We start from the raw sequence: 56,324 nt of genomic DNA on the forward strand, positions 1-56,324 counted from the left end.
AGCGGACGGGACTCGAACCCGCGACCCCCGGCGTGACAGGCCGGTATTCTAACCGACTGAACTACCGCTGCGCGTCGGTGGACTTTCGTCCGGTTTCACAAGAGTGGTGGGTGATGACGGGATCGAACCGCCGACCCTCTGCTTGTAAGGCAGATGCTCTCCCAGCTGAGCTAATCACCCGCTGCTTGCGAGGCGCGAAATTTACGCAAGGGCCGCACCTAAGTCAACACCCTGCTTCAAGTTTTTCTAAAAAAATGCAAAAAACGCTGCCCTCGCCAGGTGCTATCACAGGGCACGCCGCACCATTACTGCGCCACCCGCAGGCTTAACCGAGCGGCCACCTTATTGTCTTCGGCACGATCCAGCCCGGCTTCGGCGATTTGCACACCCTGTTCCTGCAGCACAGTGAACCAACGCAGCAACTGGGCAAAAGGCGCCGGCTGCAAATTGAGCTGCACGGCGCCGTCGCCAGCGTTGTCCAAACGCTCGATGGTCAGGCCCTGGGTCGCAGCCGTGGCCGTGACCATGCCTTGCAGTCGCGCCGGATCAATCGCCTGTTGCGGGGTGCTGGCCACATTGCGCGCTGCGGGCGCCTGGCTATGCAGGTAGGCATTCAACTCGCGCTGCGTTTCAAACGCACTGCGCGCTGCGGCCAGACGCTCCTGCGCAGGCTGCCAAAGCGTCAAGTAAAGCAGCACCAACAGCAGAAACGCCCCCAGACTGCCGAGCGAGAACTGCTCACGCGGCGCCAGGGCACGCCAGCGTTGCAGCAACAGCGAATTATCCAGCTGCGCGGTAAAACCTTTGCCTTGCGAGACCATACTCATCCTCCGATCACCACGCGCGCGCTGACGCCTGCACCTTCCCGGCTGGCCGAGCCCAGTTGCACCGCCAAGCCACTTTCCTGCAAGCGCTCACGCAGGCGCTCCAACTCGGCAAAACCTGCAGCCTGTACCTGCATGGCCAGATCGCCACGCACCTCGCTGAAATCCACCTGACTGATCTGCACCTGACCGCCCTCGGCAGCTAGCGCGCCGCTGACCTGGGCGAGCAAGCCGAGCAAACGAGCTTGCCCGCTGCCCGTTCCGGCCTGCAGATGCTGATCAAACTGCGCACGCAGGTTGACCAGCTTGCTGTCCTGCGGAAACAGCTCCTTGTACAACGCGGCGCTGGCAGCGGCGTATTCATCGGCCTGCCGCTGCAGGTGCCAGCCCTGCGCCAGATTGAAGCCCCACTGCAGCACCAGCCACATGCCTACCAGCCCCAGCAAGGGCCGCCAGCGTTGCCATTGGCCATTACTGCTCTGCACAGCGAACTCGCCTTGGGCCAGGTTATTGCGCAGCGGCTGCTGGGCCAGCCAAACAAAGGGCTCGGCCACCGCCATGCTTTCATCCATGGGTTGCGGCGCTGGGTGCTGCGGGTCACACCAGGCAACCTGCGGCTGCACACACAAGGGGCTCAGCTGCGGCCAGTCCTGGGCCTGCAAGGCCATCCGCGTGACATTCTCGCCGCCCAACAACCAGCGGCCGTGCAGCGGCAAGAGCGCAGTGCCCTGCCCTGGCAGCAGATCGGCATCCACGGCAATCGCCTGCGGCGCTGTGGGGCACAACGCCAGCCAGCCGGCCAGCCAGCTGCGGCGCACGGCAAACACCCGGTGACGGCCATCGGCCAATTGCTCGCCCAACGCCAGATGCATCAGCTCGACCTCTTCGGCGAGCAGCTCTTCCACCGCAAACGGCAGCGCCTGACGCAACCAGCGGGCTTTGCGCGTCGGCAGATTGACCGCGCAGGAGGTCACCGCCTCAACGGGCAGGACCAGGGTCCAGCTGCCGCCCACCTGCGCCTGCACTTCGCTGAACGCCAGGGATTCACTGCCCCCATCGACCACCCACTGTACGGGTAGCTCCGCCTGCGCACCGGCACAAGCCGCGGGCGGCAGAAATACATAGGTCTGACTCATGGTTCGACTTCCTCAACGGGCGTGGGCGGCATACCGCCCTGCCCCAAATCACGGGCTAGAACATACAGCTGACCATCGCTGGCGCGCTGCAAGGTGCTGCGTAAAACCTGACGGCGCTCGCCAACAGTCACTTCACTGAGCACCTGAAAATACTGACTGCCGACCGCCAAGCCCTGGCTCTGCACCTGCAAGCCACTGAGCTGCGCGGTAAAGCTCGGGAGATCACGATAGCCCTCACTGCCCCGTGCGGCGACCAGGCCCTGAGCGGTGCTCAGCGGCAACCCTTCGGCCACGCTGGCCAACACCCGCGCGCTGGCGGTATTAACGTTAAGCGTGGCATCCGCCGGCAAAGCACTGACATAGGGCGACAGACGCTGGTAATCCGCTTCGGTCATTTCCAGCAACAGGCGCAGCTCGGAGACGTCCTTTAACTCGCGGTTGCCCGCGCGATAAGGCGGCTGCGCCAGCAGGTATTGATTGTCTTCCGCGCCGTAACCGCCGCTGGGCTGATCATCGGCATCCAACCAATCAAGCAGACGCTCGGCGTAGGGTGCTTCGATTTGCAGCCCCAGCAGCAGACGACGAAATTGCGCCACGGCGGCTTCGTTGGGCTGGCCCTGGCGCAGCAAGCTGTTGAGGTTGAAACGCGCGGTCAGATCGGTGATCTGTACACGCAAGGCGCCGCCTTCATCCAGGGCAAAGGGTGCACGGGCTTTGGCCCAGGCCTCGCCTGGATGATCCACCGGCGCACGCGGGTCACCCTCGCGCAAGTCGCGCTGCAGAATGGCCTTGGCCAGCGTCTCGCCGCCTAGGGCGTAATGCCAGGCCTGGCGCACATGCAGCTGATTGGCGCTGCTGCGGATCGACAGTTGCTGACGGGCGATAATCCCGGCGCTGACCACCGTCACCACCGCCACCACCAGCAACACGGTGATCAGCGCCATGCCGCGCTGCCGACTCATGAGCGCGGCTCCTCAGGAATATCTTCACCGGGATCATCCGGACTCGGCTCAGGTGCTTGCTGCAGGCGCTCTGGCAGACCTTCAGGCAGGCGCAGCACACGGCGCAGCTCACCAAAACGGCGATGTTCCAGCACCAGTTCAACGGCCTGCGGCAACAGTTTGAGCGCATCGTCCGGCTTATTGCCCAGCGGCGGCCAACTGGTCTGCCAGCTGCCCTGCTGATCCAGATAACGCAATTGCAGTCGGGTCACCCCATCAAGCGCCTGTTGCACCTGCGGCTGGCTGTCCTGCGCCTGATCCAGCACCGTCCAGTAGTGGCGCTGCCACTGCTCGCCACTGAGCTGCCAGCGCACCCGCTGCAAGCCGGAGCGTGACTGTCCCAAGGGATTGCGCCAACCGCTGCGGGTCAGTTCCAGGGTTGGGTTATCCAGGTCTTCACCAACCAAGGCGGCACGCGGATCACCAAAGGGATCGCGCGTGGGCCGGGCCTGTACCTGCAACACATCGCGCTCGAATGCGGCCATGGCGCGCACCAGCTCGCGCAGCTGCATTTCATGGGCACGGGTGACCTTATCGGTTTGCAGCACGCTGTCGAGCATGCGGTAGGTGCCCAGCCCCAGCAGCGCAAAGATGGCGATGGCGATCAGCAATTCGAGCAGGGTAAAGCCGCGCGCCGTCCTCATTGCATCACCCCGAGAAAACCATTCAGGCTGACCACCGCGCGCTCACGCACATCACCGCCCGAACGCCCCTGCTCTGCCGGCGCGACCCACAGGGTGACGCGGCGCATATCCGCCTCGCTGGTGGCCAGCACCTCGCTTTGCCACTGCCAACGCCGCCCCGCGAATTCCACCTCGCCCTGCTCACGACCATCGGCGACCGGACTCTTCGACAGTTGCAGTTCAGCCAGGCGATTGTCGGCGACCCACATGGCCAAGGTCTTTTCTTCCAAACGCGAAGCGGTCTGCAGGCTGCGCGCAGTGGCGGTGAGCACACTGGCGGCAACCATGGCAAAAATCGTCAAGGCGATGAGCACCTCAAGCAGGGTAAAACCGCCCGCGCGCCTCATCGTTTGTGTCCTGCCGGCTGCTCGCTCTCGACCTTGGGTAACTGAAAACCATCGCTGACCAACTGCAGGCGCAACCCATCGGCGCGGCGCTCGGCCAGGCGAAGACGAAACGGACTGATTTCCCCGCTCGACAGCAACAACAACTGCGGCGTCAGTGCGCCTTTGCTCGGTTCTTTGCCCTCAGGCGGCGTCAGTTCCAGCGCCGCGCCTTCCAGCTCGACACTTAGCTCGGCCCAGTCGGGCAGTTTATGAGGTTTGGCCGACAAGGCCTGCCAGCTCTGCTTGGCCGAGTCGTAGCGCAGCACCTGATAGGCCTCACGACTGAGCAGCAGGCCGTATTCCTGGTTATCCAACACCGCTTCCTCGGCCAGCACGCCAATCAATCCGGCCAGCCGCTCGGCTTCGTTATGCAGCTCGCGGCCAGGACCGGCGATGCCCACGCTGAGCACCGCGATACCGATCAGGCTGCCGAGAATCACCAGCACCACCAGCAGTTCGATCAGGGTAAAGCCCCCAGCCTGGCTCGGTTGCTGGCGCATGGGAATCAGAGGTCCCAGTTACCGATGTCGGCAGCCTGATCGCTGCCGCCTTCCTTGCCATCGGCGCCCAGCGAATACAGGTCGAAAGCTCCCTTGGTGCCCGGAGCCAGGTATTGGTAGACATTGCCCCACGGATCGACCGGCATACGTTTGAGGTAGCCGTCGCGGTTCCAATTCTTCGGCTGCGGGTTACCGGAAGGCTTCTTCACCAGCGCCTCCAGGCCCTGCTGGGTGCTCGGGTAGGCGTGGTTGTCCAGCTTGTACATATCCAGCGCGGCGGCCACGGCCTTGATATCACCCTTGGCAACGGTGACCTTGGCCTGATCGGGGCGGCTCATTACCTGTGGCACCACCAACGCGGCGAGGATGCCGAGGATCACCACCACCACCATGATTTCGATCAGCGTAAAACCTGATTGACGCTTGTTCACTGCTTACCCCACCAACTGATTGAGAGACAGAATCGGCAGCAGAATGGCCAGTACGATCACCAGTACCACCGCCCCCATAAAGACCAGCATAAAGGGCTCAAACAGCCCCACCAGCAGCGCCACCTGGGCACCCAAATCGTTTTCCTGATTGCGCGCGGTGCGTGCCAGCATCTGGTCCAGCTCGCCCGAGCGCTCACCGCTGGCGATCATGTGCAGCATCATCGGCGGAAACTGGCCGCTGGCTTCCAGCGCACGGGTCAGGCTGCCGCCCTCGCGCACCTTCTGTGCGGCGATTACCACATCGGCGCGAATCACCCGATTGGCAATCACCTGTGCGCCGATGCCTAGAGCCTCCACCAACGGCACACCGCTGCGGGTCAGAATCGCCAGGGTCGAGGCAAACCGCGCGCAGTCGGTGGCGCGAATCAAACGCCCCACCAGCGGGATGCGCAGCAGAAAGCCGTGCCAGCGCGCTTTGACGGCATCATCGCGCAACGCCCAGCGCAGGGCGAACACGCCCAGGATCGCGATAATCACCGCCAGCCAACCCCACCCCTTGACCCAGTCACTCAGGGCAATCAAACCGCGTGTTAGCGCCGGCAGGGTTTGCCCGGAGTCGACAAACACCCGCACCACGTCCGGCACCACATAACCAAGCAGAAAGCCGACGATCAGTAGCGAGGCGCACATCAGAATCAGCGGATAGAGCAGTGCCAGCTGGATTTTCTGCCGTGACTGCTGGCGTTGCTCGGTGTAGTCGGCCAATTGTTCCAGCACCGGACCAAGATGGCCGGCATGCTCGCCCGCTGCGACCGTGGCGCGGTACAGCTCAGGGAAAGCCGAGGGAAATTCTTTCAGGCTACTGGCCAGGTCATGGCCTTCCAGCACCCGCGCGCGCACAGCCAGCAACATGCTTTGAATACGCGGCGAACTGGCTTGCGCGGCCGCCGCGCGCAAAGACTCTTCAATAGGTAAGGCAGCCTGCACCAACGTCGCCAACTGCCGGGTGATCAGTGCCAGATCGCGGGCGGAAATGCCCCGGGCAAAACTGAAATGTGAGCCTGCGCCAGCATTTTCACGGGTGCGAGTGGCTTTCACATCCAGCGGCGCCAGTTGCCGCTCACGCAGAATCTGCCGCACCTGGCGCGCGCTGTCAGCCTCCAGCACGCCTTTCTGCTGGCGGCCTTTGCCATCGAGGGCGAGGTATTCGAAGGCGGCCATTATTCTTCCCTGCTCATTCTTCGCGAGTCACGCGCAGTACTTCCTCGACCGTGGTCGCCCCTTCCAGCACCTTGCGCCGGCCATCCTCGCGGATGCTCGGGCCTAGGGTGCGGGCGTGGCGGGTCATGTCCTGCTCGGAGGCGGCGTTATGAATCAGGGTGCGCAGGTGGTCATCGAACACCACCAGCTCGTAGATACCGGTACGGCCGCGGTAGCCCTGCTGATGGCACTCAGCGCAGCCGCGAGCGTGGTACAGGGTCGGCGGCTGGGCGAACGGTACGCCGAGCAATTTGCACTCAGCCTCGTCGGCCTGGTAGGCCTCTTTGCAATGCGGACAGAGCACCCGCACCAGGCGCTGAGCCAGCACGCCAAGCAAGGACGAGGACAACAGAAACGGCTCGATGCCCATGTCCACCAGACGAGTAATCGCGCCGATGGCACTGTTGGTGTGCAAGGTCGAAAGCACCAAGTGACCGGTCAACGAGGCCTGCACGGCGATTTCGGCGGTTTCCTTGTCGCGAATCTCGCCAACCATCACCACGTCCGGGTCCTGACGCAGGATCGCGCGCAGACCGCGGGCGAAGGTCATATCGACCTTGGAATTGACCTGAGTCTGGCCAATGCCCTCAAGGTGATACTCGATCGGGTCTTCGACGGTCAGGATATTGCGCGTGCGGTCATTCAAGCTGACCAGGCTGGCGTACAGCGTGGTGGTCTTACCCGAACCGGTAGGTCCGGTGACCAGCAGAATGCCGTGGGGCTTGCGCACGGTGGCTTCCATCTGATCGCGATCGCGCGCGCTCATGCCCAGATGCTGCAGGTTGAGGCGCCCGGCTTGTTTATCCAGCAAGCGCAGCACCACCCGTTCGCCATTGGCCGACGGCAGGGTCGAAACCCGTACATCCACTTCGCGACCGCCGACTTTCAGAGATATTCGTCCATCCTGAGGAATACGTTTTTCGGCAATATCCAGACGCGCCATCACCTTGATCCGCGACACCAGCAGAGCCGCCAGTTCGCGTTTGGGCTCCAGCACTTCACGCAGAATACCGTCCACCCGGAAGCGTACAACTAAACGTTTCTCGAAGGTTTCCAGGTGAATATCCGAGGCGTTTTCCTTGATCGCCTCACCGAGGATGGCGTTGATCAGGCGAATGATCGGCGCGTCGTCTTCCTGCTCAAGCAGGTCTTCGGTTTCCGGTACCTGCTCGGCCAGGGCAGCCAGATCGAGGCTGCCGCCGATGTCCTCGGCCAACTGCATAGACGCAGAATCATGCTGATAGGCCTTGGCCAGGGCCTGTTCGAAGGCCTCCACCGACAGCGCCTGCAACGGCAGCTGCGCACCGACAAAGCGCTGCGCCTCGCTCAGCGCCACCAGCTCAACGCCGACACGGTAAACCAGACAAGGCAAGCCGCCCTCCACGACGAGGACCACACCATGACGCCTGGCAAAGCTGAAGGGTAAACGCCGTGATGGCACTTCTGTAAGCAACGCATTCATCCGTAATATGCCTTAAGCACAGAAAGCTGATGATGAACCCGAGAATATCAAGCAAGGGCTCAAAAACTGGGGTTTTGCAACATAGTTGTTGTAAGTTAGCCGCAATAGAGCGAAAAACAGCGCGCTATCTTTAGCACATTGAACTGGTCTATACACTACCCCAACCAGGGGCTGCCAAATGCTTGGCAAATGTCTATGATCAGCGCGCGAACCACACCACATAATAATAAGTTACGGAGTGACGCCCCCCTTGCAGCTTAAGGCTCCCCAACGCTGGCTACAGCACCAGGCCACTTCCCTTGCTGGCATCGTGCTGATTCTTGTTATGAGCGTCAGCCTGGCCTGGCAGAGCGCCGACTGGCTGCGCTTGCTACGCACGCCGGTGGCAGCCAGCAACAACAGTTCAAACGAAGCGCCCATGGCGGCAGTCAACCCCGAGATCGGTCAACTGTTCGGCACCAGCAGCGCCGCCAACGATGGCCCCGCCCCCAGCACCAACCTGCGCCTGACCCTGCTCGGCAGCTTTGTGCATGCTGACCCGCAGCGCTCCACTGCCATCATCCTCAGCGAAGGCAGCACGGCCCAGCGCTACAGCGTCAACAGCGAAATCAGCAGCGGCGTGCGCCTGCATTCGGTGGCTCCCGACCGCGTCGAACTGCTGCGCAATGGCCGCCGTGAAAGCCTCAGTTTCCCGCTCAACAGCTCGACCACCAGTAGCCTACAAAGCAACACCCAGGAGGTTATGGTCGACCCGCTTGAGCAGCTCAGCGAGATGGAGTCCGATGACCTGAGCCAACTGCGTGAACGTATGGATGCTTTACGCCAGCAGATGCAAGCCTCGGACAGCGTGCCTAGCGACGCAGAACCCACCGAACAGCCCACGGAAGAAAACTGACACGATGACCCCCACTCTCTCGCGCCTTACCTTTGCCCTACTGGCCGCTGGCCTGGCCTGCAGTTCGCTGCCACTGAGCGCTGCTGTTACCGCCGTCGCACCGAGCGCCAGCCAGCAGGAAGAAAGCTGGACCATCAACCTCAAGGGAGCCGATATACGTGAGTTTATCGATCAGGTCGCGCAGATTAGTGGGCAGACCTTTGTTGTCGATCCACGGGTCAAGGGCCAGGTCAGCGTGGTGTCCAACAGCCCGTTGACACTAACTGAGGTGTATCAACTGTTTCTCTCGGTGATGGCCACCCACGGTTTCAGTGTGATTACCCAGGGCGACCAGGCGCGCATCGTACCCAATGCCGAGGCCAAGTCCGACGCGGATGCTGGGCGCAGCGCGCCAGACCGCCTGGAAACCCGCTTGATTCAGGTGCAGCACGGCTCGGCCACCGAGCTGATTCCGCTGATTCGTCCACTGGTGCCACAGTACGGCCATCTGGCAGCGATCAGCAGCGCCAATGCGATCATCATCAGCGACCGCACGGCCAATATCGAACGCATCGAAGACCTGCTGCGCCAGCTCGACCAGAAAGGCCAGAATGACTACAGCGTGCTCAACCTGCAGCATGCCTGGGTCATGGACACCGCCGAAGTGCTACGCAGCGCCGTGGATCGCGGCCAGGCCAAGGGCGCGTCCGGCACCCAGGTGATTGCCGACGGCCGTACCAATCGCCTGATTCTGCTCGGCCCACCGGCAGCGCGGGCCAAGCTGGTGGCCCTGGCGCAGTCGCTGGACACCCCCACCAGCCGCTCGGCCAATACCCGAGTCATCCGCCTGCGCCATAGCGACGCCAAGAGCCTGGCGGAAACCCTCGGCGAGATTTCCGAAAAACTCAAACCGGAAGCCGGCGGCGAAACCACCGGTAAACCGCAGACCGTGCTGATTCGTGCTGACGAAAGTCTCAACGCTCTGGTGCTGCTGGCTGAACCGGATGTGGTGGCAACCTTGGAAGACATCGTGCGCCAGCTCGATGTACCACGCGCGCAGGTGATGGTAGAGGCAGCGATTGTCGAAGTGTCCGGCGATATCAGCGATGCACTGGGCGTGCAGTGGGCCGTGGATGCCCGCGGCGGCAGCGGTGGCCTGGGCGGCACCAATTTCAGCGGCACCGGGCTGTCGATTGGCCGGGTGCTGCAGGCGATTCAGGACAGGGACAACGGCACCGACAACAACACCCTGAACAACCTGCCGGACGGCGCAATCATCGGCCTGGGCACCGACAGCTTTGGTGTGCTGATCACCGCGCTATCGGCCAACAGCAAAAGCAACCTGCTGTCGACGCCGAGTCTGCTGACCCTCGATCACCAGAAGGCGGAAATCCTGGTCGGGCAGAACGTGCCATTCCAAACCGGCTCCTTTACCACCAGCGGTTCAGGTGCCGACAACCCCTTCACCACCATCGAGCGTCAGGACATCGGCGTGACCCTGAAGGTCACCCCGCATATCAACGATGGCGCCAGCCTGCGCCTGGAAATCGAGCAGGAAATTTCCTCCATCGCCCCCACCAGCCAGGGCGTAAATGCCGTCGACCTGATCACCAACAAGCGCTCGATCAAAAGCACCATCCTCGCTGAAAACGGCCAGGTTATCGTACTCGGCGGGCTGATTCAGGATGACGTGACCCAGGCTGACTCCAAGGTACCGCTGCTCGGTGATATCCCGCTGCTCGGCCGGCTGTTCCGCTCAACCAAGGAAACCCGGATCAAACGCAACCTGATGGTCTTCCTGCGCCCGACGGTGATCCGCGACGCGGCCGGTATGGCGGCGTTGTCCGGGAAGAAATACAGCGACATCCGCGTGCTTGGCGATATCCGCGAGAACTACCGCCCCGGCATCCTGCCGCGTAACCCGGTACAGCTGTTCGACCAGGCCGCGCCTGAGGCTATCGATCTGCGCGAATAACTCACAGTAATAAAAAGGCCCTGCTTAATTAAAAGCAGGGCCTTTTCTTTAACGCTGACAATATCGCCTCAGAGCGCTTAGAGCGCCGCCAGGCCGCGCGCCAAATCCGCTTGCAGGTCAGCCAAGTCTTCCAGGCCCACCGCGACGCGGATCAAATTGTCGCGAATACCGGCGTTAGCACGCTCGGCCGGGCTTAAACGACCGTGAGAGGTGGTCGCAGGATGAGCGATGGTGGTCTTGGTGTCACCGAGGTTGGTGGTGATCGAGATCACCCGCGTGGCATCGATAAAACGCCAGGCCGCCTCTTTACCGCCCGTGACCTCAAAGCTGACCACCGCACCGAAGGCGCTCTGCTGACGCGTGGCCAGCTCATGCTGCGGGTGGCTGGGCAAACCGGCGTAGTACACATGCTCGATGCCCGGCTGCTGCTGCAGCCACTGCGCCAATTGCAGCGCGCTGGCGCAATGCGCCTGCATACGAATGCGCAGGGTTTCCAGGCCTTTGAGAAAGATCCAGGCATTAAACGGGCTAAGCGTCGGCCCGGCGGTACGCAGAAAACCCACCACTTCGGTCATCAGCTTGGCACTGCCAGCCACTACGCCGCCCATGCTGCGGCCCTGACCGTCGATATATTTGGTCGCCGAGTGCATCACCACATCAGCACCGAGCTTGAGCGGTTGCTGCAGCGCCGGGGTGCAGAAGCAGTTGTCCACCGCCAATAGCGCGCCTTTGCTGTGGGCGATGTCCGCTAGTGCAGCGATATCCACCAGCTCAGCCAACGGGTTGGACGGCGACTCGACAAACAGCAGCTTGGTATTGGGCTTGAACGCTGCGGCCCAGCCATCAAGATCCGCCAGCGGCACGTAATCAACCTGCACACCAAAGCGCTTGAGGTACTTCTCAAACAGGCTGATGGTCGAACCGAATACGCTGCGCGACACCAGCACATGATCGCCGGCACTGCACAGGCTCATGACAATGGCCAGGATCGCCGACATCCCGGACGAGGTAGCAACCGCCTGCTCGGCCCCTTCCAGAGCCGCGATACGCTCCTCGAAAGCACGCACAGTCGGGTTGGTGTAACGCGAGTAGACGTTGCCTGGCACTTCGCCGGCAAAGCGCGCCGCAGCATCAGCTGCAGTGCGGAATACGTAGCTGGAGGTTGGGTAGATCGCCTCGCTGTGCTCGCCTTCCGGCGAGCGGTGTTGACCAGCGCGCACCGCCAGGGTATCGAAGCCGACGCCATCGAGATCGCTGTCCAGACGCCCGGCTTGCCATTCTTGACTCATACCTACCTCATCACAGCTGTAGCCCGGATGAAATCCGGGTTGCACGCTTAGTTGTTGTACAGATCGATAATCGCGCTGACGGCCTGGGACTTGACCTTGGAGGCATCGTTGCGTGCCTGCTCAATCTTATCCAGGTAAGCCTCGTCGATATCGCCGGTCACGTATTTACCGTCAAACACCGCGCAGTCGAAATTGTCGATCTTGATCTTCTTGCTACCACTGACCGCTTCGATCAGATCCGGCAGATCCTGGTAGATCAACCAGTCGGCGCCAATCAGCTCGCAGACTTCTTCCGTGGTACGGCCGTGCGCAATCAGCTCATGGGCGCTGGGCATGTCGATGCCGTACACGTTCGGATAACGCACTGCCGGCGCGGCCGAACAGAAATACACGCTCTTCGCCCCCGCTTCGCGGGCCATCTGAATGATCTGCTTGCAGGTGGTGCCACGGACGATGGAGTCATCCACCAGCATCACGTTCTTGCCGCGGAACTCCAGCTCAATGGCGTTGAGCTTCTGTCGTACGGATTTCTTGCGCGCTGCCTGGCCCGGCATGATGAAGGTACGGCCGATATAACGATTCTTGACGAAGCCTTCGCGGAACTTCACGCCCAGATGGTTGGCCAGTTCCAGCGCCGCGGTACGGCTGGTATCCGGAATCGGGATAACCACATCGATATCATGCTGCGGACGTTCACGGAGGATCTTGTCGGCGAGCTTCTCGCCCATGCGCAGGCGTGCCTTGTACACCGAGATGCCATCCATGATCGAATCCGGGCGCGCCAGATAGACGTGCTCAAAGATGCACGGCGCGTACTTCGGATTCGCCGCGCATTGGCGGGTGAACAGTTTGCCTTCCTCGGTGATGTACACCGCTTCGCCCGGCGCGAGGTCGCGAATCAGGGTGAAGCCAAGCACGTCGAGGGAGACGCTTTCCGAGGCGATCATGTATTCCACGCCTTCGTCGGTATGGCGCTGGCCGAAGACGATCGGGCGGATACCGTTGGGGTCGCGGAAACCGACGATGCCGTAACCGGTGATCATCGCGACTACCGCGTAACCACCCAGGCAGCGCTCGTGCACGTCAGTCACAGCGGCGAACACGTCTTCTTCAGTGGGCTGCAGCTTGCCGCGCTGGGCCAGCTCGTGAGCGAACACGTTGAGCAGCACTTCCGAATCAGAATTGGTGTTGACGTGGCGCAGGTCGGACTCGTAAATTTCCTTGGCCAGCTGCTCGACGTTGGTCAAATTGCCGTTGTGCGCCAGGGTGATGCCGTAGGGCGAGTTGACGTAGAACGGCTGCGCTTCGGCCGAGCTGGAGCTGCCCGCCGTCGGGTAGCGCACGTGGCCAATGCCCATATGACCGACCAGGCGCTGCATGTGGCGCTGTTGGAACACGTCACGCACCAGGCCGTTGTCCTTACGCAGGAACAGGCGGCCATCATGGCTGGTGACAATACCGGCAGCATCCTGGCCGCGGTGCTGGAGGACGGTGAGCCCGTCATACAGCGCCTGATTGACGTTCGATTTACCGACGATACCGACAATGCCGCACATGTGACGCAACCCCTACTCAATGAAACACGATAATTCGCAATGCACTTACGGCAGTTTAGGCTGCTGCAGCGCCTCTTTGAACGGTAACTCCACCGGCGCACTAACGCCGCTGGCCAGCCACTCACTGGACAGACCCAGGATCAGGTTTTTCGACCAGTCAGCAACCATCAAAAAATGCGGTACAAGTGCCGACTCCTGCCACCAGCTGTCTTGCTGCACTGGGGCCAGGCTGATCAGACCAACCAGCACCACGACTAGCAGGCCGCCGCGCGCCGCGCCGAAGACCATGCCGAGAAAACGATCGGTACCTGACAGCCCGGTCACCCGAATCAACTCACCAATCAGGTAATTGACCAGGGCACCGACCAGCAAGGTGACCACAAATAGAATCGCGCAACCTGCAATCACGCGCGCCGAGGGCGTCTCGATAAAATCCACCAGGTGCTGCGACAGTGCGCCGCCGAACATCCAGGCGACCACACCAGCAATGATCCAGGTAAGCAATGACAGGGCTTCCTTAACGAAGCCTCGGCTCAGACTGATCAGACTTGAAACGGCGACAACGGCGATAATCGCCCAATCGACCCAGGTGAATGCCACGATGCAGGTTACCGACGGGAAAGGCGCTGCATTTTAGCAGAGCACCTGCGTGAGGCGTAAGCAAAGGATTCGCCAACCGCTGAAATGCCCGGCCCGCCTAGTGACGGGCCAGGCAGCTCGGCTTGGCGAGGCACACCAAGCCGCTTGCTCAGCGCGCTTCGGGCTGAAAACGCACCACAAAACCATTGAGTTTGTGCTGACGATTGAGCTGATCACGCAGGCGATCCGCCTCGGCACGCTCGATCAGCGGCCCGACAAACACCCGGTTCATGCCATCGACGCTGCGGATATAGGCGTTGTAGCCTTGGCTGCGCAGGGTTTTCTGCAGTTTCTGCGCACCATCGCTGCTGGACAGACTGGCCAACTGCACCGACCAACTGATTGGCAGGCTGTTGGCATCCAGCTTACTCGGCGCGGTCTGAGCTGGCTTTGGGGAAGACTCAGGCGCTGCAGTCGGCGTTGCCGGAGTGATTGGCGCTGTCGGCGACTCACTCATAACAGGCTCACTTGGCTCCAGACTCTGCGCAGCGTCGGCACCGATAGGCTCATCAGGTAGCAGCTGTGGCTCAGGCACCACTACCGGCTGTAATTCGACCTCAGGGGCCTCGGGCGCTGCCGGCATTGCCGGTGCATCAACCTGAACCCGCTGCGACTCATCTTCACGCGACAGCAACATCGGCAGGAAAATCACTGCCAGCGCCAGCAACACCAACGCACCGACCATGCGCTGTTTCAATCCCTTATCCAGCAAAGCCATCCTGCACGCCCCCATTGGCTTGGCGGGCCAGCCAATCCAGGGCCTCGGCCACGCAGTAGAAAGATCCAAACAGCAGCACTTCATCCCCAGCCGAAGCTTGCTCACACTGAGCCTCGAGCGCTGCCTGCACACTGGCATAAGCGGTCACTTGCGCCCCACTGTTCTGCAGATGCGCCTGCAACTCGGCAGCAGCACGCGTGCGACTGGTCGGCAAAGCCGCCACCGCCCAACCGTCCACTTCACTCAACAAAGGCGCCACCACACCGGGCAGATCCTTATCAGCCAGCAAACCAAACACGGCCAGGCGCTTGCCTGACAACGCCCGACTGGCCAAACGCTGTGCGAGGTACTCGGCAGCATGGGGATTATGCCCAACATCGAGCAGCAGCGTGAGTGACTTGCCCTGCGAATTAATCATTCGGCGGTCCAATCGCCCGGTCACCCGCGTTTGCTGCAATGCCTGACTGATCGCCTCGGGGTGCCAGGGCAATTGCATCACCGCGTATGCCTGTAAGGCCAATGCAGCGTTTTCCATGGGCAGGTCGAGCAACGGCAAGTGCGTCAGACTCAGCACTTCGCCCTGATGGTTGAGGCCGTACCAGGACCAATCCTGCGCAGTGATGCTCAGGTCATAGTCACGACCACGCAGGAAGAACGGAGCGTCGAGCAGCGCGATCTGATCAAGCAAGGGCTGCGGCGGCTCAAGATCGCCACACAGGGCAGGCTTACCCGCGCGAAAGATACCGGCCTTCTCGAAGGCCACCGACTCACGGGTATCACCCAGCCAGTCGGCGTGATCGATACCGATACTGGTGACAAGGGCGATGTCGGCATCCAGCAGATTAACCGCATCCAGCCGACCACCGAGGCCGACTTCCAGCACCAGCGCATCCAGACCGGCCTGCTGAAACAGCCAGAACGCTGCCAGGGTGCCCATCTCGAAATAGGTCAGCGAGGTGTCGCCACGCGCGGCCTCGACCACGGCGAAGGCTTCGCAGAGCATGGCATCCGTGGCTTCGACGCCCGCAATCCGCACCCGCTCGTTGTAGCGCAGCAGGTGCGGCGAGCTGTAAACACCGACCTTAAGCCTCTGCCCTTGCAGCAGCGAGGCAATAAATGCGCAGGTCGAGCCCTTACCATTGGTTCCGGTGACGGTAATCACCCGCGGCGCCTGCTTGGTCAAGCCAAGACGCTGCAGCACTATCCGGGAGCGCTCCAGCCCCATATCAATGGCGCTCGGATGCAGCTGCTCCAGATAGCTCAGCCAATCGGCAAGGGAGCGCTCGGTCATGCAGTCGCCGGCAAGGCTACAGGCGACGGCAGCCCCATAAACTGAGCCAGTAGACGCGCCAGACGCGGACGCAATTCGGCACGGTGAATGATCATATCGATGGCACCGTGCTCCAGCAGGAACTCGCTGCGCTGGAAGCCTTCCGGCAGTTTCTCGCGCACGGTCTGCTCGATCACGCGCGGGCCGGCAAAACCGATCAGCGCGCGAGGTTCGGCAACAATCACATCACCGAGCATGGCCAGGCTGGCAGATACGCCGCCATACACTGGATCAGTCAGCACGGAAATAAACGGAATACCTTCTTCACGCAGACGCGCCAGCACAGCCGACGTCTTGGCCATTTGCATCAGCGAGATCAGCGCTTCCTGCATACGTGCGCCGCCGGATGCGGAGAAACACACCAACGGGCATCGCTGCTCCAGGGCTGCGTTGGCCGCGCGGACAAAACGCTCACCAACGATGGCGCCCATCGAACCGCCCATAAAAGAGAATTCGAACGCGCAGGTCACAATCGGCATGCCTTCCAGGGTGCCACGTATGGCCACCAGGGCATCTTTCTCGCCGGTCTGCTTCTGCGCACCAGCGAGGCGATCCTTGTACTTCTTGCTGTCGCGAAACTTCAGGCGATCGACCGGCTCAAGGTCGGCCCCCAGTTCTTCACGACCTTCGGCATCCAGGAAGATATCCAGGCGCGCGCGTGCATCGATGCGCATGTGGTGATTGCACTTGGGGCAAACATCCAGGGTCTTTTCCAGCTCGGGCTTGTACAGCACCGAATCACAGGACGGGCACTTGTGCCACAGGCCTTCGGGTACCGAACTCTTTTTGACCTCAGAACGCATGATCGATGGGATCAGTTTATCTACCAACCAGTTGCTCATGCTCTTGACTCTCCAAAGCTGTTAACCGGACGGGCTGCGCTAAATGCGACCAGGCCTAACCGGGAAAATTCATGGGTACAGTCGTTTCAGGGGCCGGTGCCTGCCATCAGCATTTACGCACCCGCCGCCTCGAACGACCGCCTGCAGCGCTTATCCAACCTGCAACAGGGTTATGGACGGCCAAGCCCGCAGCGTCGTCACATCAACCCGGCACACCTCAAGCAGCCTTCACCGCCTGCATAAAAGCACGAATCTTCTCGGCGTCCTTGATGCCCTTGGCTATTTCTACGCCACCACTGACATCCACGGCATAGGGACGCACCTGAGCGATGGCCTGTGCAACGTTCTCAGCCGTCAGGCCACCCGCCAGAATAATCGGCTTGCTCAAGTTTGGTGGCACCAGCGACCAATCGAATGCTTCGCCTGTGCCGCCAGGAACACCTGGCACATAGGTGTCCAGCAGTACGCCACTGGCATTTCTGTACAGCGCCACCTGCGCAGCAATGTCATCACCCGGCTTGACCCGCAGCGCCTTGATATAGGGCCGGCGGTAGCCATCACAGTCTTCCGGGCGCTCATCACCATGAAACTGCAGTAGATCAAGTGGCACTGCGTCGAGAATTTCGCCCAGCTCGCAGCGGCTGGCATCGACAAACAGGCCCACCGTGGTCACAAAAGGTGGCAAGGCGGCAATGATCGAGCGCGCCTGCTGCGGCGTGACGGCTCGCGGGCTCTTGGCATAAAACACCAGGCCAATCGCATCCGCACCCGCCTCGACAGCCGACAATGCATCCTCTATGCGGGTAATGCCACAAATCTTGCTGCGAACGGCTGACAACAGGATTACCTCGATAAATTCAGTGAAAGCCGGATGCTAGCAAATAGCCTTTCAGGCGTCAGCCGCCACATCCGGCAAGCCAGAAAGAAAGTGCGGACCCAGATAGCGCTTGGGCAAGTCGAACTCCTCGGGGTAATCAACCTGCACCAGGTACAAGCCATAGGGATGCGCAGTCACTCCACCGGTACGCCGCACGCGGGTTTCCAGCACTTCCTGCGCCCACTCAACCGGCCGCTCGCCCGTGCCAATGGTCATCAGTACCCCGGCGATATTGCGCACCATATGATGCAGAAAGGCATTGGCGCGGATATCCAGCACGATAAAGCGCCCGTACTGCAGCAACTCCAGGTGGTGCACGGTCTTGATCGGCGACTTGGCCTGACACTGCCGCGCGCGGAAGGCGCTGAAATCATGGGTGCCGATAAATGCGCGGGAAGCCTGACGCATGCGCTCGACATCCAGCGGCCGATGATTCCAGGTGACTTCTTCAGCCATATGCGCCGGGCGAATCTGGTCGTTATAAATCACATAACGGTAGCGCCGTGCCTGGGCGCAGAAGCGCGCATCAAAGTGCGCCGGCATCGACTTGGCCCAGGTCACACTGATATCACCGGGCAGATTCATATTCGCACCCATAACCCAGGCATGCATGGAGCGCTCGACCGGGGTATTGAAATGCACCACCTGGGCACTGGCATGCACCAGTGCATCGGTACGCCCGGCGCAGCTCAGGGTCACGGGAACACCACCAGCTACTTTCGCCAGGGCTTTTTCCAGCGATTCCTGAATTGAAGGCACACCAGCGCGCTGGCGCTGAAAGCCGCGATAACGCGAACCTTTGTACTCGACACCCAGGGCTATCTTGAAAACGCCAACGGCAGCCGAATCGGCTGCCGTTGTAGTAAGACCATCAGACATGTATCAGACCAATTTAGCGATCAGCTCACGCGCTTCATTTTGCTGACCTTCGTTACCTTCGGTGATGACTTCATCGAGGATATCGCGAGCACCTTCGGTATCGCCCATGTCGATGTAGGCGCGAGCCAGATCGAGCTTGGTTGCCGTCTCGTCGGTACCCGAGAGGAAGTCGAAGTCATCGTCATTATCCATGCCGGACGAGGCAGTACTTGCCGGCATACCCAGATCAGCAGGCTGATCCAGATCATCAGACAGCAGATCCAGTTCGGCGCTGACTTCATCCAACTGAGCTGCGAAGCTGTCGCTGGATGGCTGCGCAGGCGCCTCATCATTCAGCGACAGATCGAAATCAGCCGACAGGTCGAAATCACCGCCCGCCTGCTCACTCGGCAGATCAAAACCTGGCTCAGCCGCTACCGGCGATGCACTTGGCTCGTCATCCAGACTCAGCAGGAAGTCATCTTCAGCAGCCGCAGCTGGCTTGGCCGGGGCATCCAGATCCAGGCTGAAATCAGCCAGATCACCACTCAGATCCAGACCGCTATCGCCGCTATCAGCCAGACTCAGGTCAAAACCCAGGTCGTCGTCTTTGTTATCGGCTTGCTCAACTGGCGAGCTGAAATCCAGATCGCTATCGAGCGACAGGCTGTCCAGATCATCAAGGGACGCATTGTTACCGGCAGCTTGCAGATCGCGATCCAGCTCGGACTCAAGATCATCCAGGCTCAGATCGAATGCATCGTCCTGATCGCCAGCAACGGCTTTCGGGCTCGGCTCGTCCAGGGCCAGATCGTCCAGACTGAAGCTGTCCAGATTTTCTTCAGCTGCCGCCGCGGCAAAACCGGCGCCAGCAGCAACGGCCATGGCTGGGTAGCGGGCCTTGATCTGATCAAGCTCAGCGGCACTGCCACCGATCTCACGCAGCTCGTTGTCCTGACGGGCGAAACCATTGCGGTCGCCCATCTCGGCATAGACTTCCATCAATTTCAGGCGCAGATCACTGCGCTGCGGCTCATCATTGATAGCGCCTTGCAGCAGCTCAGCAGCCTGAGGGAAACGGCCATAGGCGATGTAGATATCCGCCTCGCCCAGCGCATCACCGGTTTGTGCGGTCACACGTTCTTCGCTCGGCAGATCGCTTTGCTGACCACCCAAGTCATCAGCCACACCGGCAAAGCTGTCATCCGGCATATCCAGGCCAGCGCCCAGATCGGACGAGCCATCATCAGCCGCCAGACTCTCCTGCAACTCGGCTTCTTTCAACGCATTGCGGCGCGACAGCATCATCAGCGCAATCAGCAATATCAGCAGCGCACCACCACCTGCAGCGCCCAGCAACATCGGGTTGGCCAGCAGATCATCAATAGTGCTGCTTTCAGCTTGCGGCTCGGCCACTACCGGTGCTTCGACAACTGGGGCAACGGGGGTTACCGGCGCTGGCTCGGGAGCAGCAACCGGGGCTGGCTCAGGCACCGCTACTGGCGCAACGGCTTCCGGCTGAGCAGCAGGCTCTTCACTGTAATTAAAATCCGTCTCGCCAGTTGCGGCAGGCACTACGGGAGTAGCAGCAGCTGGATCTTGTGGCGCGGATTGTGGGGCAGACTCAACTGGAGCAACCGGTGTTGCTTCTGGAGCGACAGGGACAGCAGGGGCAACAGCCGGAGCCTGACCTTGCGCAGCAAGATCAGCCTGCAGCTTGGCCATCTGGTCGTCTTTTAACTGGATCAGACGCTGCAGTTTGTCGAGTTGGCTCTGCAGATCCGTCATGCGGCCTTTCAGCTCAGCGTTTTCACGACGGCTGGAGTCCAGGCTTTCCTGGGTTACGGCTAATTTGTCGGTCAGTGCTTTGCTGTCGGCGGCACCCTTGTCGCTGCCAGCAGTGGCTTTACCGCTATCAGCAGCAACCAGTTTCAGGCTATCGCCGGCTTCAACCTTGGCTGGAGTCGCGGCGGCGCTGGTGCGTTTGGTGGCATCCAGCTGACGAGCGCTGGCGGCAACACTGCGCCCTTCACGCCAGGCGGCATTCTGTTCGGTAACCTGAGCCAGGGCTTCGCCCTGAGCACGGCTCTTGACCTGCTGCTCATCCGGCAGGCGCAGTACCTGGCCGCTTTTCAGGCGGTTGATATTGCCGCCGATAAAGGCATCCGGGTTCAGATCCTGGATCGCCAGCATGGCCTGATGCACACTACCGCCAGCACGCGCACGCTGGGCAATTTCCCAGAGAGTGTCGTTGGCAGTGGTTTTGTATTCATTGCCTTGCAGCGGTTTGACCGCTGGCGCAGCAGGTGCTGCGGGAGCCGCAGGCGCTGCTGGCTGGGCCGCAGCAGTCGCTGGGCGCGGCGCAGGGGCTGGGGCTGGGGCTTGTACACGTGGTACCGGCGCGGCTACAGGCATCTGCGCGGCTGCAGGAATAACGCTTTGCGGGGTATACAGCGGCGGATCAAGCAACAGGGTGTATTCACGCAGCAAACGGCCATTCGGCCAGAGCACTTCAACCAGGAAGTTCAGGTAAGGCTCACGCATAGGTTTGCTGGAGGTCACCCGAATGACGCTTTTGCCATTGGGCTTGAGTACCGGGGTGAATTTCAGGTCAGTCAGGAAGAACTGACGATCAACGCCGGCTTTATTGAATGCTTCTGGGGACGCCAAGGTCGGTATAACTTCATTGGAAGCCAGGTCACGCACCTCCAGCAACTCAATTTCAGCCACCAACGGCTGATTGAGCGCCGATTGCAGGGTCACTTCACCCAGCCCCAGCGCGTGCGCCATACCGGATGACAGCGCCGAAGCAGCTGCGATTGCCAGCACCAGTTTGCGAACCCGAACCATAGCGTTATCCCTTGTTTTATCTTTTTTTCTCGACCAGCGAGAGGATGTTGAACATTGCTGCCTGCCACGTCCGAAAACGCAACCCCATTCAGCAATCAACTCAGCCAGTATTGCCAAGCTCGAAAGATTCTTCAAATTTCTAGGTAAGTATCTTTTACAGATAGTGTTTTATCAACAACTCGGCTAATTGCACAGCATTTAGCGCTGCGCCTTTTCTCACGTTATCAGACGCAATCCACAAATTGAGTTCGGCTGGATCAGCCAAACCGGCACGCACCCGGCCAACATAGACCACATCCTGGCCGACGGCGTCGCCGACGGCGGTTGGATAATCATCCAATTCCACCAATTCCAGAGCCGGCGCGGCGTCCAGAGCGGCGTACACCTGCTTCAGGTCGATGGCCGACTCGGCCTGCAGTGAAACGCTCAGGCTGTCGCCAAAAAACACCGGAACCTGAATACAGGTCACTGCAACCTGCAAATCGGGCAATGCCAGTAACTCCTTGAGCTCGCCGGCAATCTGCCGTTCCAGCGCTGCGTGCCCTGCGCTATCGGTCTGCTCGACCTGCGCCAGCAGATTGAAGGCCATTTGCCGATCAAACAGCTGCGGCTCGAATGCTCGCCCATTGAGCAGCTCGGCGGTTTGCCGCGCCAACTCGGACACCCCTTCCCGCCCGCGACTGGAGACAGCCAGGCAGGCCGTCACGCTCACCCGCTGAATGCGGACTTTTTCAGGCAAAGCCGCCAGCACGGCGGCCAGCGCAATACCCGGGGCACTTGGACTGGTCAGCAGATAGGGCGCGGACAGACTCGCTAATACGGCAGGATTTACCTCGGGAATCACTCGTGGCGCCTGCGCAGCGGGCAAACCACTGGCCAGATCAATTACCGCGCAGCCCGCCGCAGCGGCCTGGGCCGCGTACTTCTGGGTCACCTTGCTACCGGCAGCCAAGAACACCAGTCGCACACTGGCAAAGTCGAAGGTTTCCAGATCACGTACGCGCAGGTTCTTGCCCTTATAGGACAAGGAGCGCCCGGCCGACTCACCGCTGGCCACCAGATGCAGATTGGCCACCGGGAACTCGCGCTCTTCCAGCAGCTGCACCAGGGTTTCGCCAACGCTGCCGGTGGCGCCAATAACGGCAATATCGAAGGTACGGGTCATGACAAGGCTCGAACAAATAAGCCCAGCACTGTATAGACGCACCAGACAAATGCAAAGGAGCGGACTGCTGAACGCTCGATTTGATTCGAACACCCAGCAGTCCGCCCCTCTTGGACAGTTTGCTTACCTATCAGCGCAGCGCGATCAACGCTCCAGCAGGATGCGCAGCATACGCCGCAGCGGCTCAGCCGCGCCCCACAACAGCTGATCGCCGACGGTGAACGCGCCGAGGTACTGCGAGCCCATATTGAGTTTGCGCAGACGACCAACCGGCACACTCAGGGTGCCCGTCACAGCAGTCGGGCCCAGCTCGCGAATACTTGCTTCACGCTGGTTCGGCACCAGCTTGACCCAAGGGTTGTGCTGGCTGATCAGGCCTTCGATGTCCGACAGTGGCACATCCTTGTTCAGCTTGATGGTCAGCGCCTGACTGTGGCAACGCATCGCGCCGATACGCACGCACAGACCATCGACCGGAATCGGGTTCTTGAAGCGACCGAGGATCTTGTTGGTTTCCGCCTGGCCCTTCCACTCTTCACGGCTCTGGCCGTTCGGCAGTTCCTTGTCGATATAGGGGATCAGGCTACCGGCCAGCGGCACGCCAAAGTTGTCGACCGGGAACGATTCACCACGCATGGCTTCGGCCACTTTGCGGTCGATATCCAGAATGGCGCTTGCTGGGTCAGCCAGCTCATCAGCCACAGAAGCATTGATCGCGCCCATCTGCTTGATCAGCTCACGCATATTCTGCGCGCCGGCGCCGGATGCCGCCTGGTAGGTCATGGCGCTCATCCACTCGACTAGGCCGGCTTCATACAGACCGCCCAGGGCCATCAGCATCAGGCTGACGGTGCAGTTGCCACCGATGTAGTTCTTGGTGCCGGCATCCAGCTGCTGATCGATCACCTTGCGGTTGACCGGGTCGAGCACGATAACCGAGCTGTCGTCCATGCGCAGGCTGGAGGCAGCATCAATCCAGTAACCCTGCCAACCGGCTTCACGCAGCTTGGGGAAGACTTCGCTGGTGTAGTCGCCACCTTGGCAGGTGAGAATCACGTCCAGGCTTTTCAGCTCGTCAATGCTGTAGGCGTCCTTCAAAGGCGCCGTCTCCTTGCCAATCGCCGGGCCTTGGCCGCCGACATTGGAGGTGGTGAAGAACACCGGCTCGATCAAGTCGAAATCCTGTTCTTCCAGCATGCGTTGCATCAGCACGGAACCGACCATGCCGCGCCAACCGATCAGACCTACACGTTTCATAACCACTACACCTATATAAGCTGACCACCGGAGTCCTCCGGCGGGCCAGGAAGATTACAGACTACGCAGCGCTTCGACTACCGCGTCACCCATCGCCGCGGTGCCGACCTTGGTTGTACCCGCGCTGTAGATATCGCCGGTGCGCAGGCCCTGATCGAGCACCTTGCTCACGGCCAGTTCGATGGCATCAGCTGCAGCCGTTTGATTGAAGCTGTAACGCAGCATCATCGACACCGACAGAATGGTCGCCAATGGGTTGGCAATGCCCTGCCCGGCGATATCCGGCGCGCTGCCGTGGCACGGCTCATACATGCCTTTGTTGTTGGCATCCAGCGACGCCGACGGCAGCATGCCGATGGAGCCAGTGAGCATCGAGGCTTCATCCGAGAGGATGTCGCCGAACATATTGTCGGTCACCATCACGTCGAACTGCTTCGGCGCACGTACCAGCTGCATCGCAGCGTTGTCGACGTACATGTGGCTGAGTTCGACGTCCGGATAATCCTTGGCCACTTCAATCACTACGGCGCGCCACAACTGGCTGGAGGCCAGTACGTTGGCTTTGTCCACCGAGCAGAGCTTCTTGCCACGCACGCGGGCCATGTCGAAGCCGACGCGGGCGATACGACGGATTTCGCTCTCGCTGTACGGCAGGGTGTCGTAGGCCATGCGCTCGCCGTTTTCCAGCACCTTGCTCTCGCGCGGCTGACCGAAATAGATGCCGCCGGTCAGCTCACGCACGATGAGGATATCCAGGCCAGCAACGATTTCGCGCTTGAGGCTGGAAGCATCGGCCAGCTGCGGGTAGAGAATCGCCGGACGCAGGTTGCCGAACAGGCCCAGCTGCGAACGAATTTTCAACAGACCACGCTCCGGACGAATCGCCGGATCAATAGCGTCCCACTTCGGGCCGCCTACGGCGCCGAGCAGAATGGCATCGGCCGCCTTGGCGCGCGCCAGGGTTTCGTCAGCCAGCGGCACGCCGTAACGGTCGATGGCCGCGCCACCGAGGTCATCGAAACTCAGTTCGAAACCCAGGTTGTACTTATCGTTGGCCAGTTCCAGCACCTTGACCGCTTCGGCCATGATTTCCGGGCCGATACCGTCGCCGGGGAGAATCAGAATCTGCTTGGACATACTTTTCTCAACTCATTGATCGGCGAGTGACGCATGCACTCGCCCACTGATTACTTGATTGCGCCGAACAGCCAAGGGCTGCGCTGCTGATAGGTGGTTTCAAAGGTCTTGATCGCGTCACTGTCCTGCAGGGTCAGGCCGATATCGTCCAGACCATTGAGCAGGCAATGCTTGCGGAAGGCATCGACCTCAAAGCTGTACTGCACGCCATCCGGACGGGTCACGGTTTGCGCGGCCAGGTCGACGGTCAGCTGATAGCCGACCGTGGCTTCCGCCTGCTGGAACAGCGCGTCGACCTCGTCTTCCTTAAGGATGATCGGCAGCAGGCCGTTCTTGAAGCTGTTGTTGAAGAAGATATCGGCAAAGCTCGGCGCGATGATGGTGCGGAAACCATATTCCTCAAGCGCCCAAGGCGCGTGCTCGCGGGATGAACCGCAACCGAAGTTCTCCCGCGCCAGCAGCACGCTGGCACCCTGGTAACGCGCAAAGTTCAGTACGAACTCCTGATTCACCGGGCGCTTGGAGTTGTCTTGGTTCGGCTGGCCAACATCGTGGTAACGCCACTCATCGAACAGGTTCGGGCCGAAGCCTGAGCGCTTGATCGACTTCAAGAACTGCTTGGGGATGATCTGGTCGGTGTCGACGTTGGCACGATCCAGTGGAGCGACCAGGCCGGTGTGTTGAGTAAAGGCTTTCATCGTCAGCTCCTTAGGCCTGGATCAATTCGCGGACATCGATAAAGCGGCCGGTCACTGCCGCCGCCGCCGCCATGGCAGGGCTGACCAGGTGCGTACGCCCACCGGCACCCTGACGGCCTTCGAAGTTGCGGTTGGAGGTGGACGCGCAATGCTCGCCACTGCCGAGTTTGTCCGGGTTCATCGCCAGGCACATGGAGCAGCCCGGCTCGCGCCATTCAAAACCGGCTTCGATAAAGATGTGGTGCAACCCTTCCTGTTCCGCCTGGGCTTTGACCAAGCCGGAGCCCGGCACCACCATCGCCTGTTTGATGGTGCTGGCGACCTTGCGGCCCTTGGCCACTTCAGCAGCAGCGCGCAGGTCTTCAATCCGCGAATTGGTGCAGGAGCCGATAAATACGCGATCCAGCTGGATATCAGTGATCGCCTGATTGGCCTGCAAACCCATGTATTTCAGGGCGCGGGTAATCGAGTCCTTCTTCACCGGATCGTTTTCGGCGGCCGGGTCCGGCACGTTCTGATCGACAGCCAGCACCATTTCCGGCGAAGTACCCCAGCTCACTTGCGGCTTGATGTCTTCGGCACGTAATTCGACCACAGTGTCGAAATGCGCATCAGCGTCGGACACCAGGTCCTGCCACTGCGCCACGGCGGCGGCCCAATCGGCGCCTTTCGGGGCAAACGGACGGCCTTCGACGTAGGCGATGGTCTTCTCATCTACCGCCACCAAGCCGACGCGGGCACCGGCTTCGATGGACATATTGCAGATGGTCATGCGCCCTTCCAGCGACAGGTCGCGGATTGCGCTACCGGTGAACTCCAGGGCATGGCCATTGCCGCCAGCGGTGCCGATCTTGCCGATTACCGCGAGGACGATGTCTTTGGCGGTCACGCCAAACGGCAGCTTGCCTTCGACCGCAACCTTCATGTTCTTCATCTTCTTGGCCACCAGACACTGGGTCGCCAACACATGCTCGACCTCGGAGGTGCCGATGCCGTGAGCCAGCGCGCCGAATGCGCCGTGGGTCGAGGTGTGCGAGTCGCCGCAGACCACGGTCATGCCCGGCAAGGTGGCACCCTGCTCCGGGCCGACCACGTGGACGATGCCCTGGCGGATGTCGTTCATCTTGAACTCGAGGATGCCGAAGTCATCGCAGTTCTCATCCAGGGTTTGCACCTGAATGCGCGACACTTCATCAGCAATGGCTTCCAGACCGCCCTGACGCTCGGCCTTAGTGGTCGGCACGTTGTGGTCCGGGGTGGCGATGTTGGCGTCGATGCGCCACGGTTTGCGGTTGGCCAGACGCAAGCCCTCAAAGGCCTGGGGCGAGGTCACTTCGTGGAGGATATGCCGGTCGATGTAGATCAGCGACGAACCATCGTCGCGGCGCTTCACTTCGTGCATTTCCCAGAGCTTGTCGTACAGCGTTTTGCCAGCCATCCGCTTTCCCTCATCAACCTGTTTCTATGCCTGGGCAAATAGCCCTTTGGCTTATGGGGTAATCCTATGGGCTTGAATTAAATTACTCAAATTCATATTTTTCATCCAAAGGATTCCTAACTGGAATACAAGTAAGCTTGAGCAGCGCCTATTGCACTCACCCACTGCCAGGAACAGCCGCATGGATCTCGCCACCCTCAATGCCTTTATTGCCATCGCCGAGCTGGGCAGCTTCTCCGAGGCAGCGGAACGCCTGCACCTGACCCAACCGGCGGTGAGCAAACGCATCGCCAGCCTGGAGCAGCAGCTGAGTGTGCGCCTGTTTGATCGCCTGGGCCGCGAGGTGAGCCTGACCGAGGCCGGCCGCGCCCTGCTGCCGCGGGCCTACCAGATTCTCAATGTGCTCGATGATACGCGCCGCGCGCTGACCAACCTGAATGGCGAGATCAGCGGTCGCCTGACCCTCGCCACCAGCCACCATATCGGCCTGCATCGCCTGCCGCCGCTGCTGCGCGCCTTTACCCGGGCGCACCCGCAGGTGGCGCTGGATATTCAGTTCCTCGATTCAGAGGTGGCCTATGAAGAAGTCCTGCATGGCCGCGCTGAGCTGGCAGTCATCACCCTGGCCCCGGAAACCCGTGAGCCGGTGCATGCGGTGGCCGTGTGGGACGATCCGCTGGACTTCGTCGCCGCTCCCGAGCATCCGCTGGCACGCAGCCAGCTCATCAGCCTGGCCGATGTGGCGCATCACCCGGCGGTCTTTCCCGGCGGCAACACCTTTACCCACTATATTGTGCGGCGCCTGTTCGAGGCCCAGGGGCTGACGCCGAATATCGCCATGAGCACCAACTACCTGGAAACCATCAAGATGATGGTGTCCATCGGCCTGGCCTGGAGCGTACTACCGCGTACCATGCTCGACGATCAGGTCGCACGCCTGCCGTTGCCGGGCATCCAGTTGACCCGCCAACTGGGCTATATCAGCCACACCGAACGCACCCTTTCCAACGCCGCGCGGGCCTTTATGAACCTGCTGGATGCCCAGCGTGATGGCCTTGCAATGGCCAGCGACTAAGGGCTAACGTGGGCTTATAACGATAAGAAAGGTTTCTGCATGACTCAGCCCCGTTGCTCAGCCAAAGGCCAGGAAACCCACGCATGCAAAGGAAGCGTTGGTCGTGGCTAAATCCAGTGATCGCCGTCCGCCACTGCCGTTTATCCCGGCACTGGACCCTGCCGAATTCGAAAGCACCTGGAACGATGCCCCACGCCTGTTGCGTGCCCTCAACGGCGCCAAACTGGGCACCTGGTACTGGGACATCGAAAGCGGCCGGGTCAGCTGGTCACGCGGCGCCCAGGCCTTGTTCGGCCTCGACCCCAAGCAGCCGCTGGAAAAACGCATCGACTACATCGAGCTGATTCCCGAGGAAGACCGCCCCGATGTACTGCGCCTGTTCGAGCAACTGCTCGCCGGCAACCCGAGCAACCGCGCCTTTCGCCACCGTATTCGCTGGCCAGATGGCAGCCTGCATTGGCTGGAAATCAGTGGCAGCCTGCAGTTGGATGCCGATGGCAAGCAGCGAGTTATTGGCGTCATCCGCGACATCAGCAACCAGCAAGCCCGCGAGCAGGCGCTGCGCAGCAGCGAGGAAAAATTCGCCCAGGCCTTCAACTACAGTCCCGACGCGGTGGTCATCACCGAGAAATCCAGCGGACGCTTTATCGAGATCAATGCCGGCTTCGAGCGACAATTTGGCTGGACCAGCGAACAGACCCTGGGCCGCACCTCGCTGGAAATGGGTATCTGGGCCTGCCTGAAAGACCGCCAGCGGATGATGGATGCGGTCAAAAGCAACACCCTCAACGGCCTGGAAGTACCGCTTTACCACCGCGATGGCAGCATCCGCAGAAACCTGCTGTTTGGCGGCGAAATACTTCTGGAAGGTATCCCCTGCCTGGTCCTGTCGCTGCGTGATATCACCCAACAGCGCCAGCAGGAACAGGACCTGCACGACAGCCAGGAGCGCCTGAATCTGGCCCTGGACTCGGCCGACCTCGGCACCTGGGACTGGCACATCCCCAGCAATATGCTGTTTGGCTCGGCCCGCGCCTCAAAGCTGCACGGTCTGGCGGACGAGCCCTTTCATGACGACTTCCGCAAGTTCTTCAGCTTTGTTCCGCTGGAAGACCGCCACGCCATGCGCAAGCACTTTAACAACCTGGCGCTGGGCCTGACCGAGGAATACCAGGTCACCTACCGCGCGGTGTACGGCAACCAGGACGTGCATTACCTGGAAAGCACCGCCAAGCTCTACCGCGATGCCGATGGCAAGCCCGAGCGCATGGCCGGCATTCTTATCGACATCAGCGAGCGGGTGCGCCGCGAACAGAGCCTGGCCGCCTCCGAAGCCAAATTCGCCAACCTGTTCCAGGCCAGCCCCGACCCCGTCGCCCTGACCACCCTGCCGGACGGCGTGGGCATGGAAATCAACGCAAGCTTCAGTCAGACCTTCGGCTGGCAGCCCGAGGAAGTGATTGGGCACACAATGACTGAGCTGAACTTCTGGGCTGACCTTAAGGTGCGGGCCGCGCTGTACGACAAGCTCGAACGCGACAAAAGCCTGCACAACGAAGTAGCGGATTACCTCGATAAACAGGGCCGAGTGATCACCTGCGTGGTTTCATCCAGGCCCATGCTGCTGAACAACCAGCGCTGCATCCTCACCACCTTCCGCGACATCAGCGAGCGGCAGAAAGCCCAGGCTGCACTGCAGGCCAGCCAGGAAAAGTTTGCCCTGGCGTTCCACTCCAGCCCCGACGCCATCACCATTACCGAACGCGACAGCGGCCGCTATATCGAAGTCAACGAAGGCTTCGGCCGCCTGACCGGTTACACCCCCGACGAGGTGATCGGCCGCAGCGCCATGGAGCTCAATGTCTGGGCAGACCTGGCTGAGCGTGATGCGATGGTGCAGAAGCTGCAGCGCGACGGCCATGTCTACCACATGGAAATGCACGGCAAGCACCGCGATGGCACGGTCAAGCTGGTCGAGGTGTCGGTTGAACCCATCGAGCTCAACAAAACCCCCTGCCTGCTGCTCACCGCACGCGACATCAGCGAGCTCAAGGCAGCCCAGGCCCAGGTGCAGCACCTGGCCTACCACGACTCGCTGACCAACCTGCCCAACCGCGCCCTGCTGCTCGACCGCCTGACCCAGCAGATATCCCTGCTCAAGCGCCACGAACTGCGCGGCGCCCTGCTGTTTATCGACCTCGATCACTTCAAGCACATCAATGACTCACTCGGCCATCCGGTCGGTGATGCCGTGCTCAAGCTGGTCACCGCACGCCTGGAAGCCAGCGTGCGCCAGGAAGACACCGTGGCGCGCCTGGGCGGTGACGAATTTGTCGTGCTGATCTCCGGCCTGGAAGGCAAACGCTCGAAAGTAGTCCAGCAGGTCCGCGCTCTGGCAGAAAAACTGCGCCACCTGCTGGCCGAACCGATGCTGCTCGACGGCCATCAACTGCAAGTCACCCCGAGCATCGGCATCGCCTTGATTCCCGACCATGGCGACACCCCCTCGGATCTGCTCAAGCGCGCCGATATCGCCCTCTACCGGGCCAAGGATTCCGGGCGCAACTGCATCCAGCTGTTTCGCAACACCATGCAGAAAGCCGCCAGCGAACGCCTGCGCCTGGAAAACGACCTGCGCCTGGCGCTCGCCCGAGGTGAGTTCGAGCTGCACTTTCAGCCCCAGGTGGATGCGCGCAACAACCAGATCATTGGCGCCGAAGCCCTGCTGCGCTGGATGCACCCGACCCTGGGCGCGCAGTCACCGGCGCTGTTTATCCATGTGCTCGAAGAAAGCGGGCTGATTCTCGAAGTCGGCGGCTGGGTGCTCGCCGAAGCCTGCCACGCCTGCGCCCAACTGCTTGAGCAGGGCATGGTCAGCGCCGCGCAGTTCAGCCTGTGCGTGAATATCAGCCCTCGGCAATTTCGCCAGAATGATTTTGTCGAACGGGTGGAAAGCAGCCTGACCAGCAGCCACCTGCCGCCGCACATGCTCAAGCTGGAAATCACCGAAGGCATCGTGATCCAGAATATCGACGACACCATCGCCAAGATGAACCGCCTCAAGCGCCTCGGCGTGACCTTTGCCATGGACGATTTCGGCACCGGCTACAGCTCGCTGACCTACCTCAAGCGACTGCCGGTGGATGTGCTGAAGATCGACCAGTCCTTCGTGCGCGACGCCACCCTGGATGCCAACGACGCGGAAATCATCCGCGCCATCGTCGCCATGGCCCGCAGCCTGGGCCTGGACATGATTGCCGAAGGCGTCGAGCAAACCGACCAGCTGGAATTCCTCCAGCAACAGGGCTGCCATCACTACCAGGGCTACCTGTTCAGCCGGCCAGTGCCGCTGCCGCAGTTCCGCCAGCTGTTGCACGACAACCGCATACCGGCGCCCCTGTAAAACAACAAGGGCACCCGTAGGTGCCCTTGTTGTTAAAGGCGTGGCAGCTTAACTCTGCAGCACGGTGCGGCTGCCCCCAATCGGAATGCGCTTGGCTTTGGCCTCTTCCGGCACGATGCGTACCAGGTCGATATTCAGCAGGCCGTTGACCAGGCTGGCGGCCTTGACCTCGATATGGTCGGCCAGGCGGAACGACAGCTTGAACGCACGCTGGGCGATGCCTTGGTACAGATAGGTGACGTTCTCGGCACTGGTGTCGCGCTTGCCGCCGGTAACGGTCAGCACCCCGCGCTCGACCTGCAGCTCCAGGTCATCTTCCTGGAAGCCCGCCGCGGCGACCACGATGCGGTATTGATCGTCGGCATACTTCTCGACGTTGTAGGGTGGGTAGCTGCTGCCCGCCTCGTTGCGCATGGCCGACTCGAACAAATCATTGAAACGGTCGAAGCCAACGGACTGACGGAACAGCGGGGTCATGGAAAATGCAGTGCTCATAATTAAATCTCCTGAAAATCAGCGAGTGGTTAATCGCGAGACCCGACTTCGGCATCCCGCATGACTAAAAATGTGGCTATTCAGGTAGATTTCAAGCCTCTGCAAAATTTTCTTACAGGGAGCAATTCGATGAGCAAGGTCATGCTGATCACCGGCGCCAGTCGCGGCATTGGCGCCGCCACCGCCAGGCTGGCGGCCGCTCAGGGCTACGCGCTGTGCCTGAATTACCACCGGCAACAGGCAGCGGCCGAGGCGCTGGTGGGCGAGATCACCCAGGCGGGCGGTCAAGCCATCGCCGTACAGGCCGATGTGGCCGATGAAGGCCAGGTAATGCAACTGTTCACCCGCCTCGATCAGCACTTTGGCCGCCTCGATGTACTGGTCAACAACGCCGGCATACTGGAAACCCAAATGCGTTTGCAGCAGATGGCGCTGGCGCGCTGGCAACGGGTATTCGCCACCAATGTGTTCGGCAGTTTTCTCTGCTGCCGTGAGGCGATCAAACGCATGTCGACGCGCCAGGGCGGCAACGGCGGCGCCATCGTTAATCTGTCCTCGGCGGCCGCGCGGCTCGGCGCACCCGGCGAGTACATTGACTACGCAGCCGCCAAAGGCGCGATCGACAGCATGACCCTGGGCCTGGCCAAGGAAGTTGCGGCCGAGGGTATTCGCGTCAATGCGGTGCGCCCAGGGGTGATTGAGACTGAGATTCACGCCAGCGGCGGTGAGCCGGCGCGGGTCGCGCGGGTCAGCCAGAGTGTACCCATGGGCCGTGGCGGTTTGGCCAGTGAAGTGGCTGAAGCGATTCTCTGGTTGGCCAGCGAGCAGGCGTCCTACACCAGCGGCGCGCTGCTGGATGTTAGCGGCGGGCGCTAACCGCGACGATGGCGTGCGCCGCACTGAATACCGTTTTCGGTCTGGCACTATGTAGCCCGCCTAAATTCATAGAGCAGGCCCTGGTGCAATCCGGGTTAGCGAACTCCCGGATTGCGCTGCGCTTATCCGGGCTACAGGCTCAGGCTCGATAAAGAGTCAGGCGCTCGCCTGCTCGGCACGCTCAGGCTCGATAAAGTCGATACCGAGCAGACCATCGATACGCAGGCAGTCGCTTTCACGGCGCAGCAGGTTGAACAGCTCGGTGGCTTCGGGGTAGCTGCGGGTCAGCATGGCCAGCCATTGCTTGAGCCGCCCCGGTGCGTAGCGTGGCGACATCTTGCGCCGCGCCTGCAGCCAGAAATCCGCCAGCAGCGGCTGCAGTTCGGCCCAACTCATGGGCACAACATCCTGCCCGGCCTTGGCGGCAGCGATCTGCCGGGCCAGGTCCGGGCGCGCGACCAGGCCACGGCCAAGCATGATGTCCTCAACCCCGCTGACCTCACGGCAACGCCGCCAGTCACCCAGGGTCCAGATCTCGCCATTGGCAAATACCGGCACCTTCACCGCTTCCTGCACCCGCGCCACCCACTCCCAATGCGCCGGCGGCTTGTAGCCTTCGACCTTGGTCCGCGCGTGCACCACGATCTGCGCTGCGCCGCCATCGGCCAGCGCCTGGGCGCACTCCAGGGCGTAATCCTTGTGATCAAAACCCAGGCGCATCTTCGCCGTGACTGGAATCGCTGCCGGCACCGCACGGCGCACCTCGCGGACGATGGCATGCAGCAGTTCGGGCTCTTTCAGCAGTACAGCGCCACCACGGGATTTGTTCACGGTCTTGGCGGGACAACCGAAATTGAGGTCAATCACCGGCGCGCCCAGGGTGCAGGCAAAGGCGGCGTTATCGGCCAGGCAGGCCGGATCGGAGCCGAGGAACTGCACGCGCAGCGGCGTGCCAGCGGCCGTTTGCGCGCCGCTGAACAATTCCGGTGCGAGCTTCTCGTAGCTACTGACCGGCAACACCCGCTCGGTGACCCGAATAAATTCTGTCACGCACCAGTCGATGCCGCCGACCTGGGTCAGCACATCGCGAAGGATTTCGTCGACCAACCCCTCCATCGGGGCCAGGGCGATTTGCATAGGACACACTCTCAAGAAAAACGCGCGACAGTTTAAGCTCAGTTACATCCGCTGGCACGCTACAGGCTGATAACAGCCTACAAATGGGGAACATCCAAGCGTTGTTGACGTCCACCAAAGGGTCAGTCAGCCAAAGGAGAGTTCTGATGCATCGCTTTGCCCTACCCGTCGCCCTCTATCTGAGTATGGCCATCGCCCATGCAGAAACCCAGGACGGCAGTCCATCGCAAAGGACCGAAAATAAACGCGCAGAGGTGACGCTCAGCCGGGATGACAGCGTGCCTCAAGGCTGCACAGCGGTGCTGAGCATCGACGAGGATGAAGTAGCCACCTTGAACAATGGCGACTCGGCCAGCCTTAGCCTGCCCGCTGGCAGTCCCTATCTGCGCGCCACCCTGAAAGAAGACCCAGCCTGTTCCTTGCAAGGCCTGGGCAGTGGTCAATCATTGCTGTTGGAACCTGGCAAGCAACTCAGCTTTACCCTGATGTATGGCAATGGTGCCTTGTTCTTTGCCCCGCAGCACGACCAGTGAATCTCAGAGCTGCATAGGGAAAGGCAGCTGCAGCGCCGCGCCATAACCCTCAACAAACTCTGGCGGCATGCGCTTGGGTTTACCGCTGGACAGCTCGATGCAGACAAAGGTGGTTTTCGCCCGTAACAGGGTCACGCCGTCTTCCGGGCGAATCAGCTGGAAGCGCCGGTCCATCTTCAGGCGCTGATCCGACTCGACAATCCAGGTGGCCATCTGCAGTTGCTGGTCTTCGTAGGCGCTGGCCAGGTAGTCGATCTCATGGCGCAGCACGGCCATGGCGCGGTCGAGGCGGCGGTACTCGGCCAGATCCAGCCCGAGAAACTGCGAATGGCGCCAGGCGCAGCGCTCCAGCCAACTGACGTAGACGGCGTTGTTGGCATGACCGAGGCCATCGATATCCTCCGCCGTGACCTGGATATCGATGACAAACGGATTGCTCAGCTCCCAGCTCATGCCGGCTGCTCCAGGCTACCGGCCAGGGCGCGGGCCTCGGCCGCCAATTGAGTGATCTGGTCCCAGGCGCGGGCGCGTACCAGGTTGCTTGGCGCGATCCAGGTGCCGCCAACGCAGGCCACGTTGGGCAGACGTAGGAAGCTCAGCAGGTTATCCGGGGTGACCCCACCGGTTGGGCAAAAACGAATGCCGGTGAACGGCCCTTTGAAGCTCTTGAGCATCTTGATGCTGGTGGCGCCATTGGCCGGGAACAATTTCAGCGAACGATAGCCGTACTCCAACGCCAGCAGCACTTCGGAGGGCGTCATCACCCCCGGCAAATAGGGCAAGCCGGAGTCTTCCGCCGCAGCGGCCAGGCGCTCGGTGCAGCCAGGGCTGACAGCGAACTGCGCCCCGGCGTCGCGGGCTTCGCTGAACTGCTCGGCATGAATCAGGGTGCCGGCGCCCACTAGCAGGTCCGGTAATTCCTTGCGCATCGCCGCCAGGGCATCCAGCGCGCCGGGGGTGCGCAGGGTTACTTCCAGCACGCGAATACCGCCGGCGTGCAGCGCACGGGCCAGGTCCACCGCCAGGCTGATATCGTCGATCACCAACACCGGCAACACCGGGCGGGCCTGTTGCAGCACCACATCCATCGTCAGGCTCATGCCTTGCTCCCCGCTCTCAAGATTCAATCGTCGCGTTCAGTCTTCAAACAGGCTGCTGGCGCCCTGCTCAGCCGAGCTAACCAGACGCCGCTGCGCGGCGAACATTTCCAGACCATAGCCCAACTCCAGCTCAGTACTGGCACAGGCCAGTGGCCGCGCGGCCAGTTGCTGCGCGCTCAACTCCACCTGCAGCAGCCCGTTTTGCGCATCCAGCACCAGCCAATCACCGTCCTGCAACCGCGCAAGGGCACCGCCTGCCGCCGCCTCCGGGGTGACGTGCAGGGCAGTGGAAACCTGCCCGGATGCGCCGGACATGCGCCCATCGGTAATCAGCGCGACACGCTGGCCGGCTTGCTGCAGATTGGCCAACAGCGGCATCAGTTTGTGCAGCTCAGGCATGCCATTGGCTTGTGGGCCTTGGAAGCGCACCACCAGCACCAGGTCACCTTGCAGCTCGCCAGCGCTGTAGGCGGCCTGCACGGCCGCTTCCGAATCGAAAATGCGCGCCTGGGCGCGGATTTGCCAGAACGCCGGGTCCACCGCCGAGGTTTTCAGGATGGCGCGGCCCAGGTTGCCGGTCAGCAGCACCAGCCCGCCCTCCTCGGCAAACGGCTCGGCGACCGGCCGGACAATATCGGGCGCAGGGCTCTGCGCCGGCAGCTCGCGCCAGGCCAAGCACTCGCCTTCCAGCCAGGGCTCGCGGGTATAAGCGTGTAAACCATGCCCGGCGGCGGTGGCGACATCGTTATGCAACAAGCCGGCGCCGAGCAGCTCACGCAGCAACCAGGCCGGCCCACCGGCGGCCTGAAACTGATTCACATCCGCCGCACCATTGGGGTAGACGCGCGCCAGCAGCGGTACGACCTTGGACAGTTCGGCGAAATCATCCCAGCTCAATTCATAACCAGCCGCCCGGGCAATGGCCGGCAGGTGCAGGGTGTGGTTGGTCGAACCGCCGCTGGCGAGCAAGGCCACCACCGCATTGATCAGCGCCCGCGCATCAATCTGTTGACCGACCGGTAAGTAACGTTCGCCCTGGCGGCTGTTGTGCGCCACCAGCCGCGCGGCTTCATCGGTCAGCGCATCACGCAGCGGCGTGTAGGGATGGATAAAGGCGCTGCCCGGTACGTGCAGGCCCATGGCTTCCATCAGCAGCTGATTGGTATTGGCGGTGCCGTAAAAGGTGCAGGTGCCGGCCTGGTGATAAGCAGCCAACTCGGCAGCCAGCAGCTCATCACGGCTGGCTTCGCCACGGGCGTAACGTTGGCGGACGGCGGCTTTTTCCTTGTTCGGCAGGCCCGACTGCATGGGCCCGGCCGGGACGAACACCGCCGGCAGGTGACCGAAATGCAGCGCGCCGATCAGCAAGCCGGGGACGATCTTGTCGCACACGCCGAGATACAGCGCGCCGTCAAAAATGCCGTGGGTCAAACCGATGGCAGCGGCCTGGGCAATCAGGTCACGGGAGAACAGCGACAGCTGCATGCCAGCCTCACCCTGGGTGATGCCATCACACATCGCCGGCACCCCGGCGGCGAACTGCGAGGTCGCGCCTGCCTTGGCCAGCGCCACTTTCAGGCGCTCGGGATACTCCCTGAGCGGTGAATGGGCCGAAAGCAGATCGTTATAGCTGGAGATGATCGCGACATGCGGTGAGCCGCCCTGCTTCATGATCAGCCGCGCATCCTCAGGCTGCGCGGCCAGGGCATGGGCCAGGTTGGAGCAACCCAGCGCCTGATGCGCGGTGCGCCCGGCGGCCAGGGCCAGGCGCTGCAAATAACGCTCGCGGCGTTTGGCCGAACGCGTTTCCAGTGCGGCGGTAACCTGCTCAACAACCGGATGCAACATGACGATTCCCTTTATCGGCGAGGTACAAGCTTGCAGTGTAACGGCTTAGCGCCTGCTTTAACGCAGCCGACCTACATGCAGCTGACCTTAATATCCGCTCAGGGTGCCCAGTAAATATTGACCGGCAACGGGCTGCGCTGCAGCCAGGCATACAGCGGTAACTCACGCGACGCGGGCTGATCGGCCAGCACCGCATCAATCAGCTCGCGCTTGCGCTCGCCGAACGCCAGCAAACCCAGCCACTGGCCACGCTGCAGCATGGCCAGATTTAGCGACAGTCGTTCTCGCGGTTCCTGCGGCGCCAGGGCTGGCAAGGCTGCAGGTTTAGCCAGCGGATCAAGCGCGCCCGCCAGGTCAGGCATAGCGGGAAACAGCGAGGCGATATGGCCGTCTTCACCCATACCCAGCAGCACCGCGCTAAACGGCGGCCACTGCGCCAGTTGCTCACCCCAGGTCAACGCCGCCTGCGCCAGCGTTTCGCCCTGGCGTGGGTCCAGGCAATTAGCGTTCGGTAGCCCCTGATGCAACAGCAGCCAATTACTCTCGGCTGCCTGCGCCGCCACCCAGCGTTCATCACTGGGGCTGAGGTCGATGCGTTGACTCTCCAGTTGCTGCGCCAGCAAAGGCAACAAGGCTTGCGGACTGCTGCCGCCGGGCAGGATCAGCCCGGCGCGGGGCTGTTGCGCCAGCGTGGCCTGAATCTGCGCCAGCAGGTCGGCGGCCAGCGCATGCAGACAAGCGTCGCGCTGAGCATGGCAATGCAGCAAATTTTGGCTCATAAGCAACCCCGGCTAAGCTATCGGTATGTCATAAGGCCGCGCAATAATGCACCTTTGTCGTGTCCGCCAACATCCTTGCCATGGAATGCCTCTTTTGATTGTGTTGCTGCGCGTACTTCTACTGCTGTTGCTGCCGGCACTGGCGCAGGCCACCAGCCTGCCGCTGCTGGCCAGCGACACGCCGCTGCTGCCTGGCCCAGTTATGCAGGTGTGGGCCGACCCCGAAGGCCTGGCGGACATCCACAGCGTTCGCCAGTTACCTGAATCGGCCTGGCAGCCGGTGGCCCGTCGCGATGCCAGTTTCGGCTACAGCACACACGCCTACTGGCTACGTTTCAGCCTGCACAACCCGGCGGATAACGCCATCAACTGGGTGCTGTTGATCGGTAATCCACTGCTCGACACCCTGGACGCCTACGGCCTGGACGACGGCCGGGTGTATCAGGCCGGCGACCAGCGGCCATTCCACCAGCGCTGGGTCAATCACCGCCAACTGGTGCTGCCATTCAGCCTGGCAGCCGGAGAAGAACGCGAGCTGATCCTGCGCATGCAGACCGACGGCTCGGCCAACCTCAGCGCCAGCCTGATGAGCGCGCAAGCGTTCAACCAGCACGAACAACGCATGCTGCTGTTACAGGGCCTGTTTTTCGGCGCGCTGCTGGTGATGATGATCTACAACCTGTCGATCTTTATCATCACCCGCGACCGTAATTACCTGTGGTACAGCCTGTTTGTCGCCAGCTTTAGCCTCTACCAGTTCATCCAGCTGGGTTTTGCCCTGCAGTGGTTCTGGCCCGAGTCACTGGCCTGGCAGCAGATGAGTTTCCCGTTCAGCTCGGCGCTGGCGACGCTGTTCGGCGTGTTGTTCGCCTATGGCGTACTCGACCTCAAGAACCAGCACCCGGCTTACAGCAGGATCTGCCGCGGCCTGATTGGCAGCAGCCTGCTGGTAATGGCGCTGGCGTTGGTTGCGCCTTATCTCGTGGCTCTGATCGGCAGTTTCGTACTGCTGCTGGTCTGCGCGATTTTCGGCTGCATCTTCACGGTGCTGCGCTGGCGCGACGGCTACCCGCCGGCCAAGTTGTTCGCCCTTGGCTGGTCTGCCCTGATTATCGCCAGCCTGTTCAGCGTGCTCAGCGGCACCGGCCTGATCGCCAACTCCCTGCTGACCCTGCACGCCCAACAAATCGGCAGTCTGATTGAGCTGGTGATCTTCTCGATTGCCCTCGGTTCACGCATCCGCCTGGCGCAACACGCCCAGCAACGGGCTCAAGAGCAGCTATACGCCAATGAGCACCAACTGCGACTGGAACAGGCCAAGAGCCTGGATCTGCAGCAACAGATCAATGAAGGCCTGGAAGCCCGCGTAGAGGAGCGCACCGCGTCCTTGCAGCAGGCCCTGCAAGAGCTTTCTACCGCCAACCGCCAACTGGCCGAACTCAGCCGTCGTGACAGCCTGACTGGCCTGTTCAACCGCCAGGTGCTCAACGAAGAACTGGAGCGCATGCTCGCCCAGGCCAAACGCAGCCAGCGACCGCTCGCCATGCTGATGATGGACCTGGACCACTTCAAGAAGGTCAACGACCAGCACGGCCACCTGGTCGGCGACGCCTGCCTGCAGCACGCTGCCCTGCGCATGCAGCAGCGCATGCGCAGTAACGATCTGCTGGTGCGTTTTGGTGGTGAAGAGTTTGCCGCCGTGCTCTGCGACACCGAGCAAACTGGCGCGATGGACCTGGCCGAGCAGCTGCGTGCAGACCTGGCCAGCCACCCTTGCATGCACCAGGGCCTGAGTATCGACCTGAGCCTGAGCATCGGCGTCTATGCGCTGATTCCGGATGCAGGCAGCGACCGCGAACAGCTGCTACGCCACGCCGACCAGGCGCTGTATCAAGCCAAGGCCGCCGGGCGTAACAAGGTCATTGGTTACGAAACCAGCGCCTTGGACGATGCCTGACTCAGCGAGCCCAACAGCTCCAGCACCGCCTGCACCACCCGCGGATCAGCCAAGACACGCTGATGTCCACCGTTTTCCAGGCGCAGCAAGCGACTGTCAAACCAGCTCTGATGAATCGCCTCCGCCTCGCTGAACGGCACCATCGGATCGTCCACTGCATGCACGATCAAGCCGGGAAAATCCAGTTGGTAATGCGCGCTATCAAGCTGCCCAGCAGGAATCCCGGCCTTCTCCTCGACCAGCCGGACAAAGTGCGCGCGCGCCTGACGCGGCAGGCCCATATAGCGCGAGAAGCGCCGCAGCATGGTCAGAATCCGGCTGGGCGCGGCAATGCTCACCAACGCCTCGGTACGCAAGCCCAACTGGGTGGCCAGCAAGGCACTGGCGCCGCCCATGGAATGGCCAATCACCGCTTTCAGCGGTGGCAGCTCGCTGGCGGCCTCCAGCAAGGCGCGTGCAAACAGCACCACATTAGCTTCACGCCCAGGCGAACGACCGTGGGCCGGGGCATCCAGCGCCACCACACCGTAGCCGGCATTGACCAAGGCCTTGATCAGCTCGGCGAACTGCGTCGGCCGCCCTTCCCAACCATGCATCAGCAACACGGCCGGTCCGCTGCCCCAACGCAGCGCTGACAAACCGAAGCGCAGGGTGATGCGCTCGGCCTGCGCCAGCAATGGCAACTCCCAATCCCGCGGCGGCGAGGTGTGCGGCGTCATAAACTCCCGGCGCAACTTGCTGGCCAGGGCATGCGGTGCCAGCAGACCAATCGACGTATTGAAACCACGAACCCAGCTCATGCTATTCATTGCCATACCCTCAGACGATTGCCGATTTAGCAGCACGCAAGACTCGATCAGACAACTCACCGGAGCCCAGCGCGCGTGCCAGCGCCAGCCCTCCGACCATCAAGGCGATATCGGCCAGCGCCTGCTCAGCCTCCTCAGGGCTGCCCGCCAGCAGCGCCGTCATCAGCTCGATATGCTCCGCCAGCACCGCACGAAAACCATCCGGCATCCGCGCCAGCTCGCCTAACGAGCTGGGCAGCGGGCAGCCCTGCTCGCGGGCATCGCGGTGCTTGCGAGACAGATAGAAAGCAGCCAACAGCACGCGGCGGTCTTGGCCAGTCAGCGCCAGATCAAGCTGCGCGACCCGCTCCCGACGCTGGCAGAGCATCTGCTGAAATACTTCCAGCATCAGCGCTTCCTTGTTCTCAAAATGCGCGTAGAAGCCGCCTACCGTCAGGCCCGCAGCACCCATCACCTCGCCCACACCGGGTTCGACCAGGCCACGCTGCAGCAGCGCCTCACCGGCAGCGGCCAGAATGCGTTCGCGGGTTTGCGCCTTCTTCTCGCTCATGTTCGCCTCCTTAAGATTACGATAATAATATTATAAGCGAAATATAATTAGGCAAGCCTGCGCGGCAACCGCTGATCGGCTGGAGAAATAATGTTCAGGAGGTAGAAAAAATTGCCTGGAGCAATTTTTAACGTCGCGTAGTGACGGCCCGCAGGGTGGCGCCAGGGATGACAGGCCATAAAAACAAAAGGGCCATTCAATAATGAATGACCCTTCAAAATCCCGCAGAGCGGGCAAAAATGGCGTCCCCTAGGGGACTCGAACCCCTGTTACCGCCGTGAAAGGGCGGTGTCCTAGGCCACTAGACGAAGGGGACAAAACCTTCGAAGAACAAGGCCAGCTTTACGCTGGCCCCGTGGCAGTTGCTACTACTGCAAAATTGGTGGAGATAAACGGGATCGAACCGTTGACCTCTTGCATGCCATGCAAGCGCTCTCCCAGCTGAGCTATACCCCCGGATTTATCGCCTCTCGGCTCACAGCCCAAACTAGCACTGCTTTTTGAAACTGGCGTCCCCTAGGGGACTCGAACCCCTGTTACCGCCGTGAAAGGGCGGTGTCCTAGGCCACTAGACGAAGGGGACGTAACCCTTCTACAACCAACCAGCTACAAGAGCTGATTGTGGCAAGCCTTGCGGCTTTGAAGATGGTGGAGCTAAACGGGATCGAACCGTTGACCTCTTGCATGCCATGCAAGCGCTCTCCCAGCTGAGCTATAGCCCCATCTCAAGGACGGGGCGCATGTTAAGAGCACGCCCCACACCTGTCAACAAAATTTTTACCGGCACCAGCATTCTTTATGCTGACAGAACAACCACTTACCCCATCCCGGCACGCCAAAACGACGGCCGGACGGGGCATTCAGCTGCTTAGGCAATAGCTGCCAGCAGCTTCTCCCACTCTTTGTTTTCTTTCTTCGACACGCCGCCGAGCAGTTCGATGGCCTGACGCAGACGGAAGCGCGTCAGGTCCGGGCCGAGAATTTCCATGGCATCCAGCACCGACACCGAGCTGGCCTGCCCGGTGACAGCGGCAAACATCAGCGGCATGGCGTCGCGCAGTTTCAGCTCCAGGTGCTCGACCACCGCCTGGATGCAGCCGGTGATCTGGTCCTTTTCCCACTGACGCAGCGCTTCGAGCTTCCACAGAATCAACTGCATCAGCTGACGCACCTGCTCGGCCGAGAGTTTCTTGTGCTCGAACAACGCGGCATCCGGAGCTACCCCGCCGGCGAAGAAGAAGCTGGCCAATGGCGCGATCTGGCTAAAGGTTTCCACCCGCCCCTGCACGTGCGGCGCAATCTGCATCAGGTAGTTGCTGTTGAACGCCCATTTCTGCGCACCGGCGGCGAACTCTTCGACGCTCAGCTCGCGCATCCACTGACCGTTGAGCCAGGACAGTTTCTCCAGATCGAAGATCGGTCCACCGAGGGAAACTCGGTTGATATCGAAGTGCTCAACCATCTCGTCGAGGCTGAACTTCTCGCGCTCGTCCGGCATCGACCAGCCCATACGGCCGAGGTAATTGAGCATGGCCTGCGGCAGGAAGCCCATGCGCTCGTAGAAGGTGATCGAAGTCGGATTTTTGCGCTTGGACAGCTTGCTCTTGTCCGGGTTGCGCAGCAGCGGCATGTAGCACAGCTGCGGCTTGTCCCAGCCGAAGTACTCGTAGAGCAGAATCAACTTGGGCGCCGACGGCAGCCATTCTTCGCCGCGCAGCACGTGGGTGATGCCCATCAGATGGTCATCGACCACGTTGGCCAGGAAGTAGGTCGGCAGACCATCGGTCTTCATCAGCACCTGCATGTCCATGCGATCCCAGGGGATCTCCACTTCGCCGCGCAGCATATCCGGTACCACGCACACGCCTTCAGTCGGCACCTTCATGCGCACCACATTCGGCTCGCCGGCAGCCAGGCGCTGTTGCACCTCTTCAGCAGAGAGGTGCATGCAGTGGCCGTCATAACGCGGCGTCTGCTTGGCTTCCATCTGCTCGGCGCGCAGCTTGTCCAGGCGCTCGGCACTGCAGAAGCAGTGGAAGGCATGACCCTTCTCCACCAGCTCGGCACTGTATTTCTGGTAGATATGCCCGCGCTCGCTCTGCCGATACGGGCCGTGCGGGCCGCCGACGTCCGGGCCTTCGCTCCACTCGATACCCAGCCAGCGCAGGGCATCGTAAATCTGTTGTTCCGACTCGCGGGTCGAGCGCACTTGATCGGTATCTTCGATACGCAGGATAAATTCGCCACCGTGCTGACGGGCAAAGCACAGGTTGAACAGGGCGATATAGGCAGTGCCTACGTGCGGATCACCAGTGGGCGACGGCGCGATACGGGTACGAACGGTGGTCATGGCGGCTCTCAGAGAATGTGCAACGGGCAATCTTTCAAGCCCGCGATATTAACAGGCTGGCCGCCGCCGGCTCCAGCCAGCGCGGTTATTTCAGCTGCGTCAGCGCCCGCAGCGGGTCAACGCTTTGTCTTGTAGTGCGTAGCAGGCTGGACAACAACGCCAGCCCGCTTAGACTGACGCCCTCTACTGCGGGCCTTGCCGCTTTTTCCAGGCGCCCGCCCTGCCCTCGTCAACTCAGATCGCCATGCCTACCCCATCACGCACCCGCAGCCTGCTGCTGATCGTCGCCTTTGCCACTATTTATATCGGCTGGGGCACCACCTACCTGGCCAACCACTTCCTCCTGCTGGAGCTGCCGCCGTTCGTCATCGGCAGCCTGCGCTTCTCGATTGCCGGCCTGCTCGCCCTGGCCTGGGTGGTGCTCAGCGGCCAACTGCGCATGCAGCGCAGCGACTGGGGCGGCGTGCTGATCGGCAGCCTGGCGCTGATTGCGGTCGGCCAGGGCGCGCTGATCTACGCCAACCAGTATTTGCCGACCGGCATGCTGGCGATGCTCTACACCACCCTGCCGCTGTGGAGCGTGGCGCTGGAATGGCTGCTCGGCGAGCGACCGCCACTATGGGTGATGTGTGGGCTGGCGCTGGCCTGCAGCGGGATTGTGCTGCTGATGAACAACGGCCTGGATCACAGCGCCTCTATCGAACAGTGGTTCGCCGGCCTGCTGGTGGTGTTCGCCACCCTGCTCTGGGCCGGCGGCGCCTGGCTGATGCGTCAGCGCCCACCGTTTCGCTCCAGCTGGCTGGGGCTGAGCCTGCAGATGTTGATCGGTGCATTGCTGCTGGCACTGTTCGGCCTGTGGCACGGCGACTGGCAAGCACTCGACCTGCGCGCGATGAGCGCTAATGCCTGGCTGTGGCTGGCCTACCTGGTGCTACCGGTCAGCCTCGGCGTGTATCCGGCGTATTTCTGGCTGCTGCGCGAAGTGCGGCCGAGCCTGGTATCGACCTTCGCTTTCGTCAACCCGGTGGTGGCACTGCTACTGGGCTACCTGCTGCTGGGTGAACGCCTCAGCCTGATGGCCATGCTGGCCTGCGGCATTACTCTGGGCGGCGTGGTGTTGATTATCTTCGGCCGACGTTAAGCGCAAACCTGTGGAAGGGGCTGGGCGGCACTCCGCTTTAGCCGCGAACAAGTAGTCCCCCTGTCGCGGCTAAAGCCCCTCATACGCGATGCCCCTCCCACATTTACCTAATCAAACCTGCAGCAGTCGATCACGCAGTTTCTGAATCTCATCACGCAGTTGCGCCGCGGCCTCGAACTCCAGATCGCGGGCCAGGGCGTACATCTTCTCTTCCAACTGCCGGATGCGCTTGGTGATTTCGCTCGGTGAGCGCAGTTCGTTCTCGTAGCGCGCACTTTCCTCCGCAGCCTGAGCCATACCTTTGCGCTTCTTGCTGCGTGATCCCGGCACGGTGGCGCCCTCGAGAATGTCCTGCACATCCTTGAACACGCCCTTGGGGGTGATGCCATTGGCCAAGTTGAAGGCGATCTGCTTGTTTCGGCGCCGTTCGGTTTCGCCGATGGCGCGCTCCATAGAGCCGGTCATGCGGTCGGCATAGAGGATTGCCCGGCCGTTGAGGTTACGTGCGGCGCGGCCGATGGTCTGGATCAGCGAGCGCTCGCTGCGCAGAAAGCCTTCTTTGTCGGCATCGAGAATCGCCACCAGCGACACCTCCGGCATGTCCAAGCCTTCGCGCAGCAGGTTGATGCCCACCAACACATCGAAGGCGCCGATGCGCAGGTCGCGAATGATCTCGACCCGCTCCACCGTATCGATGTCCGAGTGCAGGTAGCGCACCCTGGCGCCGTGATCGGCCAGGTAGTCAGTCAGGTCCTCGGCCATCCGTTTGGTCAGCGTGGTGACCAGCACCCGCTCCTCCAGCGCCACGCGCTTCTTGATTTCCGAGAGCAGGTCGTCGACCTGGGTCAGCGCTGGGCGCACTTCGATCTGCGGGTCGACTAGGCCAGTCGGTCGCACCAGCTGCTCGATCACTCGCCCAGCATGCTCAGCTTCGTAGTTACCGGGCGTGGCAGAAACGAAGATGGTCTGCGGGCTGGCCGCCTCCCACTCCTCGAAACGCATCGGCCGGTTATCCAGCGCCGAAGGCAGGCGGAAACCGTATTCGACCAGGGTTTCCTTGCGCGAGCGGTCGCCCTTGTACATCGCGCCGACCTGCGGCACGGAGACGTGAGACTCGTCGATCACCAGCAGCGCCTGGTCCGGCAGGTAGTCGTACAGCGTCGGTGGCGGCTCGCCGGGGCCGCGCCCAGACAAGTAACGCGAGTAGTTTTCGATGCCGTTGCAGTAACCCAGCTCGATAATCATCTCCAAGTCGAAACGGGTGCGCTGCTCCAGACGCTGGGCTTCCACCAGCTTGTTATTACTGCGCAGGTAATCCAAACGCTCAGCCAGCTCGACCTTGATCTTCTCCACCGCCTCCAACAGCACCTCGCGCGGGGTGACGTAGTGGCTCTTGGGGTAGAAGGTAAAACGCGGCAGCTTGCGGATCACCTCACCGGTCAGCGGGTCGAAGGCCGAAATGCTTTCCACTTCATCGTCAAACAGCTCGATGCGGATGGCCTCCAAGTCCGATTCCGCCGGGAAGATATCGATCACATCGCCGCGTACGCGGAAGGTGGCGCGGGCGAAATCCATGTCGTTGCGGGTGTATTGCAGGTCGGCCAGGCGGCGCAGCAAGGCGCGCTGATCCATTTTGTCGCCGCGATCGACGTGCAGCACCATCTTCAGGTAGGACTCGGGGCTGCCCAGACCGTAGATGCACGACACGGTGGTGACGATGATTGCGTCCGGCCGCTCCAGCAGCGCCTTGGTCGCCGACAGGCGCATCTGCTCGATATGGTCGTTGATCGAGGCGTCCTTCTCGATAAAGGTATCCGAGGACGGCACATAGGCTTCCGGCTGGTAGTAGTCGTAGTAGGAAACGAAATACTCCACCGCATTATTGGGGAAGAAGCTCTTGAACTCCCCATACAGCTGCGCGGCCAGGGTCTTGTTTGGTGCCAGCACCAGGGTCGGACGCTGGATCTGCGCGATCACGTTGGCGATGGAAAAGGTCTTGCCCGAGCCCGTCACGCCGAGCAATGTCTGGTGTGAAAGGCCCGCTTCCAGGCCTTCGACCATCTGCCGAATGGCCTCGGGCTGATCGCCGGCCGGCTGGAAACGGGTGACCAATTGAAACTCGGACATGACGGACCTCGACAAGCGGCTGTGACGCGGCCTGAAAGCCTACGTCAAAACCGGTGAAAAGCGTGTGCCTGCTGTCGCAGCACAGGTTATGCGTCGGTATACTACCGGCCCACTTACGCAACCCCTAGCCGGGTGTTGCCCGACACTCAACTTCTCCTCTTCAGAGCTGCCGCATCCATGAGTCTGTTCTCTGCCGTCGAAATGGCTCCGCGCGATCCCATCCTGGGCCTCAATGAAGCATTCAACGCCGATACCCGTGCGACCAAGGTCAACTTGGGCGTGGGCGTTTACTACAACGAGGAAGGCCGCATCCCATTGCTGCGCGCCGTAGCCGAAGCCGAGAAAGCCCGCATTGAAGCCCACGCCCCGCGTGGTTACCTGCCGATTGAAGGCATTGCCGCCTATGACAGCGCCGTGCAGAAACTGTTGCTGGGCGCCGACTCCGAGCTGATTGCCGCTGGCCGGGTAATCACCACTCAGGCCGTGGGCGGCACGGGCGCACTGAAAACCGGCGCCGACTTTCTCAAGCGCCTGCTGCCCAACACCGTGGTGGCGATCAGCGACCCGAGCTGGGAAAACCACCGCGCGCTGTTCGAGTCCGCCGGCTTCGCGGTGCACAACTACCGCTATTACGACGCAGCCAGCCACGGCATCAACCGCGCCGGCATGCTCGAAGACCTGAAGAACCTGCCAGCGCGCTCGGTTGTCGTGCTGCACGCCTGCTGCCACAACCCAACTGGCGTCGACCTGTCGCTGGACGACTGGAAAGCCGTACTGGACGTGCTGCGCGAACGCGAGCACGTGCCCTTCCTCGACATCGCCTACCAGGGCTTTGGCGACGGTATCGAGCAGGACGCCTTTGCCGTGCGCCTGTTCGCCGCCTCCGGCATCCCGTTCTTCGTCTCCAGCTCGTTCTCCAAATCCTTCTCGCTGTACGGCGAGCGCGTCGGCGCGCTGTCGATCGTCACTGGCAGCCAGGAAGAGGCCGGCCGCGTGCTGTCGCAAGCCAAGCGCGTGATCCGCACCAACTACTCCAACCCGCCAACCCACGGCGCCACCGTGGTGGCCAGCGTGCTGAACAGCCCTGAACTGCGCGCCCTGTGGGAAGAAGAACTGGCCGGCATGCGCGAGCGTATTCGCGGCATGCGCATGGCCATGGTCGAGCAGCTGGCGGCGCTCAATTGCAAACGCGATTTCGGCTTCGTCGCCCAGCAGCGCGGCATGTTCTCCTACTCGGGCCTGACCGCCGAGCAGGTCGAGCGCCTGAAAACCGAGTTCGGCATCTACGCCGTCAGCACCGGACGCATCTGCGTCGCCGCGCTGAACCAGCGCAACCTGCCTGCCGTTACTCAGGCGATTGCGGCGGTTCTCTGAATCACAGGGGAAGTCGATCAGGTATTGACTTCCCCTTTCTAATCAGTAGGATACGCGCCATTGTTCCGCGATAGCTCAGTCGGTAGAGCAAATGACTGTTAATCATTGGGTCCCTGGTTCGAGTCCAGGTCGCGGAGCCAGTAGTACATCGGGGTATAGCGCAGTCCGGTAGCGCGCCTGCTTTGGGAGCAGGATGTCGGGAGTTCGAATCCCCCTACCCCGACCATTTTTGGTCGTTGGCTCAGTTGATAGAGCAGTTGGTGTTTAACCGATTACTCATGGGCCAGAAAGCCACATGCACCACCCTTTCAAGCCTGCTTGAAAGTAAAAACCCGCCTAGTGCGGGTTTTTTATTGCCCATCAACTGGGCGAGCATCGCGAAAAAAAATCACCAAAAACTATTAGATCCATTCAATCCAAACATTTCACCAATCACACTTTCACCACTAGGCTGCACCTCAATAAAGAATAATTCTCACTCGAGGTGCGTCATGCTCAAGACTGTAACCTTCACCCTGATGCACTTCTGCATCGCCTTCGGCGTCACTTACGCGTTGACCGGCAGTATTGCGGCGAGCGGCCTGGTGGCGGCTATCGAACCGCTGTGCAACTCGGTGGGTTTCTATTTCCATGAGAAAGTCTGGCGGCGCATCGAAGGTCGCTCGACAACTGCCGCCGCGCGCGCCAAGCATGCCTGGCTGCATCACCAGGCATAAGACTTGAGGCCAGTTGCGTAGGACGTAGAAACAGCCCGCGCGGTGCCGAGCCAATCCGCTACTATGCGCGGCTCAGCCAACCATACGCGCCCGATCATGCCTGCTACTTCTCGCTTCCCTGCTGCGCCTTACCTATTTGCCTGCCTGCTTGGCCTGCTGGCGCTTTTCGGCCTGTGGTTTGGTATTGGCCAACCGGTCGAACTGGCAGATGCCGCAACGCCCACGCACAAGCTGCAGTGCGCTTCATACACGCCGTTCGACAAAGACCAGTCGCCCTTCGATCAACCGATGCAGCTGCGCCCCGAGCGCATGGACGCCGACCTCGCGCTGCTCGCCGAACGCTTCGAGTGCCTGCGCACCTACTCGGTGACCGGTCTGGAAGAGCTGCCAAACATGGCGCGCAAACATGGCCTGAAACTGATCGTCGGCGCCTGGGTTAGCCGTAACCCGGCCGACACCGCGGTTGAGATTGCCGGTTTGGTGAAAATCGCCAACGCCCACCCGGATGTGGTGCAAGCGGTGATCGTTGGTAACGAGGCGCTGCTGCGCAAAGAAGTCACCCCGCAGCAACTGGTGGCGTTGATTGAGCAGGTCAAGGCGCAGATCAAGCAGCCGGTGACCTATGCCGATGTCTGGGAGTTCTGGCTCAAGCACCCGGAAGTCGCCCCGGTAGTCGACTTCATCACCATCCACCTGCTGCCCTACTGGGAAGACAACCCCGCCGGCATCGAAAGCGCGCTGCATGAAGTCGCCGAGGTGCGCCAGACCTTTGCCAACGCTTACGCGCCTAAAGACATCCTGATTGGCGAAACCGGCTGGCCCAGCGAAGGCCGCCAGCGTGAAACAGCAGTGCCAAGCCTGGTCAACCAGGCCAAGTTTATCCGTGGCTTTGTCGCCATGGCCGAGCAGAACGGCTGGCGCTACAACCTGATCGAGGCGTTTGATCAGCCATGGAAGCGCGTCAGCGAAGGCGCCGTGGGCGGTTACTGGGGCCTGTATGACGCTGATCGCCAGGACAAGTCGATCCTCGCCGGCGCCGTATCCAACCTGCCGCACTGGCCGACCTGGCTGAGCTTCAGCTTGGTCATTGCAGCGGCCACCCTGCTGCTGGCCGGCCGCCCGCACTCGCCCCGTGCCGCGCTGCTGTTGCCGCTGCTGGCGGCGCTGGGCGCCGGTTGTATCGGTCTGTTTGCAGAGTTGACGCTGATCACCAGCCGCTATCTCGGCGAATGGCTCTGGGCCGGTGTGCTGATTGTGTTGAATCTGCTGGTGTTGAGCCATGCCGCGTTGTTACTCAGCAGCCGCAATGGCTGGCGCGCACGCGCGTTCAACATGCTGCACAGCAAGGGCGCACTGTGGCTGGCGCTAAGCGGCTTTGCCGGGGCGGTGATGATGCTCGCGCTGGTGGTGGACGCACGCTACCGCAGCTTCCCCAGCGCCGCGCTATTGCTGCCAGCACTGGTTTACCTGTGCCGTCCGGTGGGCGGCTACCGCCGTGAGGTCGCCCTGCTCGCCCTGCTGATCGGCGCCTGTATTGCGCCGCAGCTGTACCAGGAAACCCTGAGCAACTGGCAGGCCCTGGGTTGGGCGCTGACCTGCGTGCTACTGGTGGCGGCGCTGTGGCGCAGCCTGCGGGTTAACGCGCAAACCACCTGATCAGGCGGTTTGCGGCGCGCGCACCCAGCGCAGCAGTGCCAGCACCACGGCAAATACCGCGAGGCTGGCGCTGTACAGCACCAGCGCCGGCAGGCCGAGCAACAGTGCCGGCACCGCCAGGCGCTTGCCCCAGGCACCCGGCAGCACAAAAGCCAGCACAGCAATAATCAGCGCAGCCCAGGCCAAGATGCGGAAGTGGATCAACCAACCAAGGCTCGCACGCACCTGGCAGGCCAACTGCTGCGGGGCGTCGACACACAGGCCGACCCATTGCGCGCCTTCCATCAGCTGGTAACGCAGCGCAAAGCTCAGCGCCAGACACAGGGCTGCAGCGCTCAGCAGAGCAGTCAGAGGTAGATAACGGGACATGGGCAACTCAGGCAGATAAACAGGCTGCGCAGGATAAGCCACCGCGTCACGGATAACACCCTCCAGTGATCGCCCCTTGCAGCCTCCCCAGCTAGAATCCAGCCATGCTGATACGTCGCCTGATACTGATCGCCGCAAGCCTGCTCGGCCTCTGGATGCTGTGGGTCATACTGTTGCCCGCGCCCAGCGGCCTGCCGCCCACTACGCCGCTGTCCAGCGGCAGCTGGCGCGTGGCGGAGCACACGGTCAGCAGGTTGGAGAGCTTCCAACTCGAAGCACGTATTCTCGGCCGTGAAGACTACTACCTCGACCGCGGCGCCAAACTCTCGCCGACCGACCTGGCGCTCGGCTGGGGGCCGATGGCTGATCCCGAGGTGCTGCGCCATATCAGCATCAGCCAACGCAACCGCTGGTATTTCTGGCGCGCCGAACAACTGCCGATCGAGCGCCGGCAGATAGAGATCCACAGCGCCAATATGCACCTGATACCTGCCACCCCTGAAGTAGCCAGCACCCTGGCCGGGCTCAAAGCAGGTCAGCAGATTCGCCTGAGCGGGCAACTGGTACGAATCGACGGTGACGATGGCTATCGCTGGGTCAGCTCACTCAGCCGCGAAGACACCGGCGACGGTGCCTGCGAGCTGATCTGGGTCGAGCAACTGCAGGTGCTGCCCTAAGTCAGCTCATACACCACATGGCACTTTTGCTTGAAAAACTGCAGGTCTATAACTAAACGGCACTTAACCTGACTTATGTGGTCAAATCGTTCCGCATCTGACCCGCTCCAGCAGCATCAGTCCTAGCTCTCAGAGATTTCGCCATGTCGCATGTCCCTCGTCTGCTTGCCCTTCTCAGTTGCCTAGCCCTGATTGCACCCGTCAGCGCGGCCGATATTGATGCCAGCAGTTATGGCTACCCCATCAGCAATGCATTCGAAGCCACCCTGGCGACTACGCCGCCGGAGCTGCGCCCTACGCTTCCGGCCGACGCCGACATCAACCAGAGTGACTACCAGATCAAATTGCGCCCTGAGCGCGAGTTTGAGCTACCGGACAACTTCTGGCCGGTCACCAAGATGCGCTACCGCCTGGCCAAACAGTCCGGTGAAGCGCCGCTGATCTTTATCATCGCCGGCACGGGCGCGCATTACGCCAGCAGTACCCCGGAATACCTGAAGAAGCTGTTCTACGGCGCCGGTTATCACGTGGTGCAACTGTCGTCGCCGACCAGTTATGACTTTATGACCTCAGCCTCGCGCTTTGCCACGCCCGGCATTACCCGCGAAGACGCCGACGACCTGTACCGCGCCATGCAAGCCGTGCGTGCGCAGCATCCGCGCCTGAAAGTCAGCGAATACCACCTCACCGGCTACAGCCTGGGCGCGCTGCAGGCGGCCTTTGTCAGCGAGCTGGATGAAACCCGGCGCAGCTTCAACTTCAAGCGCGTGCTGCTACTCAACCCGCCGGTCAACCTCTACACCTCAATCACCAACCTCGACCGCATGGTGCAAACCAAGGTTGAGGGCATCGACAACAGCACCACCTTCTATGAGCTGGTACTGGGCAAGCTGACCCGCTACTTCCAGAACAAGGGCTACGTCGATATCAACGACGCCCTGCTCTATGACTTCCAGAACTCCGGCGAACAGCTCAGCGACGAGCAGATGGCCATGTTGATCGGCGCGGCGTTCCGCTTCTCTTCCGCCGATATCGCCTTTACCTCGGACCTGATCAACCGCCGTGGCCTGATCACCCCAATCAACTACCCAATCAGCGAAGGCACCAGCCTTACGCCGTTCTTCAGGCGCGCCCTGCAGTGCGATTTCGACTGCTACCTGACCGAACAGTTGATTCCCATGTGGCGCGCACGCACAGACGGCGGCAGCATTGCGCAGCTGATCGATCAGGTCAGCCTATATGGCGTGGCCGATTACCTGAAAAACAGCAGCAAGATCGCCGTTATGCACAACGCCGATGATGTCATCCTCGGCCCCGGTGACCTGGGCTTTTTGCGCCGCACTCTGGGTGATCGCCTGACCGTTTACCCGCTGGGTGGCCATTGCGGCAACCTCAACTACCGCGTCAATAGCGACGCCATGCTGGAGTTCTTCCGTGGCTAAGCCCATTTCCCTTGCCGTGTTTTTCGCCCTGTTGCTCGGTAGCAGCCTGGCGCATGCCCAGCACGCCGTTGATGACGACGGTTTCAAGCAGCCGTTGCAGCACCTGCAGTTCAACCCGGGGCTGGATCAGCGCGAGTTCGAGCGCTCGACCCTCAGCGCGCTGCAAGTCTATGACCCGCTGGAGTCGTGGAACCGCCGCGTCTATCACTTCAACTACCGCTTCGATGAGTGGGTGTTCTTGCCGATTGTCGACGGCTACCGCTATATCACCCCCAACCTGGTGCAAACCGGCGTCAGCAACTTCTTCAGCAACCTGGGTGATGTGCCCAGCCTGCTCAACAGCGCGCTGCAGCTCAAGGGCAAGCGCGCCATGCAGACAACCGGGCGCCTGCTGCTCAACACCACCCTGGGGGTCGCCGGTCTGTGGGACCCGGCCACGCGCATGGGCCTGTCCAAGCAGCGCGAAGACTTCGGCCAAACCCTCGGCTATTACGGCACACCGGCCGGGCCTTACCTGATCCTGCCGCTGCTGGGGCCGTCGAACGTGCGTGATACCGGCGGTCTGGTGGCGGATTTTGCGGCGAAAAGCCAGGTCAACTGGCTGAATGTCGCCGAAGCCAGCGTTAGCCACCCGGAAATCACCCTGCTGGAAGTGGTCGACCAGCGCTCCACGGTGAACTTCCGTTACGGCCAGCTCAACTCACCGTTCGAGTACGAGAAAATTCGCTTCTTCTACCACGAGGCGCGCAAGCTGCAGATCGCCGAATAAACCTGCGAGCTTGACCCAAGGGCCGCCCCCAGGTTTTAACCTGGCGCGGCCTTTGTCTTTTCCGGAGTCTTTATCTATGCGCGTAGCCCAACTGGCCAAAGCCGCCGCAGTCAGCAGTGAGACCGTGCGCCACTACACCGATCTTGGCCTGCTCCGGCCCACGCGCAACCCGGATAACGGCTATCAGACGTATTCCAGCGTCGATCTGCAACGCCTGCGCTTTATCGCCCGCGCGCGCCGTTTGGGCTTTAGCCTGAAAGACAGCCAGCAAATACTCGCCAGCGCCGATAACGGCCACGCCCCCTGCTCTGAAGTGCGCGACCTGCTGAGTGAGCGCCTGGCGGCGCTACAGGCGCATATCGAGGAGTGCCAGCGCCTGGCGCTGGTGATGCAGAACGCCTTCGACGACTGGGCCGACAAGGGCGAATGCGCCCCCGATGGTCAGGCCATCTGCCGCTTGATCGAAGATTTTGAGCCTGATATCGAGCGCCGCCCAGCGACGCCCTGCCCCGCGCACTAAAAACTGCTTACTGCGCGTAGCGACGATTCAGGCCGGGCGGCACGCCGCTGCTGTCGGTCGGCAACCAGGGACCCTGCGGGTTACTGGCCCAGCTCCAACCAGAATTCCAGCGGTAATAGGTGCGCTCGCGGTAGTACAGGTGAGGCGCGCCACCGACCACATACACCCCTAATTGCCCATTCCACTGGCTGTCCACCCCAGGTGGTGGGGCAAAGCGTGGATGGTTGCTGCTGCCACTCGGGCTGGTAACCGGCGCCGTGGCAAGCGGGGCCTGCACGCAGGCACCGAGCCCCAGCAGGCCAACCAGCAGCGCACCACGCAGTAACGGCCTCATGGTGCTTTGCTGTCGGCGCTGTCGATCAGTAGTTGCTGCAGCTCGGTGGTCTTGCTGGCCAGCGGCTGGCTGCTGCCAATCCACTCGCCGGCCGTGGCGTTGCCGCTGCGCGAAATCCGCGCGACCAGTTGCACCTGCTCGAAGCCGGAGATCTTCAGCTGCGGCATCATCGCATCGCTGTCCGACAGGCTGACTTTGGCCGGCAAATCCGCCACGGTGAGGCGCTTGACCGCCAGCGGCATCGGCGGCCCGGAGACGGCGCGGGCAAAGATAAATACCGCATCGCCCGGCTGCACCTTGGCCTGCAGTTCGGTGGCCAATGCGACCCGTACGGTCAGGCCCTGATTGGTTGCAGGCGCAGCATCGGCCGCAGGCGCGCCAAGCTGCTCACGGGCGCGATCAATACCGCCCTGAATCGCCATACGCGAAGGGTCTTCCGCCGGCAGCACTGCCACCAGCTGTTGCCAGCGCTCAATCGCCTGCTGGAACTGCCCGGCTTCATAGGCGGCAATACCGAGCAGGCCGAGGCTGGTGACTTCCGCCGGGTCGGCTTTCAGTGCTTCATCGGTGAGCGCCTGCAGTTGTTCAGTCCATTGTTTGTCGCCGGAAAAATACAGCGCCTGCGCCCACTGCCCGAGCAGCTCCGGCTCACGTCCGGCTACGTCGATAGCGCGCTCGAAGGCCACGGCAGCGTCAGTGGCACGCTCCTGAGCCATATAGGTACGGCCGAGGAAGTACCAGCTTTCGGCGGACTTGGGATCGTTCTTCACCGCCGCTTCCAGGCGTGCAGTCATTTCCTCGATGGTCTTCGGCTGCTGGGCAAAAGCGTGCGCGCGCTCGACATCATCGATGGCGCCCCACTGCTGATACAGGCCATAGCCCAGCAGCGGCATCAGCAGTGCAGCAATCAGCGGAATCTTGCTGCCCAACGTGCGCTGGGTCCGCTGCGCCTGCGCGCCTTCGGTATCGGCGAGCAGCTCGCGGGCTGCCTCATCACGGCCATTGGCCAATTGCTCGGCATTCAGCGCACCCGCGTCGTGCTGGCCTTGCAGATCCAGCAAACGTTCCTGATACAGGGTCACGTTAAGGGCGGTACGGTCT

General features: G+C 61.5%; 51 protein-coding genes and 7 tRNA genes (1 of these 58 running past the window's edge). 17 read left to right on the top strand and 41 right to left on the bottom strand.

The annotated features are described in order from the left end of the window. Nucleotides 1-104: 104 nt before the first annotated feature. The 10 genes from Q8M42_RS12710 to gspE all read right to left on the bottom strand — a co-directional run bounded on the left by Q8M42_RS12710 (nucleotide 105) and on the right by gspE (nucleotide 7,683). Nucleotides 105-180: transfer RNA gene (locus tag Q8M42_RS12710), tRNA-Val, on the bottom strand. A gap of 125 nt (nucleotides 181-305) precedes the next feature. Further along, the gene (locus Q8M42_RS12715; RefSeq protein WP_304864195.1) at nucleotides 306-827 is read right to left on the bottom strand and encodes a type II secretion system protein M; all 522 of its coding nucleotides are present in this window, start codon (nucleotides 825-827) and stop codon (nucleotides 306-308) included. After that, nucleotides 824-1,960, bottom strand: coding sequence for a type II secretion system protein GspL (gene gspL / locus Q8M42_RS12720; RefSeq protein WP_304864197.1), 1,137 nt, complete (start codon nucleotides 1,958-1,960; stop codon nucleotides 824-826). Before gspL ends, Q8M42_RS12715 begins: the two co-directional genes overlap by 4 nt. Next, on the bottom strand, nucleotides 1,957-2,922 hold the full coding sequence (gene gspK, locus Q8M42_RS12725; protein WP_304864199.1) for a type II secretion system minor pseudopilin GspK: 966 nt from the start codon (nucleotides 2,920-2,922) through the stop codon (nucleotides 1,957-1,959). The genes gspL and gspK overlap by 4 nt, the downstream gene beginning before the upstream one ends. Then, the gene (gene gspJ / locus Q8M42_RS12730) at nucleotides 2,919-3,605 is read right to left on the bottom strand and encodes a type II secretion system minor pseudopilin GspJ (RefSeq protein ID WP_304864201.1); all 687 of its coding nucleotides are present in this window, start codon (nucleotides 3,603-3,605) and stop codon (nucleotides 2,919-2,921) included. Before gspJ ends, gspK begins: the two co-directional genes overlap by 4 nt. Next, the gene (gene gspI, locus Q8M42_RS12735) at nucleotides 3,602-3,991 is read right to left on the bottom strand and encodes a type II secretion system minor pseudopilin GspI (RefSeq protein WP_304864203.1); all 390 of its coding nucleotides are present in this window, start codon (nucleotides 3,989-3,991) and stop codon (nucleotides 3,602-3,604) included. The genes gspJ and gspI overlap by 4 nt, the downstream gene beginning before the upstream one ends. Continuing rightward, a complete protein-coding gene (gene gspH / locus Q8M42_RS12740) occupies nucleotides 3,988-4,530 on the bottom strand; it encodes a type II secretion system minor pseudopilin GspH (protein ID WP_304864205.1) in 543 nt (180 codons plus the stop codon). Before gspH ends, gspI begins: the two co-directional genes overlap by 4 nt. A 5-nt stretch (nucleotides 4,531-4,535) precedes the next feature. After that, on the bottom strand, nucleotides 4,536-4,922 hold the full coding sequence (gene gspG, locus Q8M42_RS12745) for a type II secretion system major pseudopilin GspG (protein WP_370692687.1): 387 nt from the start codon (nucleotides 4,920-4,922) through the stop codon (nucleotides 4,536-4,538). Between the two features lie 42 nt (nucleotides 4,923-4,964). Beyond that, on the bottom strand, nucleotides 4,965-6,182 hold the full coding sequence (gene xcpS, locus Q8M42_RS12750; RefSeq protein ID WP_304864210.1) for a GspF family T2SS innner membrane protein variant XcpS: 1,218 nt from the start codon (nucleotides 6,180-6,182) through the stop codon (nucleotides 4,965-4,967). A gap of 13 nt (nucleotides 6,183-6,195) precedes the next feature. Further along, complete coding sequence (gene gspE, locus Q8M42_RS12755) at nucleotides 6,196-7,683, bottom strand: type II secretion system ATPase GspE (RefSeq protein WP_304864212.1); 1,488 nt, start codon at nucleotides 7,681-7,683, stop codon at nucleotides 6,196-6,198. A 325-nt stretch (nucleotides 7,684-8,008) separates the two neighbouring features. Here gspE and Q8M42_RS12760 point away from each other — a divergent pair, with 325 nt between their 5' ends. After that, on the top strand, nucleotides 8,009-8,578 hold the full coding sequence (locus tag Q8M42_RS12760) for a type II secretion system protein N (RefSeq protein ID WP_304864214.1): 570 nt from the start codon (nucleotides 8,009-8,011) through the stop codon (nucleotides 8,576-8,578). A 4-nt stretch (nucleotides 8,579-8,582) separates the two neighbouring features. Next, nucleotides 8,583-10,532 carry a type II secretion system secretin GspD gene (gene gspD, locus Q8M42_RS12765; protein ID WP_304864216.1) on the top strand — a complete coding sequence of 650 codons (1,950 nt, stop codon included), beginning with the start codon at nucleotides 8,583-8,585 and terminating at the stop codon, nucleotides 10,530-10,532. A gap of 77 nt (nucleotides 10,533-10,609) precedes the next feature. Here the strand turns inward: gspD and Q8M42_RS12770 are convergent, their stop codons facing one another. The 14 genes from Q8M42_RS12770 to leuC form a co-directional block, all read right to left on the bottom strand. Next, on the bottom strand, nucleotides 10,610-11,821 hold the full coding sequence (locus tag Q8M42_RS12770) for an O-succinylhomoserine sulfhydrylase (protein ID WP_304864218.1): 1,212 nt from the start codon (nucleotides 11,819-11,821) through the stop codon (nucleotides 10,610-10,612). Nucleotides 11,822-11,868: 47 nt separating this feature from the next. Beyond that, nucleotides 11,869-13,377, bottom strand: coding sequence for an amidophosphoribosyltransferase (purF, locus tag Q8M42_RS12775; protein ID WP_304864220.1), 1,509 nt, complete (start codon nucleotides 13,375-13,377; stop codon nucleotides 11,869-11,871). A gap of 45 nt (nucleotides 13,378-13,422) precedes the next feature. After that, entirely contained in the window at nucleotides 13,423-13,977 is a 555-nt protein-coding gene (locus Q8M42_RS12780) for a CvpA family protein (RefSeq protein WP_304864222.1), read from the bottom strand. Between the two features lie 148 nt (nucleotides 13,978-14,125). Further along, nucleotides 14,126-14,734, bottom strand: a complete 609-nt coding sequence (locus tag Q8M42_RS12785; RefSeq protein WP_304864223.1) for an SPOR domain-containing protein — start codon at nucleotides 14,732-14,734, stop codon at nucleotides 14,126-14,128. Continuing rightward, nucleotides 14,718-16,025: a bifunctional tetrahydrofolate synthase/dihydrofolate synthase gene (gene folC / locus Q8M42_RS12790; RefSeq protein WP_304864225.1), complete on the bottom strand. Its 1,308-nt coding sequence runs from the start codon at nucleotides 16,023-16,025 to the stop codon at nucleotides 14,718-14,720. The genes Q8M42_RS12785 and folC overlap by 17 nt, the downstream gene beginning before the upstream one ends. Continuing rightward, nucleotides 16,022-16,906 carry an acetyl-CoA carboxylase, carboxyltransferase subunit beta gene (gene accD / locus Q8M42_RS12795; RefSeq protein ID WP_304864228.1) on the bottom strand — a complete coding sequence of 295 codons (885 nt, stop codon included), beginning with the start codon at nucleotides 16,904-16,906 and terminating at the stop codon, nucleotides 16,022-16,024. Before accD ends, folC begins: the two co-directional genes overlap by 4 nt. 217 nt (nucleotides 16,907-17,123) lie before the next feature. Next, a complete protein-coding gene (locus Q8M42_RS12800) occupies nucleotides 17,124-17,744 on the bottom strand; it encodes a phosphoribosylanthranilate isomerase (protein ID WP_304864229.1) in 621 nt (206 codons plus the stop codon). 51 nt (nucleotides 17,745-17,795) lie between these two features. After that, on the bottom strand, nucleotides 17,796-18,662 hold the full coding sequence (truA, locus tag Q8M42_RS12805) for a tRNA pseudouridine(38-40) synthase TruA (RefSeq protein WP_304864231.1): 867 nt from the start codon (nucleotides 18,660-18,662) through the stop codon (nucleotides 17,796-17,798). A 3-nt stretch (nucleotides 18,663-18,665) separates the two neighbouring features. After that, entirely contained in the window at nucleotides 18,666-21,491 is a 2,826-nt protein-coding gene (locus Q8M42_RS12810; RefSeq protein WP_304864233.1) for a FimV/HubP family polar landmark protein, read from the bottom strand. A 154-nt stretch (nucleotides 21,492-21,645) separates the two neighbouring features. After that, nucleotides 21,646-22,656: an aspartate-semialdehyde dehydrogenase gene (locus Q8M42_RS12815; RefSeq protein ID WP_304864236.1), complete on the bottom strand. Its 1,011-nt coding sequence runs from the start codon at nucleotides 22,654-22,656 to the stop codon at nucleotides 21,646-21,648. Nucleotides 22,657-22,800: 144 nt separating this feature from the next. Further along, nucleotides 22,801-23,913, bottom strand: coding sequence for an aspartate-semialdehyde dehydrogenase (gene asd / locus Q8M42_RS12820; RefSeq protein ID WP_069521323.1), 1,113 nt, complete (start codon nucleotides 23,911-23,913; stop codon nucleotides 22,801-22,803). Nucleotides 23,914-23,967: 54 nt separating this feature from the next. Continuing rightward, nucleotides 23,968-25,050 carry a 3-isopropylmalate dehydrogenase gene (leuB, locus tag Q8M42_RS12825; protein ID WP_304864243.1) on the bottom strand — a complete coding sequence of 361 codons (1,083 nt, stop codon included), beginning with the start codon at nucleotides 25,048-25,050 and terminating at the stop codon, nucleotides 23,968-23,970. Between the two features lie 50 nt (nucleotides 25,051-25,100). Beyond that, nucleotides 25,101-25,748: a 3-isopropylmalate dehydratase small subunit gene (leuD, locus tag Q8M42_RS12830; protein ID WP_304864245.1), complete on the bottom strand. Its 648-nt coding sequence runs from the start codon at nucleotides 25,746-25,748 to the stop codon at nucleotides 25,101-25,103. 10 nt (nucleotides 25,749-25,758) lie between these two features. After that, entirely contained in the window at nucleotides 25,759-27,186 is a 1,428-nt protein-coding gene (gene leuC, locus Q8M42_RS12835) for a 3-isopropylmalate dehydratase large subunit (RefSeq protein WP_304864247.1), read from the bottom strand. 181 nt (nucleotides 27,187-27,367) lie between these two features. On the opposite strand from leuC, the gene Q8M42_RS12840 reads away from it, so the two are divergent. Both Q8M42_RS12840 and Q8M42_RS12845 read left to right on the top strand, forming a co-directional pair. After that, nucleotides 27,368-28,261 (top strand): LysR family transcriptional regulator, encoded by an 894-nt coding sequence (locus Q8M42_RS12840; protein ID WP_304864249.1) that lies wholly within the window; start codon nucleotides 27,368-27,370, stop codon nucleotides 28,259-28,261. Nucleotides 28,262-28,364: 103 nt separating this feature from the next. Continuing rightward, nucleotides 28,365-31,664, top strand: coding sequence for a PAS domain S-box protein (locus Q8M42_RS12845; protein WP_304864251.1), 3,300 nt, complete (start codon nucleotides 28,365-28,367; stop codon nucleotides 31,662-31,664). A gap of 48 nt (nucleotides 31,665-31,712) precedes the next feature. Here the strand turns inward: Q8M42_RS12845 and Q8M42_RS12850 are convergent, their stop codons facing one another. Next, the gene (locus Q8M42_RS12850) at nucleotides 31,713-32,159 is read right to left on the bottom strand and encodes an Hsp20 family protein (protein WP_304864255.1); all 447 of its coding nucleotides are present in this window, start codon (nucleotides 32,157-32,159) and stop codon (nucleotides 31,713-31,715) included. 129 nt (nucleotides 32,160-32,288) lie between these two features. On the opposite strand from Q8M42_RS12850, the gene Q8M42_RS12855 reads away from it, so the two are divergent. Then, nucleotides 32,289-33,035: an SDR family oxidoreductase gene (locus Q8M42_RS12855; RefSeq protein ID WP_304864257.1), complete on the top strand. Its 747-nt coding sequence runs from the start codon at nucleotides 32,289-32,291 to the stop codon at nucleotides 33,033-33,035. Between the two features lie 156 nt (nucleotides 33,036-33,191). Here the strand turns inward: Q8M42_RS12855 and Q8M42_RS12860 are convergent, their stop codons facing one another. Further along, nucleotides 33,192-34,172 carry a tRNA-dihydrouridine synthase gene (locus tag Q8M42_RS12860; RefSeq protein ID WP_304864259.1) on the bottom strand — a complete coding sequence of 327 codons (981 nt, stop codon included), beginning with the start codon at nucleotides 34,170-34,172 and terminating at the stop codon, nucleotides 33,192-33,194. 146 nt (nucleotides 34,173-34,318) lie between these two features. Here Q8M42_RS12860 and Q8M42_RS12865 point away from each other — a divergent pair, with 146 nt between their 5' ends. Continuing rightward, nucleotides 34,319-34,705 (top strand): hypothetical protein, encoded by a 387-nt coding sequence (locus Q8M42_RS12865; RefSeq protein WP_304864261.1) that lies wholly within the window; start codon nucleotides 34,319-34,321, stop codon nucleotides 34,703-34,705. A 3-nt stretch (nucleotides 34,706-34,708) separates the two neighbouring features. On the opposite strand, the gene Q8M42_RS12870 is transcribed toward Q8M42_RS12865, so the two are convergent. The 4 genes from Q8M42_RS12870 to Q8M42_RS12885 form a co-directional block, all read right to left on the bottom strand. After that, nucleotides 34,709-35,158 carry a thioesterase family protein gene (locus Q8M42_RS12870; RefSeq protein WP_304864264.1) on the bottom strand — a complete coding sequence of 150 codons (450 nt, stop codon included), beginning with the start codon at nucleotides 35,156-35,158 and terminating at the stop codon, nucleotides 34,709-34,711. Continuing rightward, nucleotides 35,155-35,805, bottom strand: coding sequence for a bifunctional 4-hydroxy-2-oxoglutarate aldolase/2-dehydro-3-deoxy-phosphogluconate aldolase (locus tag Q8M42_RS12875; protein ID WP_275963083.1), 651 nt, complete (start codon nucleotides 35,803-35,805; stop codon nucleotides 35,155-35,157). The genes Q8M42_RS12870 and Q8M42_RS12875 overlap by 4 nt, the downstream gene beginning before the upstream one ends. A gap of 36 nt (nucleotides 35,806-35,841) precedes the next feature. After that, a complete protein-coding gene (edd, locus tag Q8M42_RS12880) occupies nucleotides 35,842-37,650 on the bottom strand; it encodes a phosphogluconate dehydratase (protein WP_304864482.1) in 1,809 nt (602 codons plus the stop codon). A gap of 101 nt (nucleotides 37,651-37,751) precedes the next feature. Next, nucleotides 37,752-38,432 (bottom strand): 6-phosphogluconolactonase, encoded by a 681-nt coding sequence (locus tag Q8M42_RS12885; protein ID WP_304864266.1) that lies wholly within the window; start codon nucleotides 38,430-38,432, stop codon nucleotides 37,752-37,754. An 85-nt stretch (nucleotides 38,433-38,517) separates the two neighbouring features. Here Q8M42_RS12885 and Q8M42_RS12890 point away from each other — a divergent pair, with 85 nt between their 5' ends. Further along, nucleotides 38,518-40,389 (top strand): diguanylate cyclase, encoded by a 1,872-nt coding sequence (locus tag Q8M42_RS12890; RefSeq protein ID WP_304864268.1) that lies wholly within the window; start codon nucleotides 38,518-38,520, stop codon nucleotides 40,387-40,389. On the opposite strand, the gene Q8M42_RS12895 is transcribed toward Q8M42_RS12890, so the two are convergent. The 7 genes from Q8M42_RS12895 to gltX all read right to left on the bottom strand — a co-directional run bounded on the left by Q8M42_RS12895 (nucleotide 40,359) and on the right by gltX (nucleotide 44,098). Continuing rightward, the gene (locus tag Q8M42_RS12895; RefSeq protein ID WP_304864270.1) at nucleotides 40,359-41,198 is read right to left on the bottom strand and encodes an alpha/beta fold hydrolase; all 840 of its coding nucleotides are present in this window, start codon (nucleotides 41,196-41,198) and stop codon (nucleotides 40,359-40,361) included. The two genes, Q8M42_RS12890 and Q8M42_RS12895, sit on opposite strands and share 31 nt — an antisense overlap. A 10-nt stretch (nucleotides 41,199-41,208) precedes the next feature. Further along, nucleotides 41,209-41,748: a TetR/AcrR family transcriptional regulator gene (locus tag Q8M42_RS12900; protein ID WP_304864273.1), complete on the bottom strand. Its 540-nt coding sequence runs from the start codon at nucleotides 41,746-41,748 to the stop codon at nucleotides 41,209-41,211. A gap of 240 nt (nucleotides 41,749-41,988) precedes the next feature. Then, nucleotides 41,989-42,064 (bottom strand) — tRNA-Glu (locus Q8M42_RS12905). Nucleotides 42,065-42,128: 64 nt separating this feature from the next. Next, nucleotides 42,129-42,204, bottom strand: a tRNA-Ala gene (locus Q8M42_RS12910). Nucleotides 42,205-42,255: 51 nt separating this feature from the next. Beyond that, nucleotides 42,256-42,331 (bottom strand) — tRNA-Glu (locus Q8M42_RS12915). Nucleotides 42,332-42,394: 63 nt separating this feature from the next. Continuing rightward, nucleotides 42,395-42,470 (bottom strand) — tRNA-Ala (locus Q8M42_RS12920). 146 nt (nucleotides 42,471-42,616) lie between these two features. Continuing rightward, nucleotides 42,617-44,098, bottom strand: coding sequence for a glutamate--tRNA ligase (gene gltX / locus Q8M42_RS12925; protein ID WP_305284087.1), 1,482 nt, complete (start codon nucleotides 44,096-44,098; stop codon nucleotides 42,617-42,619). A gap of 244 nt (nucleotides 44,099-44,342) precedes the next feature. Here gltX and Q8M42_RS12930 point away from each other — a divergent pair, with 244 nt between their 5' ends. Then, a complete protein-coding gene (locus Q8M42_RS12930) occupies nucleotides 44,343-45,239 on the top strand; it encodes an EamA family transporter (protein ID WP_304864277.1) in 897 nt (298 codons plus the stop codon). Between the two features lie 111 nt (nucleotides 45,240-45,350). Here Q8M42_RS12930 and uvrB read toward each other — a convergent pair whose 3' ends face one another. Then, entirely contained in the window at nucleotides 45,351-47,366 is a 2,016-nt protein-coding gene (gene uvrB, locus Q8M42_RS12935) for an excinuclease ABC subunit UvrB (protein WP_304864279.1), read from the bottom strand. 177 nt (nucleotides 47,367-47,543) lie between these two features. Here uvrB and Q8M42_RS12940 point away from each other — a divergent pair, with 177 nt between their 5' ends. The 5 genes from Q8M42_RS12940 to Q8M42_RS12960 all read left to right on the top strand — a co-directional run bounded on the left by Q8M42_RS12940 (nucleotide 47,544) and on the right by Q8M42_RS12960 (nucleotide 51,112). Further along, nucleotides 47,544-48,740: an amino acid aminotransferase gene (locus Q8M42_RS12940; protein WP_304864281.1), complete on the top strand. Its 1,197-nt coding sequence runs from the start codon at nucleotides 47,544-47,546 to the stop codon at nucleotides 48,738-48,740. A gap of 64 nt (nucleotides 48,741-48,804) precedes the next feature. Next, nucleotides 48,805-48,880, top strand: a tRNA-Asn gene (locus tag Q8M42_RS12945). A gap of 9 nt (nucleotides 48,881-48,889) precedes the next feature. Then, a tRNA-Pro gene (locus tag Q8M42_RS12950) sits at nucleotides 48,890-48,966 on the top strand. A gap of 265 nt (nucleotides 48,967-49,231) precedes the next feature. Beyond that, nucleotides 49,232-49,456: a DUF2061 domain-containing protein gene (locus tag Q8M42_RS12955; protein WP_304864282.1), complete on the top strand. Its 225-nt coding sequence runs from the start codon at nucleotides 49,232-49,234 to the stop codon at nucleotides 49,454-49,456. Nucleotides 49,457-49,552: 96 nt separating this feature from the next. Continuing rightward, the gene (locus Q8M42_RS12960; RefSeq protein ID WP_304864284.1) at nucleotides 49,553-51,112 is read left to right on the top strand and encodes a beta (1-6) glucans synthase; all 1,560 of its coding nucleotides are present in this window, start codon (nucleotides 49,553-49,555) and stop codon (nucleotides 51,110-51,112) included. Here Q8M42_RS12960 and Q8M42_RS12965 read toward each other — a convergent pair whose 3' ends face one another. After that, the gene (locus tag Q8M42_RS12965) at nucleotides 51,113-51,481 is read right to left on the bottom strand and encodes a hypothetical protein (protein ID WP_304864286.1); all 369 of its coding nucleotides are present in this window, start codon (nucleotides 51,479-51,481) and stop codon (nucleotides 51,113-51,115) included. A 104-nt stretch (nucleotides 51,482-51,585) separates the two neighbouring features. Here Q8M42_RS12965 and Q8M42_RS12970 point away from each other — a divergent pair, with 104 nt between their 5' ends. From Q8M42_RS12970 to Q8M42_RS12985, 4 genes are all read left to right on the top strand, one after another. Continuing rightward, a complete protein-coding gene (locus tag Q8M42_RS12970; protein ID WP_304864288.1) occupies nucleotides 51,586-52,158 on the top strand; it encodes a hypothetical protein in 573 nt (190 codons plus the stop codon). 143 nt (nucleotides 52,159-52,301) lie between these two features. Further along, on the top strand, nucleotides 52,302-53,600 hold the full coding sequence (locus Q8M42_RS12975; protein WP_304864290.1) for a serine/threonine protein kinase: 1,299 nt from the start codon (nucleotides 52,302-52,304) through the stop codon (nucleotides 53,598-53,600). Nucleotides 53,601-53,616: 16 nt separating this feature from the next. Beyond that, nucleotides 53,617-54,369: a VacJ family lipoprotein gene (locus Q8M42_RS12980; RefSeq protein WP_304864485.1), complete on the top strand. Its 753-nt coding sequence runs from the start codon at nucleotides 53,617-53,619 to the stop codon at nucleotides 54,367-54,369. 76 nt (nucleotides 54,370-54,445) lie between these two features. Beyond that, the gene (locus Q8M42_RS12985) at nucleotides 54,446-54,889 is read left to right on the top strand and encodes a MerR family DNA-binding protein (RefSeq protein ID WP_304864292.1); all 444 of its coding nucleotides are present in this window, start codon (nucleotides 54,446-54,448) and stop codon (nucleotides 54,887-54,889) included. 7 nt (nucleotides 54,890-54,896) lie between these two features. Here the strand turns inward: Q8M42_RS12985 and Q8M42_RS12990 are convergent, their stop codons facing one another. Both Q8M42_RS12990 and ccmI read right to left on the bottom strand, forming a co-directional pair. Beyond that, nucleotides 54,897-55,223 carry a hypothetical protein gene (locus Q8M42_RS12990; RefSeq protein WP_304864294.1) on the bottom strand — a complete coding sequence of 109 codons (327 nt, stop codon included), beginning with the start codon at nucleotides 55,221-55,223 and terminating at the stop codon, nucleotides 54,897-54,899. Continuing rightward, nucleotides 55,220-56,324 carry the 3' portion of a c-type cytochrome biogenesis protein CcmI gene (gene ccmI, locus Q8M42_RS12995; protein WP_304864296.1) on the bottom strand. The gene runs 98 nt beyond the window's last position, so 1,105 of the gene's 1,203 nt are visible here — the last part of the coding sequence; the start codon falls outside the window, past its right edge — the gene reads right to left on this strand; the stop codon is at nucleotides 55,220-55,222. Before ccmI ends, Q8M42_RS12990 begins: the two co-directional genes overlap by 4 nt.

The sequence above is a fragment of the Pseudomonas sp. genome (assembly GCF_030684895.1).
Classification (GTDB): domain Bacteria; phylum Pseudomonadota; class Gammaproteobacteria; order Pseudomonadales; family Pseudomonadaceae; genus Aquipseudomonas.

Bases quoted from the DNA above. Each gene is read 5' to 3' on its own strand.
- Q8M42_RS12715 (WP_304864195.1), bottom strand. From the start codon at position 827: ATGAGTATGGTCTCGCAAGGCAAAGGTTTTACCGCGCAGCTGGATAAT.
- gspL (WP_304864197.1), bottom strand. From the start codon at position 1,960: ATGAGTCAGACCTATGTATTTCTGCCGCCCGCGGCTTGTGCCGGTGCG.
- gspK (WP_304864199.1), bottom strand. From the start codon at position 2,922: ATGAGTCGGCAGCGCGGCATGGCGCTGATCACCGTGTTGCTGGTGGTG.
- gspJ (WP_304864201.1), bottom strand. From the start codon at position 3,605: ATGAGGACGGCGCGCGGCTTTACCCTGCTCGAATTGCTGATCGCCATC.
- gspI (WP_304864203.1), bottom strand. From the start codon at position 3,991: ATGAGGCGCGCGGGCGGTTTTACCCTGCTTGAGGTGCTCATCGCCTTG.
- gspH (WP_304864205.1), bottom strand. From the start codon at position 4,530: ATGCGCCAGCAACCGAGCCAGGCTGGGGGCTTTACCCTGATCGAACTG.
- gspG (WP_370692687.1), bottom strand. From the start codon at position 4,922: ATGGTGGTGGTGGTGATCCTCGGCATCCTCGCCGCGTTGGTGGTGCCA.
- xcpS (WP_304864210.1), bottom strand. From the start codon at position 6,182: ATGGCCGCCTTCGAATACCTCGCCCTCGATGGCAAAGGCCGCCAGCAG.
- gspE (WP_304864212.1), bottom strand. From the start codon at position 7,683: ATGAATGCGTTGCTTACAGAAGTGCCATCACGGCGTTTACCCTTCAGC.
- Q8M42_RS12760 (WP_304864214.1), top strand. From the start codon at position 8,009: ATGAGCGTCAGCCTGGCCTGGCAGAGCGCCGACTGGCTGCGCTTGCTA.
- gspD (WP_304864216.1), top strand. From the start codon at position 8,583: ATGACCCCCACTCTCTCGCGCCTTACCTTTGCCCTACTGGCCGCTGGC.
- Q8M42_RS12770 (WP_304864218.1), bottom strand. From the start codon at position 11,821: ATGAGTCAAGAATGGCAAGCCGGGCGTCTGGACAGCGATCTCGATGGC.
- purF (WP_304864220.1), bottom strand. From the start codon at position 13,377: ATGTGCGGCATTGTCGGTATCGTCGGTAAATCGAACGTCAATCAGGCG.
- Q8M42_RS12785 (WP_304864223.1), bottom strand. From the start codon at position 14,734: ATGGCTTTGCTGGATAAGGGATTGAAACAGCGCATGGTCGGTGCGTTG.
- folC (WP_304864225.1), bottom strand. From the start codon at position 16,025: ATGACCGAGCGCTCCCTTGCCGATTGGCTGAGCTATCTGGAGCAGCTG.
- accD (WP_304864228.1), bottom strand. From the start codon at position 16,906: ATGAGCAACTGGTTGGTAGATAAACTGATCCCATCGATCATGCGTTCT.
- truA (WP_304864231.1), bottom strand. From the start codon at position 18,662: ATGTCTGATGGTCTTACTACAACGGCAGCCGATTCGGCTGCCGTTGGC.
- Q8M42_RS12810 (WP_304864233.1), bottom strand. From the start codon at position 21,491: ATGGTTCGGGTTCGCAAACTGGTGCTGGCAATCGCAGCTGCTTCGGCG.
- Q8M42_RS12815 (WP_304864236.1), bottom strand. From the start codon at position 22,656: ATGACCCGTACCTTCGATATTGCCGTTATTGGCGCCACCGGCAGCGTT.
- asd (WP_069521323.1), bottom strand. From the start codon at position 23,913: ATGAAACGTGTAGGTCTGATCGGTTGGCGCGGCATGGTCGGTTCCGTG.
- leuB (WP_304864243.1), bottom strand. From the start codon at position 25,050: ATGTCCAAGCAGATTCTGATTCTCCCCGGCGACGGTATCGGCCCGGAA.
- leuD (WP_304864245.1), bottom strand. From the start codon at position 25,748: ATGAAAGCCTTTACTCAACACACCGGCCTGGTCGCTCCACTGGATCGT.
- leuC (WP_304864247.1), bottom strand. From the start codon at position 27,186: ATGGCTGGCAAAACGCTGTACGACAAGCTCTGGGAAATGCACGAAGTG.
- Q8M42_RS12840 (WP_304864249.1), top strand. From the start codon at position 27,368: ATGGATCTCGCCACCCTCAATGCCTTTATTGCCATCGCCGAGCTGGGC.
- Q8M42_RS12850 (WP_304864255.1), bottom strand. From the start codon at position 32,159: ATGAGCACTGCATTTTCCATGACCCCGCTGTTCCGTCAGTCCGTTGGC.
- Q8M42_RS12855 (WP_304864257.1), top strand. From the start codon at position 32,289: ATGAGCAAGGTCATGCTGATCACCGGCGCCAGTCGCGGCATTGGCGCC.
- Q8M42_RS12860 (WP_304864259.1), bottom strand. From the start codon at position 34,172: ATGCAAATCGCCCTGGCCCCGATGGAGGGGTTGGTCGACGAAATCCTT.
- Q8M42_RS12865 (WP_304864261.1), top strand. From the start codon at position 34,319: ATGCATCGCTTTGCCCTACCCGTCGCCCTCTATCTGAGTATGGCCATC.
- Q8M42_RS12870 (WP_304864264.1), bottom strand. From the start codon at position 35,158: ATGAGCTGGGAGCTGAGCAATCCGTTTGTCATCGATATCCAGGTCACG.
- Q8M42_RS12875 (WP_275963083.1), bottom strand. From the start codon at position 35,805: ATGAGCCTGACGATGGATGTGGTGCTGCAACAGGCCCGCCCGGTGTTG.
- Q8M42_RS12885 (WP_304864266.1), bottom strand. From the start codon at position 38,432: ATGAGCCAAAATTTGCTGCATTGCCATGCTCAGCGCGACGCTTGTCTG.
- Q8M42_RS12890 (WP_304864268.1), top strand. From the start codon at position 38,518: ATGCCTCTTTTGATTGTGTTGCTGCGCGTACTTCTACTGCTGTTGCTG.
- Q8M42_RS12895 (WP_304864270.1), bottom strand. From the start codon at position 41,198: ATGAATAGCATGAGCTGGGTTCGTGGTTTCAATACGTCGATTGGTCTG.
- Q8M42_RS12900 (WP_304864273.1), bottom strand. From the start codon at position 41,748: ATGAGCGAGAAGAAGGCGCAAACCCGCGAACGCATTCTGGCCGCTGCC.
- gltX (WP_305284087.1), bottom strand. From the start codon at position 44,098: ATGACCACCGTTCGTACCCGTATCGCGCCGTCGCCCACTGGTGATCCG.
- Q8M42_RS12930 (WP_304864277.1), top strand. From the start codon at position 44,343: ATGCCTACCCCATCACGCACCCGCAGCCTGCTGCTGATCGTCGCCTTT.
- uvrB (WP_304864279.1), bottom strand. From the start codon at position 47,366: ATGTCCGAGTTTCAATTGGTCACCCGTTTCCAGCCGGCCGGCGATCAG.
- Q8M42_RS12940 (WP_304864281.1), top strand. From the start codon at position 47,544: ATGAGTCTGTTCTCTGCCGTCGAAATGGCTCCGCGCGATCCCATCCTG.
- Q8M42_RS12955 (WP_304864282.1), top strand. From the start codon at position 49,232: ATGCTCAAGACTGTAACCTTCACCCTGATGCACTTCTGCATCGCCTTC.
- Q8M42_RS12960 (WP_304864284.1), top strand. From the start codon at position 49,553: ATGCCTGCTACTTCTCGCTTCCCTGCTGCGCCTTACCTATTTGCCTGC.
- Q8M42_RS12965 (WP_304864286.1), bottom strand. From the start codon at position 51,481: ATGTCCCGTTATCTACCTCTGACTGCTCTGCTGAGCGCTGCAGCCCTG.
- Q8M42_RS12970 (WP_304864288.1), top strand. From the start codon at position 51,586: ATGCTGATACGTCGCCTGATACTGATCGCCGCAAGCCTGCTCGGCCTC.
- Q8M42_RS12975 (WP_304864290.1), top strand. From the start codon at position 52,302: ATGTCGCATGTCCCTCGTCTGCTTGCCCTTCTCAGTTGCCTAGCCCTG.
- Q8M42_RS12985 (WP_304864292.1), top strand. From the start codon at position 54,446: ATGCGCGTAGCCCAACTGGCCAAAGCCGCCGCAGTCAGCAGTGAGACC.
- Q8M42_RS12990 (WP_304864294.1), bottom strand. From the start codon at position 55,223: ATGAGGCCGTTACTGCGTGGTGCGCTGCTGGTTGGCCTGCTGGGGCTC.